Raw genomic sequence first — 57,671 nt, 5'->3', positions numbered from 1 at the left:
GGGCTTGCCCCGCGTTGGGCTGCGCAGCAGCCCCTTCTGCCGTCGTCGGGTTTGGGGTCGCTTCGCGACCCAACGCGGGGCAAGCCCGCTCAGCACAAAAGAAGGCATTCATCACGCAGCCGTTCGGATTTTTCTCGGGATAAAAATAACTAGGGAAGAGAAATGCACCAGCAAGAGAAAGGGTTGAAACGCGGGCTCAGCGCCCGACATATTCGCTTCATGGCACTCGGTTCTGCGATCGGCACCGGGCTGTTCTATGGCTCTGCCTCCGCCATCCAGATGGCCGGCCCCGCGGTGCTGCTGGCCTACCTGATCGGCGGCGCCGCCGTGTTCATGGTGATGCGTGCCCTCGGCGAAATGGCCGTGCACAACCCGGTGGCTGGTTCTTTTGGCCAGTACGCCAGCACCTACCTGGGCCCCATGGCCGGCTTTATTCTTGGGTGGACCTACGCGTTTGAAATGATCATCGTCTGCCTGGCTGATGTGACCGCCTTCGGCATCTACATGGGCTTCTGGTTTCCCGAAGTCGCACGTTGGGTCTGGGTGCTCGGCATTGTGTTTTTGATCGGCGGCCTGAACCTGTGCAACGTCAAAGTGTTTGGCGAAATGGAGTTCTGGCTGTCGCTGCTCAAGGTAGGCGCCATCGTGGCGATGATCCTCGGCGGTTTCGGCATCATGCTGTTCGGTATTCATTCTGCCGGTGAAACCCAGGCCAGCGGCCTTAGCAACCTGTGGGCCCACGGCGGCTTCATGCCTAATGGCGTCGGCGGCCTGATCGCCTCGTTCGCAGTGGTGATGTTTGCCTTTGGCGGCATCGAAATCATTGGAATCACCGCCGGCGAAGCCAAGGACCCGCAACGCGTGATCCCCAAGGCGATCAACGCGGTGCCGCTGCGTATCCTGCTGTTCTACGTACTGACTTTGTTTGTGCTGATGGCCATCTATCCATGGCCGCAGATCGGCAGCCAGGGCAGCCCGTTTGTGCAGATCTTTAGCAACTTGGGCATCGGCTCGGCGGCGACCATCCTCAATATCGTGGTGATCTCGGCGGCCGTTTCGGCCATCAACAGCGACATCTTCGGCGCTGGCCGCATGATGTACGGCTTGGCCCAGCAAGGGCAGGCGCCCAAGGGCTTCGCGCAATTGTCCAAACACGGCGTGCCGTGGATGACCGTGCTGGTGATGGGCGCAGCGCTGCTCGGCGGCGTAGTGCTTAACTACCTGATCCCGGAAAACGTGTTCCTGCTGATCGCCTCGATTGCCACCTTCGCCACCGTGTGGGTGTGGCTGATGATCCTGTTCACCCAGGTCGCCATGCGCCGTTCGATGACTAAAGAGCAGGTGGCCGAACTGAAATTCCCCGTGCCCTTCTGGCCCTATGCGCCGGCGGCCGCCATTGTGTTCATGCTGTTCGTGTTTGGCGTGCTGGGTTACTTCCCGGACACCCAGGCCGCTTTGCTGGTCGGTGCTGTGTGGATCGTGCTGCTGGTGGTGGCTTACCTGCTGTGGGTCAAGCCCGCTGCCGGGCAAGCGGCCAAGGTCCATTACGACCCGGCTTTGTCTCATCGTTAATCTAGGGAGGCGTTGATGAAAACGCTTTGGCAACACTGCCACGTCGCAACCATGGCACAGGGCAAATACTCGATCATCGAGGATGCCGCCATGGTGACCGTCGGTTCGCTCATCGAGTGGATCGGCCCCCGCAGCCAGGCACCCACGGCGGATTACGCCCAGGTGCATGACCTGCAAGGCGCGTGGGTCACCCCCGGCCTGATCGACTGCCACACCCATACGGTGTTTGGCGGTAACCGCAGCGGCGAGTTCGAGCAGCGCCTCGAAGGCGTGAGCTACGCCGAGATCGCGGCCAAGGGCGGCGGTATTGCCAGCACTGTGCGTGCCACCCGTGCGGCGACGGAAGATGAACTGTTTGCCAGCGCTGAAAAGCGCCTGCGCAGTCTGCTACGGGACGGCGTGACCACCGTAGAGATCAAGTCCGGCTACGGCCTGGACCTGGCCAACGAACGCAAAATGTTGCGCGTAGCCCGTCGCCTCGGTGAAGCGCTGCCGGTCAGCGTGCGCGCCACGTGCCTGGCGGCCCACGCGTTGCCGCCGGAATACAAGGACCGCGCCGACGACTACATCGAGCACATCTGCATCGAAATGCTGCCGGCCTTGGCGGCGGAAGGGCTGGTGGACGCGGTGGATGCGTTTTGTGAATACCTGGCGTTTTCCACCGAGCAGGTTGAGCGCGTGTTCAAAGTTGCCCAGCAACTGGGCCTGCCGGTGAAGCTGCATGCCGAGCAACTCTCGTCGCTGCACGGCTCCATCCTGGCGGCGCGTTACCAGGCGCTGTCGGCGGATCACCTGGAATTCATGACTGAAGAAGACGCCATCGCCATGGCCGCTTCCGGCACCGTCGCGGTCTTGCTGCCGGGCGCGTTCTACTTCCTGCGCGAAACCCAGTTGCCGCCAATGGACGCCCTGCGCAGGCACGGCGTGAAGATTGCCATCGCCAGCGACCTCAACCCCGGCACCTCGCCAGCGCTGTCGGTGCGCCTGATGCTCAACATGGCGTGCACCCTGTTCCGCATGACCCCGGAAGAGGCCCTGGCCGGCGCCACGCAACATGCCGCCACTGCGTTGGGCATGGGCGACACCCACGGCTCCCTGGAAGTGGGCAAGGTGGCGGACTTCGTCGCTTGGCAGATTGATCGTCCCGCAGACCTGGCCTATTGGCTGGGCGGCGAACTGGATAAACGCGTCGTACGCCATGGCGTCGACGTCACTGTTTGAGGAGTACTGCTCGTGGATAAGGTTCTGAACTTCAAACAAGGCCGTGTGCCGCTGCTGATCAGCATGCCTCACGCCGGCCTGCGCCTGACGCCTGCTGTCGAGGCAGGGTTGATCCCCGAGGCGCAAAGCCTGCCGGACACCGACTGGCACATTCCTGCGCTGTATGACTTTGCCGATGCACTGGGTGCCAGCACCTTGTCGGCTGAATATTCACGGTTTGTGATCGACCTGAACCGGCCATCCGATGACAAGCCGTTATATGCCGGCGCCACCACCGGCCTCTTCCCAGCGACGCTGTTCGATGGCGTGCCCTTGTTTCGTGAAGGGCATGAGCCGTCTGAAGAAGAGCGCGTGACCTACCTGCAAAAAATCTGGGGCCCGTATCACCGAACCCTGCAAGAAGAGCTGGCGCGGCTCAAGTCTGAGTTTGGCTATGCACTGTTGTTTGATGCGCACTCGATCCGCTCGGTGATCCCGCACCTGTTCGACGGCAAGTTGCCGGACTTCAACCTCGGAACCTTCAACGGCGCCGCCTGTGATCCAACGTTGGCCAGCCAGTTGGAAGCCATCTGCGCCACGCATCCGCAGTACACCCACGTACTCAACGGGCGCTTCAAGGGCGGCCACATCACCCGGCATTACGGTGACCCGGCCCAGGATATCCAAGCGGTGCAGCTGGAGTTGTGCCAGAGCACCTACATGGAAGAAGTTGAGCCGTTCCGTTATCGACCGGATCTGGCCGAGCCGACGCGGGTGGTGCTCAAGCAATTGCTCGACGGGTTGTTAGCCTGGGGGCAACAGCGTTACGGCTGAAATAGCTATCGCAGGCAAGCCAGGTCCCACATTGAATCGGGTTCACACGGTCAAAATGTGGGAGAGGGCTTACCCGCGATGACGGCCGCACAGTCGCCCCAGTGCAACTGCCCGTCGCCCCAGTTCGTGTTGACTCAGGCTCCACTGGTTAAGGTTGTGGAATAACAACAGCCAAGTGAGACCACCCCCCATGCAAAAAACCTTGTTGAGCCTTATCGGCGCCGCACTGTTCAGTGCACACGCCATGGCCGCTGAGCCGGCCTCCTGCAAGAACATCCGCATGGGCGTGGTCAGTTGGACTGACGTGGTCGCCACCTCCGGTATGGCCGACGTGTTGCTCAATGGCCTCGGCTACGACAGCAAACAGACCAGCGCCGTGCAGCAGATCATCTTTGCCGGCATCCGCGACAAACGCCTGGATATCTTCCTCGGCTACTGGAAACCGGCGATGGACAACAATATCGCGCCGTTCCTGGCGGCCAAGCAGGTCAAGGTGTTCGATACGCCCAGCCTCGCCGACGCCCAGGCCACCCTGGCCGTGCCGCAATACGTGGCCGACGCAGGCTTGAAGACTTTCGCCGACATCGCCCGCTTCAGGGACAAGCTGGGCGGCAAGATCTATGGGATCGAGCCAGGCAGCGGCGCCAATACCGATATCCAGAAAATGATCGACACCAACCACTTCGGCCTCGGCGGCTTCAAGCTGGTGGCTTCCGGTGAAGCCGGAATGCTGGCAGCGGTGCAGCGGGCGGTGAATCGCAAGGAGTTTGTAGTGTTCGTCGGTTGGACCCCGCACCCGATGAACATCAATATGAAGATGGCGTACCTCACCGGCAGTGAAGACGTGTTCGGCCCCGACGAAGGCCGCGCCACCGTCTCCACCGTCACCGCGCCGGATTTTGCCGAACGCTGCCCCAACGCCAATCGCTTGTTGGAGAACCTCACCTTCACCGCCGCCCAGGAAAGCCAGTTGATGGTGCCGATCATGGAGCGAAAGTCGCCGCAGGATGTGGCCAAGCAATGGTTGCGTGACCATCCCGAGGATTTGCAGCGCTGGCTGGCTGGGGTCAAGGCGTTTGATGGCAGCGACGGTGCCACGGCGGTCCAGGCGAGTTTGAAATGAGTCGATACCCTATTTCGCCTGAGTTGGCAGCGTTCGTGGAGAAGACGGAGTCCTTCACCAGCGACGACTCTTCGCTGGCAGGCTTACGTCAAAATTACGACCGCATGTGCCAGGCGTTTACCCCGCCGAAACCAGAAAGCTTGCAGGTCAAGGACTTCGCCTTGGCCGGCGTAGGCGTGCGCAGTTATCTACTGGCCGCGCCGGTGCCTCCTGAAGGCTGGCCATGCCTCCTTTATATGCACGGCGGCGGCTGGGTGGTCGGCGACCTGGATTCCCACGATTTCATCTGCTTCGAACTGGCCACGGCCTTGCAAGTCTTGGTGATCGCCATTGATTATCGGCTGGCGCCTGAACACCCGTTCCCGGCCGCTTACGAGGATTGTCGTGCCGTGTGGCAGGCAATCCAGGCAGGGCAGGGGCCCTATGCCATCGACGTGCAGCGTTTGGCGGTCATCGGCGACAGTGCGGGCGGCAACCTGGCGGCAGCATTGTGTACGGGATTGCGTGACGACGGGCAACCGTTGCCGCGAGCCCAGGTCTTGATCTATCCGGGGTTGGGCGGTCCCTCCGACCTGCCATCGCGGGGTGACTGCATGGACGCGCCCCTGCTCAGCAGCGCCGACACCGACTGCTACTTGGCGCTGTACCTGCAGGGCAGCGGCAAACCGTCGCCCTACGCCATGCCGCTGCTGGCCGCAGACTTCAGCGGTTTGCCCAAGGCGTTCATCGCCGTGGCCCAGTTCGACCCGCTGCGCGACGACGGCATGCTTTACGCTGAACGCCTGCAAGCGGCGGGCGTAGCCACCGTGCTGTATCCCGGCAAAGGCCTGGTGCACGGCTGCCTGCGGGCGCGGCGGCAGGTGCCGGAAGTGGACCGGCTCTACGATTACCTGCTGGATTACCTGGGGAGCGAAGGGCTGACACAGGTCTAAGCGCTCTAGGACATGCTCATTGCACAATTCGGGTTTATAGTGCCAGACGGCAAAATAAAAGACGTCCCCCCAGGGATGAACCCGACCCCTTACGGAGCGCGCAATGCAGACTTGGTTCCCGCAGATCAAACCCCACGCCCGGCACGATCTGGCTGTCGATGACACCCACACGCTGTACGTCGACGAAAGTGGCTCCCCCGAAGGTTTGCCCGTTGTCTTCATCCATGGTGGCCCTGGTGCCGGTTGTGATGCCCAGAGCCGCTGCTATTTCGACCCGAACCTGTACCGCATCGTTACGTTCGACCAGCGTGGTTGCGGGCGCTCCACCCCGCGCGCCAGCCTGGAAAACAACACCACTTGGGACCTGGTCGCCGACCTAGAGCGCATCCGCGAGCACCTGGGCATCGACAAGTGGGTACTGTTCGGCGGTTCCTGGGGCTCGACCCTGGCCCTGGCCTACGCGCAAACCCATCCGGAGCGGGTGCTCGGCCTGATTGTGCGCGGCATTTTCCTGGCACGTCCGCAGGACATTCACTGGTTTTATCAGGAAGGGGCGAGCCGCCTGTTCCCTGATTACTGGCAGGACTACCTCGCGCCGATCCCGCCGGAAGAGCGCCACGACATGATCGCGGCCTACCACAAGCGCCTCACCGGCAACGATCAGATCGCTCAGATGCACGCGGCCAAGGCCTGGTCCGGCTGGGAAGGGCGCATGCTTGGCCTGTGCCCGAGCCCACAGCATGTGGAGCGGTTTTCCGAGCCGCAACGCGCCCTGTCCATCGCGCGGATCGAGTGCCACTACTTCACCAACAACTCGTTTCTGGAGCCTAACCAGCTGATCCGCGATATGCACAAGATCGCCCATCTGCCTGGCGTAATCATTCACGGGCGCTACGATATGATCTGCCCATTGGACAACGCGTGGGCGTTGCACCAGGCGTGGCCCAACAGTGAGCTGCAGGTGATTCGCGAGGCCGGCCACGCGGCGTCCGAACCCGGCATCACCGATGCCTTGGTGCGTGCGACCAGTGAGATGGCACGGCGCTTGCTCGACCTGCCGCCTGAAGAAGCATGAAGGGTCTGCTGCAACGGGTGCGCGGCGCCCGAGTCGAGGTGGCGGGCGAAATCGTCGGCGCCATCGACCAGGGTTTGCTGGTGCTGGTGGCCGTCGAGCCTGCGGATACGCCGGAGAGTGCCGATAAGCTGTTACACAAGCTGTTGAACTATCGGGTGTTCAGTGACGACGAAGGCAAGATGAACCTGTCGTTGAAGGATATCGACGGCGGTTTGCTGCTGGTGTCGCAGTTCACCTTGGCGGCCGATACCAAGAGCGGGCTGCGGCCTAGCTTCTCCACAGCGGCCCCGCCGGCCTTGGGAGCAGCGCTTTTTGATCACTTGCTGTTACAAGCGCAACAATTGCATGGCAAGGTGGCGTCAGGGCGTTTTGGCGCCGATATGCAGGTGCATTTGGTCAATGATGGCCCTGTGACCTTCCTCTTGCAGACGTGAATGTATTAAAAACGACTTTTAATGCCTAAAAACGCAGGGTTTCGCTACAAATACTTCGTTGTCCCTGATGCGTTGTCTCGCGGGCTACTAGATAATCGCGCGCTACGGGGATCAGCGTTGTTTGGTCCATTTTTGACTTAGGTAGAGACTTGTCCGATCGCCAATGGGGAATCATTTTGCCCCAGGGGAGTCGGAACAATGCTCGCCAACCTGGCATATAGATAGCTGGCCGTTGGTTTTTTGATCTGTTTTCGGCGAGGGTTGCTCGTGATTGTTAGTCCCTGTAATGCACCAAAATTGTCTGCCAAACGGTTACGAAACGCACTGGTGACGGGCTCCGCCCTGTTTTGCCTGTTCGGCGCGGGTCAACTGTGGGCATTCAGTCTGGATGATGTGTCGGCCAAGGCAAAAGAGCTGGCCGGGCAGAAATACGAAGCTCCGCGCAGCAATCTGCCGAACGAATTCCGTGAAATGAAGTTCGCGGACTACCAGAAGATTCGTTTCCGCAACGAAAAAGCAGAGTGGGCTGATCAGAACACCCCGTTCAAGCTGTCCTTCTATCACCAGGGTATGCACTTCGATACACCGGTGAAAATCAACGAAGTCACCGCCGACAGCGTCCAGGAAATCAAGTACGACCCGACGCGCTTCGATTTTGGCGACGTAAAGTTTGATCCTAAAGCCACCGAACAGCTGGGTTATGCCGGCTTCCGTGTGCTGTACCCGATCAACAAGGCCGACAAGCAAGACGAAATCATGACCATGCTGGGCGCGAGCTACTTCCGCGTGGTCGGCAAGGGCCAGGCGTATGGCCTGTCTGCCCGTGGCATGGCGATCGACACTGCATTGCCGTCCGGGGAAGAGTTCCCGCGGTTCACCGAGTTCTGGATCGAGCGTCCAAAGCCGGGTGAAAAACAATTGGTGATCTTTGCCTTGCTGGATTCCCCGCGGGCTACTGGCGCTTATCGCCTGATCCTGCGTCCTGGGACCGACACCATTGTCGACGTGAAATCCCAGATGTTCCTGCGTGACAAGGTCAGCAAGCTGGGCGTTGCCCCGTTGACCAGCATGTACCTGTTCGGCGCGAACCAGCCTTCCAAAGTGCTGAACTACCGTCGTGAACTGCACGACTCCAGCGGTCTGTCGATCCATGCCGGCAACGGCGAGTGGATCTGGCGCCCACTGAACAACCCGAAACACCTGTCGGTCAGCAACTTCACCGTAGAGAACCCGAAAGGTTTCGGCCTGCTGCAACGCGGTCGCGACTTCAGCCACTACGAAGACCTCGACGACAACTACGACAAGCGCCCAAGCGCCTGGATCGAGCCTGAGGGCGACTGGGGCAAAGGCACCGTCAACCTGGTGGAAATCCCAACCGCCGACGAAACCAACGACAACATTGTTGCGTTCTGGAGCCCGGCCGAGCTGCCTGAAGTCGGCAAGCCACTGGATGTTTCCTACCGCCTGCACTGGACCATGGACGAAAAGTCCCTGCACCCGAGCGACAGCGCCTGGGTCAAGCAAACCCTGCGTTCTACCGGTGACGTGAAGCAATCCAACCTGATCCGCCAGCCTGACGGCAGCGTGGCCTACCTGGTGGACTTCGAGGGCCCATCCCTCAAGGCCCTGCCATCGGATGCCCCGGTGCGCAGCCAAGTGAGTGTCAGCGACAACGCCGAACTGGTTGAAAACAGTGTGCGCTACAACGAACACACGAAAGGCTGGCGCCTGACCCTGCGCATGAAGATCAAGGACGCAGGCAAGCCGACCGAAATGCGCGCTGCACTGGTGCAGGACGTTCCGCCGCCCGCTCCTGAGCAGGATTCCAGCCACGTGCTCAAGGCTGACAAGGTCCTGGCCAAGCAGCACGAGAAACAGGCCAAGAAAGACGCGAAAGACAAGGAAGCCAAGCAGCCAGAAGCTGCCCCAGCCACACCGGAGCCGATCAAGACCGAACAAGTCCTGACCGAAACCTGGAGCTACCAGTTGCCTGCCGATGAGTAATTCTCAAGTCCAGCCAGAAACTCTGCAGGAGTATCTGGCGCATCTACCGATGACCGCTGAGCAGCGCGCCGAACTGGCGGGTTGCACATCCTTCACCGAGTTGCACGAACGCTTGTCGTCGTCGACCTTCGATGCGCCGGTCGATGCCGCCCAGGCGTCGGTTGGCCGCCGATTGACCCTCAACACTGCCGAAGAGCTGCAAGACGCCGAAATGCTGGCGGTCGACGCCGCCGGTCGCGTGTGCTTGAAGGCCACGCCGCCGATCCGTCGTACCCGCGTGGTGCCGGAGCCGTGGCGCACCAATATCCTGGTGCGCGGCTGGCGCCGTATCACCGGGCGCAGCAATCCTCCGGCGCCGCCGAAGGATGAGCGTGTATTGCCGGCCGCGCGCTGGCGTACGGTCGGTTCGATCCGTCGTTACATCCTGCTGGTGCTGATGCTCGGCCAGACCATCGTTGCCGGTTGGTACATGAAAGGCATCATGCCGTACCAGGGTTGGTCGCTGGTCGACTTCGACGAAATCCGCAACCAGACCCTGCTGCAAACGGCTACCCAGGTACTGCCTTACGCCCTGCAAACCAGCATCCTGATTATGTTCGGGATCTTGTTCTGCTGGGTGTCAGCCGGTTTCTGGACTGCGTTGATGGGCTTCCTGGAACTGCTGACCGGTCATGATAAATACCGCATCTCCGGTAAAAGTGCCGGTGACGAGCCGATTCCGAAAGATGCCCGTACCGCGTTGGTGATGCCGATCTGCAACGAAGACGTGCCTCGGGTATTCGCCGGTTTGCGTGCGACGTTCGAGTCGGTCGCCGCCACGGGTGATCTGGATCGCTTCGATTTCTTCGTGCTCAGCGACAGTAATGACGCCGACATCTGCATCGCCGAACAGCAAGCCTGGCTCGACGTGTGCCGCGAGGCCGGTGGTTTCGGCAAGATCTTCTATCGCCGTCGCCGCCGTCGCGTAAAGCGTAAGAGCGGCAACCTCGACGACTTCTGCCGTCGCTGGGGCGGTGAATACAAGTACATGGTTGTGCTCGACGCGGACAGCGTGATGAGCGGCGAATGCCTGACCAGCCTGGTACGTTTGATGGAAGCCACGCCGGATGCGGGGATCATCCAGACCGCGCCGCGTGCGTCGGGCATGGACACCCTGTATGCGCGCATGCAGCAGTTCGCTACCCGCGTGTATGGCCCGCTGTTCACCGCCGGCCTGCACTTCTGGCAACTGGGTGAGTCCCACTACTGGGGTCACAACGCAATCATCCGCATGAAGCCGTTCATCGAGCACTGCGCCCTGGCGCCGTTGCCGGGCAAAGGCGCGTTCGCCGGTTCCATTCTGTCCCACGACTTCGTTGAAGCTGCGCTGATGCGCCGTGCCGGCTGGGGCGTGTGGATTGCCTACGACCTGCCGGGCAGCTACGAAGAGTTGCCGCCGAACCTGTTGGACGAACTCAAGCGTGACCGTCGTTGGTGCCACGGTAACCTGATGAACTTCCGCCTGTTTCTGGTCAAGGGCATGCACCCGGTGCACCGTGCGGTGTTCCTGACCGGCGTTATGTCTTACCTGTCGGCGCCGTTGTGGTTCCTGTTCCTTGTGCTGTCCACGGCGTTGCTGGCGGTGAATACCCTGATGGAGCCGCAGTACTTCATGGCACCACGCCAGTTGTACCCGCTGTGGCCGCAATGGCATCCGGACAAGGCGGTGGCGCTGTTCTCTACCACCATCGTGCTGCTGTTCCTGCCGAAACTGCTGAGCATCATCCTGATCTGGGCCAAGGGCGCGAAAGAGTTCGGCGGCAAGTTCAAGGTGACCTTGTCGATGCTGCTGGAGATGCTGTTCTCCATGCTGCTGGCGCCGGTGCGGATGATTTTCCACACCCGTTTCGTGCTCGCCGCGTTCCTCGGCTGGGCCGCAACCTGGAACTCGCCGCAGCGTGACGACGACTCCACCCCATGGAGCGAAGCGGTCAAGCGCCACGGTCCGCAAACCGTGCTGGGCTTCCTGTGGGCCCTGTTGGTAGTGTGGTTGAACCCGAGCTTCCTGTGGTGGTTGGTGCCGATCGTGGGTTCGCTGATGCTGTCGATCCCGGTCTCGGTGATCTCCAGCCGTGTCGGGCTGGGCCTCAAGTCCCGCGACGAGAGCCTGTTCCTGATCCCCGAGGAATACAATCCGCCGCAGGCCTTGCTGTCGACCGAGTTGTACACTCACGAAAACCGTTGGCACGCGCTGAACGACGGCTTCGTGCGTTCGGTGGTCGACCCACAGCAGAACGCCCTTGCCTGTGCCCTGGCGACGTCGCGTCACCGTGAGGCCGAGCCGATCGAGTACCTGCGTACCGAACGTGTGCGTCACGCGTTGAAAGTCGGCCCCGCTGGCCTCAACAACGGCGAACGCCTGGCCCTGCTGAGCGACCCGGTCGCCCTGGCGCGCCTGCATGAGCACGTCTGGAGCGAAGGCCATGCCGAGTGGCTCGCCGCCTGGCGTGACTCGATCAAGGCTGATCCGCACGCGCCGTTGCTGCCGCTGCAACCGTTGTCGTCCCAGGCCCAACCGGCCTGATTCAGACGCCCCCGAGGGTTCTCCTCGGGGGTGTTCGAAGCGCTGGTCCTACAGCGTTTTCCCCTTCTTCCTTCCTTACGCCAAGCCCTTGTTTTTTCGAAACAAAAGACCCTTGTTCGAGGCGTATTGCCGTGCCTGTGACTGAGTTAGCATCGCCCCGGATTTGGACTTGCCACAGGGGTATTTATGAGCAAAGGCTATTGTTTGGCACTGCTGCTAAGCGCTGCCGCATTGATTCACACGGGGTTGGCGCAGGCCGGCGCGATTGACGATGCCGTTCGACGCGGCGTGCTGAAGGTCGGCACTACGCCCACCTATGTGCCCTTCGAAATGACCGACAAACAGGGCCGCATCGTCGGCTTTGAAATCGACCTGCTCAACGTCATGAGCCAAGCGTTGGGTGTGGAGCTTGAGCTGGTTGCGGTGCCTTACACCGAACTGGTAGCGGGGTTGCAGGCGAAGAAGTTCGACCTGATCGGCAGCGGTATGACCATCACCCAAGAGCGCAACCTCAAGCTGAACTTCAGCGATTCGTTCATTGTGGTCGGCCAGTCCGCGTTGCTGCATCCACGCCTGGCGGGCAAGGTGAGCAGTGTGGAAGACCTGGATGACGCCAGCTACCGGATCGCCGCTACCGAAGGCACTACCGGCGAGGCGGCCGCGCGACGGTTTCTAGGGGCGGCCCGACTCAGCAGTTTTTCAACACCGGAGGAAGGGGTACGCCAAGTGGTACAAGGCAAGGCCGATGCCTTTATTCATGACGCGCCCTACAACCTGATCGCCCTGAGTCGCGCGGAGAACGGCACCCTACTGGCGCTTGAGCAACCTTTCACGTTTGAACCCCTGGCGTTTGGCTTGAAAAAAGGTGATTTCGACAGCCTCAATTGGATTAACCATTTCCTCAACCAGATTGCCCAGGACGGCACCTACGATCATCTTCACGATAAGTGGTTTAAAGACACTGCCTGGCTGGCAGAGATCGACTGAAAGTCATAACTGATTACATATCAAACCGTTGCTTCAATCGCCCCTGCACGTGTCTACGCCTGCCCTTTGCTGTCCTGTCGGGGGGCTTTTCCGACATACGCCGATAACAAATAGCCGTGAAACCTTTGTGACAGCAGACGAGTGGGTTAGGATCGCACCCCGAAATGGTGCCGCCCGTTTGCGCGCCGACCTTATAAGAATCGTTCAGGGGACTTGATGATGAAAAAGTATCTTTCGATGCTGCTGCTAGGCGTCACCGCGCTGGTCGCGGTCAATGCGGCCCAGGCCGGCGCCATCGATGATGCGGTCAAGCGCGGCACGCTGAAAGTCGGCATGGACCCGACCTACATGCCGTTCCAGATGACCAACAAGCGCGGCGAAATCATCGGTTTCGAAGTGGACATCCTCAAGGCCATGGCCAAGTCCATGGGCGTCAAGTTCGAACCGATCTCCACCGGCTACGACGGCATCATCCCGGCGCTGCTGACCAACAAGTTCGACATGATCGGCAGCGGCATGACCCTGACCCAGGAACGCAACCTGCGCCTGAACTTCAGCGAACCCTTCATCGTGGTCGGCCAGACCCTGCTGATCCGCAAGGAGCTGGAAGGCACTATCAAGTCCTACAAAGACCTGAACGACGAGAAATACCGCCTGACCTCCAAGCTCGGCACCACCGGTGAGATGGTCGCCAAGAAGCTGATCTCCAAGGCCAAGTACCACGGCTACGACAACGAGCAGGAAGGCGTGCTGGACGTGGTCAACGGCAAGGCCGATGCTTTTGTGTATGACGCGCCTTACAACGTGGTTGCCGAGAAGAAAGTCGGTAACGGCAAGCTGGTATACCTCGAAGAACCCTTCACCTTCGAACCCCTGGCGTTCGGCCTGAAAAAAGGCGACTACGACAGCATCAACTTCATCAACAACTTCCTGCACCAGATCCGTAACGACGGCACCTACGATCGCATCCATGACAAGTGGTTCAAGAGCTCCGAGTGGCTCAAGGACATGGAATAAGCGCTGATCCAGAACCTGTAGGAGCGAGCTTGCTCGCGAATATCGCCAACGATGACGCGGGAAACCTGACATCCCGTGGCGCTCTCAGGTTTTTCGCGAGCAAGCTCGCTCCTACAAGTGCGACACACTCCGAGAGTTGAAATGAAACAGAAAAAAGCCCAATGGCCCTGGCACCTGCTGACTGTGGTCGTGCTGGTCGGCCTGGCTGGCGCCTTGTACTACGCCACCTCGTTGATGTCCTACGAGTGGCGCTGGAATCGCGTGCCGCAGTACTTCGCCTACCAGGCTGAAACTTCCCAGCGCGCCGCTGATGTCTCCACCGTTGTCGAGTTGGTACGCAAAGGCGATGTCGCCGAAGTGACCCTGCGCAACGACGCAGGCGCCGAGCAGAAGCTGACCGTTGCCGACAACAGCCTGCAAGTGGCGCGTGGCGACGATGTGGCCGAAGGCGACGTGGTGGGCGTGACCCGCCATTGGGCGCTGGGCCCGCTGATGTGGGGGTTGTGGACCACGTTGTGGCTGTCGGTGGTGTCGGGCATCCTGGGCCTGGCGATAGGTTTGGCGACCGGCTTGTGCCGGTTGTCCAGCAACCCGACCTTACGAGATCTGTCGACGATCTACGTCGAGCTGGTGCGCGGTACGCCGCTATTGGTGCAGATCTTCATTTTCTATTTCTTTATTGGCACGGTGCTCAACCTGTCCCGGGAATTTGCCGGGATCGCCGCACTGTCGCTGTTTACCGGCGCCTATGTAGCGGAAATCGTGCGCGCAGGTGTGCAGTCCATCACCCGCGGCCAGAATGAAGCCGCGCGGTCCTTGGGCCTGAGCGCGAGCCAGTCGATGCGCCATGTGGTACTGCCGCAAGCGTTCAAGCGCGTGTTGCCGCCATTGGCCGGGCAATTTATCAGCCTGGTAAAAGACACTTCGCTGGTCTCGGTGATTGCGATTACCGAACTGCTCAAAAGCGGCCGCGAAGTGATCACCACCTCGTTCTCGCCGTTTGAAATTCTGTTCTGCGTCGCAGGCCTGTACCTGCTGATCAACCTGCCGCTGTCGAAAATGGCCAGCCGGCTTGAGCGGAGGCTCGCGCAAAGTGATTGAAGTCCGCGATCTGGTAAAAGTCTTCGATACCCGTGGCCATGTGGTCCGTGCGGTCGACAACGTGACCACCCAGGTGGCCAAAGGCGAAGTGCTGGTGGTGATTGGCCCGTCCGGCTCCGGCAAGTCCACCTTCCTGCGCTGCCTCAATGGCCTGGAAGAATTCGACTCGGGTTCGGTGAGCATCGACGGCCTGCAACTGGCTGATCCAAAAACCGACGTGAACGCCTATCGCCGCGAAGTCGGTATGGTGTTCCAGCATTTCAACCTGTTCCCCCACATGACGGTGCTGGAAAACCTGTGCCTGGCGCAAAAAGTCGTGCGCAAGCGCAGCAAGAAGGAACGCGAGGCCAAGGCCCTGGCATTGCTGGAAAAGGTCGGAATCGCGCAGAAGGCCAACGAGTTTCCATCACGCTTGTCCGGTGGGCAGCAGCAGCGCGTCGCGATTGCCCGGGCTCTGGCGATGGACCCCAAGGTCATGCTGTTCGACGAGCCGACCTCGGCGCTGGACCCGGAAATGGTCGGCGAAGTGCTGGACGTGATGAAGACCCTGGCCTTGGAAGGCATGACCATGGTCTGCGTCACCCACGAAATGGGCTTTGCCCGTGAAGTGGCTGACCGGGTGCTGTTCTTCGACCATGGCAAACTGTTGGAAGACGCTGCCCCGGCCGCGTTCTTCGATGCGCCGAAGGACCCACGGGCCCAGGCTTTCCTGCGTCAGGTCCTATAGCCTGTTCCTGTGCGGGCTTGAAGCGGACGCTGGCATTGAGCAGCAAGCGGGTCAGCCGAGAAAACATGGCGACCTCCGAATCTGAAGAAGCGTTTCGCAACTAAGGAAACGCTAATTCGATTCGGCACACTGCTGGGCTGATAACTACGTAGGACGTTTCATAAAGTGTGGCTCAGATCCGGAAACGCCCCACCAGCGTTTGCAGATAAATCCCCAGGCGGGCCAGTTCTGCACTGGACGCGGCGGTTTCTTCACTGGCTGACGAGGTCTGCTCCGACACATCACGCACGTTCAACACGCTGCGGTTGATCTCTTCAGCCACCGCGCTTTGCTGCTCGGCGGCGGTGGCGATCTGCGAGTTCATCGCCTGGATGGTCGAGACCGTGCGGGTGATGCTCGCCAGGGCGCTGCCGGCACGACGGGTCAGTTCGACGCTGCTGTCGGTCAGGCCGCGGCTGTTGTCCATGATGGTCGCTACTTGCTGGGTGCCGCTTTGCAGGCCGACGATCAGCTCTTCGATCTCTTCGGTGGACTTCTGCGTGCGCTGGGCCAGGCTACGCACCTCGTCCGCCACCACGGCGAAGCCACGCCCGGCTTCCCCGGCGCGCGCAGCTTCAATCGCGGCGTTGAGGGCCAGCAGGTTGGTTTGCTGGGCGACGGACTTGATCACATCGAGCACGCTGCCGATCTTGTCGCTTTCGCGCTTCAGGTCGCCCATGGCGACCGTGGAGTTACCCACCTCGGTGGCCAGGCGTTCGATCTGGGCGATGGCTTCGCCGACGACCTTGTCGCCTTCTCGGGCCTGTTGGTCAGCCGCTACGGCGGCTTCAGAGGCTTCCTCGGCGTTGCGCGCGACTTCCTGCACAGTGGCGGCCATTTCGTTCATGGCGGTGGCGACCTGGTCGGTCTCGACCTTCTGGCTATTGACCCCGGCGCTGGTCTGTTCGGTCACGGCCGACAATTGCTCGGCAGCGCTGGCGATCTGAGTGACGCCGTCGCTGATACCGCCTATCAGCTCGCGCAGGCCGACGGTCATGCTTTGCATGGCCCGTTGCAGTTGGCCCAGTTCGTCCTGGCGTGTGGAGGTCAGGTTGTGGCTCAGGTCGCCGGAGGCGACGCGCTCCGCCACCTTGAGAGTCTGATTCAGCGGGATGACGATCTGGCGCGTGATCGCCCAGGCGGCCACCAAGCCGAAGATCAGCGCCAGCACGGTCGCCAGCAGCAAGAGTTGTTTGGCCTGCGCGGCGTCGGTATCGCGCACCACCGTTTGCGAGGTGGTGAGTTTTTCGCTGTGAGCTAGCAGGATGTCGCCCTGGGCGCTCATGACTTTCAGCGCCTCGGCGGCAGCGGTCTGGGAGTCACGGTATTGGCTGACGGCCGCGCGGTAGGCTTGCAACGAGGTGCTGGCCTCCTGCAGATTGGCCTGGTACTGCGCGGGCAGTTGGCCTTCCAGCTCGGTGATTTTCTTCACCGCGTTATCAATGGCGTCGAGGGCCGGTTGTTCAGCCTCGACTTTGGCGCTGTAGGTATAGCCGCGCACTTGGAAGCGCGCTTGCTGAATCAGTTTGCTCAGGTCGACCACGCTGTTGAACTGCGTGACGCTGTCACCTTGCAGCAGGCTTTTCTCGACCTCGCTGACCTTCGCCACGGCGTTGTCGGCGGTGTCGCCCAGTTTGCTGCGCGCACCTTCGCGTTTGAGCCCGGCCTGGACCATGGCGGCAAAGGCCTTTTTGTATTGGTTCAAGGCGTCTTGTTGCTGTTCCACAAGGGCCTTGTCGCCGGGTTGCTCGATCAGGTCGGCGGCGGTTTTGAGGCCACTGTCCAGCTTGGTGATCAGGCTATTGACCGCGTCGGTGCCTTGTTCGCCGCGCCGCATTTCGAAGTCCAGGCGCGCCAGGCGCAAGTCCTTGGTCAGGCCGTTGAGGCTGGAGATATAGCCCAGTTTGTCACCGCGACTGATCACGTCGCCTAGGCCGGTCCAGCCGGTGAAGGTGATCATCAACGTGAGCAGCAATACCAGGCCGAAGCCCACGCCGAGTTTGGTTTTGACGCTGACATTCCCCAGCTTTTCGGCTAACCAACGATACATGCTGCGAACTCCCCTGGAACAAGGCTTGGACTTATTAAGAGCTTATCGGCAGCGTAGGTGAGTTCTGTAGCAACAAGGTCGAATGTCGGAGAGGGTTTGTGTGGTGAGCGGGCTTGCCCCGCGCTGGGTGGCGGAGCCGCCCTAAACCCAGGCATCGCGGTCTTGCTGATACACTGCGGCATCCTTGTTGGGGCCGCTGCGCAGCCCAGCGCGGGGCAAGCCCGCTCACCACAAAAAGCCCATCCATCCGGAGTAAGCGGGGTTAGAACAAGCGGGCGAGCAGGGCGGTGACGGCGGTTTCGACGCGCAGGATGCGGGCGCCGAGTTGTACCGGCTGCAACCCGGCCTTGGCCAGCAGGTCCACTTCGTAGGGAATCCAGCCGCCCTCGGGACCAATCGCCAGGGTCACTGGCTCGTCGAGGCCGCGGGGGCAGTCTGGATAGTCGCCAGGATGACCGACCAGGCCCAGGGTGCCTTCAACCAGTGCCGGCAGGCGGTCTTCGACGAACGGCTTGAAGCGTTTTTCGATGATGATCTCGGGCAGCACCGTGTCCCGCGCCTGTTCCAGGCCGAGGATCAATTGCTCGCGAATCGCTTCGGGTTCCAGAAACGGGGTTTGCCAGAAGCTCTTTTCGACGCGGTAGCTGTTGAGCAGCACCACCTTGGGCACGCCCATGGCGGCGACGGTCTGCAACACTCGACGCAGCATCTTCGGGCGTGGCAGGACCAGCAGCAGGGTCAGTGGCAGCTTGGCCGGTGGCGGCTGGTCGAAGCTGACTTGCAGCTCGGCTTCGGTGGCTTCCAGGCGCAGCAGTTGCGCATTGCCCATCAATCCACCGATGCGGCCAACACGCAGGCTGTCGCCGACGGCGGCGCGGTGGACTTCCTGCATGTGCACCAGGCGTCGATCACGCAGCACCACACGGTCGGCCGCGATGAAGTCGGCCTCTTCAAGGAGCAGCAGGTTCACGGCTGGGTCGCTGGCGGCTGGTCGTCGTCGGGCTGGTCATCCGGGTGTTCGCCGCGCTTGCTGATCAAACCGCTGAATAGGATGCCGATTTCGAACAGCATCCACATGGGCACGGCCAGCAGGGTCTGGGAGAAGATGTCCGGTGGCGTAAGGATCATGCCGACCACGAAGCAGCCGATGATCACGTACGGGCGGATCTTCTTCAGGTACGCCACGTTGACCACGCCGATCCATACCAGCAGCACCACGGCCACCGGGATTTCGAAGGCCACGCCGAAGGCGAAGAACAGCGTCATCACAAAGTCGAGGTAGCTGGTGATGTCGGTCATCATTTCCACGCCGGCCGGGGTGGCGGCGGCGAAGAATTTGAAGATCAGCGGGAACACCAGGAAGTAAGCGAATGCCATGCCGGTGTAGAACAGCAGGATGCTCGACACCAGCAGCGGCACGGCGATGCGCTTCTCATGCTTGTACAGGCCCGGCGCGATAAAGCCCCAGATCTGGTGCAGGATCACCGGGATCGCCAGGAACAGCGAGACCATCATGGTCAGCTTCAACGGCGTGAGGAACGGCGACGACACGTCGGTGGCGATCATCGTCGCACCGGCCGGCAGGTACTGGCGCAGCGGCGTGGAGACGAAGGTGTAGATCTGCTGGGTAAAGGCGAACAACCCGGCAAAGATGATGAAGATGGCCGCTACGCAACGCAGCAGGCGGGTACGCAGCTCGGTGAGGTGCGAGACCAGCGGCATATGCTGGTCGTTTTCCGGTTTATCAGCGCTCATGGGGCTCGCGGCGGCAATGTAGGGTCATGGGGCGCGGGCGACGCGGTGGGCGTCGGCGCAGGCTCGGTGGGCGCGATCGGTGCCACGGGGGCGGCTTCGGCAACAGGCGCGATGCTGTTTTGAGCCACAGGCTCCGCCGGTTTGGCGGGCTCCTGCACCGGTGACAGAATCTTGCGGGCTTCCTGTTCCAACGAAAGGATGTGCTCGTTGTGCAGTTGCCGACGGATCTCGTCGGCGCCGATTTCCCGTTCAACTTCCTGTTTGATAGCGTTGAAACTGCGTTTCAGGCGCCCGATCCACAGGCCGGCCGTACGTGCTGCACCGGGCAGGCGTTCCGGCCCCAGTACCAGCAAGGCTACGAGGCCGACGAGCAGCAGTTCAGAGAAGCTGATACCAAACATTAGTCAGTGCTCACGAGTCTTTGCGGGTCGGCTCTTCGACTTTCTCAGCCTGAACGTCGAACGTACGGCGCTCGGTGATCGGCTGGGTGGCCTGCGGGTGCACAGGCTGCGCCGGAGGCACCGGATTTACAGCCGGGTCGGCCGGTTTCTCGTCGTCGTTCATGGCTTTACGGAAGCCCTTGATCGATTCGCCCACGTCGGTGCCCAAATTCTTGAGTTTCTTGGTGCCGAACACCAGTACCACCACCACCAGAATGACGATCCAGTGTTTCCAGTCAAAAATGCCCATGCTGCAAATCCTCTAGTCTTGGTTATTCAGGCCGACGGGCGCGAGGCTTTCTCGGCATGCCCGGACAAGCCGAAGCGTCGGTCCAGTTCATCCAGCACAGCCTGCGGATGCTGCCCCAGTTGGGCGAGCATGACCAGGCTATGGAACCACAAGTCAGCGGTCTCGTAGATTACATCGCTGTAATCACCGCTGATTTGCGCGTCCTTGGCTGCAATGATGGTCTCGACGGATTCTTCGCCGAGTTTCTCCAGGATCTTGTTCAAACCCTTGTGGTACAGGCTAGCGACGTAGGAACTGTCGGCATCCGCGCCTTTGCGGTCTTCCAGCACCTGGGCCACGCGGTTCAGGGTATCGCTCATGTCTAGTGTCCTGCCGAGTAGATGGCGTGCGGGTCTTTGAGCACCGGCTCGACAACTTTCCATTCGCCGTTCTCGAACACGCGATAGAAGCAGCTGTGACGGCCGGTGTGGCAGGCGATGTCGCCGATCTGCTCGACCTTGAGGATCACCACGTCGGCGTCGCAGTCGATGCGCATCTCGTGCAGGGTCTGCACGTGCCCGGACTCTTCGCCCTTGCGCCACAGTTTGCCACGCGAGCGTGACCAATAGATGGCGCGCTGCTCAGTGGCGGTGAGGCTCAGGGCCTCGCGGTTCATCCAGGCCATCATCAGCACGCGCCCGGTCTTGTAGTCCTGGGCAATGGCCGGCACCAGGCCGTCACTGTCCCATTTGATCTCGTCCAGCCAGTCTTTCATGTTCGGCTCCGGCAATTTGCGACAGTGTATAACCGGATTGGCTATCGACGCACGATCAGATAAACACCCACCGCGACCATGATGCCAGCCGGCCAGTGGCCCAGTTGGTTCAGCGGGCCACCGATGGCCAGCATCACCCCGCCGACCAGGTGCGCAGCACCCAGCAGGCGCAGGAACCAGTCGTCCTTGCGCTGCTTCCAGGGCGGCGCCGGGTCCTTGGCGTGGGGCTGGGACATGCGCTCCAGCAGGTCGCGAGTCATGTTGGCCAGGTGCGGCAGTTGTTCCATCTGGCTATGCAGGTTGCCCAGCACGGTTTTCGGGCTCATGCGTTCGCGCATCCAGCGTTCGAGGAACGGCTGGGCGGTGTTCCACAGGTCCAGGTCCGGGTACAGCTGGCGGCCCAGTCCTTCGATGTTCAACAGGGTTTTTTGCAGCAATACCAGCTGTGGCTGCACTTCCATGTTGAAGCGTCGCGCGGTCTGGAACAGGCGCATCAGCACCTGGCCGAAGGAAATATCTTTTAACGGTTTTTCAAAGATCGGCTCGCACACGGTACGGATCGCCGCTTCGAATTCGTTGAGCTTGGTTTCCGCCGGCACCCAGCCTGAATCAATGTGCAACTGCGCCACACGGCGATAGTCGCGCTTGAAGAAGGCGAACAAGTTGCGGGCCAGGTAGTCCTGGTCTTCGGGGGTCAGGCTGCCGACGATGCCGCAGTCGATCGCAATGTACTGCGGGCTCCACGGGTTCACGGTGCTGACAAAGATGTTGCCGGGGTGCATGTCGGCGTGGAAGAAACTGTCGCGGAACACCTGGGTGAAGAAGATCTCCACGCCTCGCTCGGCGAGCATCTTCATGTCGGTGCGCTGGTCGGCCAGGGTCGCGAGGTCGGTGACCTGCACGCCGTAGATGCGCTCCATCACCAGCACTTTGGGGCGGCACCAGTCCCAGTAAACTTGGGGTACGTACAGCAGCGGCGAGCCTTCAAAGTTGCGCTTGAGCTGGCTGGCGTTGGCGGCTTCGCGCAGCAGGTCGAGTTCGTCGTAGATGGTCTTTTCGTAGTCGGCGACCACGTCTACCGGGTGCAGCAGCCGCGCATCGGCCGAGAAACGCTCGGCGGCGCGGGCGAGGATGAACAGCCACGCCAGGTCCTGGCCGATGATCGGCTTGAGACCCGGGCGAATCACCTTCACCACCACTTCTTCGCCGGTCTTGAGTTGCGCCGCGTGGACCTGGGCCACAGAGGCCGACGCGAGAGGCGCGACGTCGAAGCGGCTGAAGACTTCGCTGATTTTCTTGCCCAGTTGCTCTTCGATCAACGCCATTGACTGCTGCGAATCGAACGGCGGCACGCGGTCCTGCAGCAGCATCAGCTCGTCGGCGATGTCTTCAGGCAGCAAGTCGCGGCGGGTCGAGAGGATCTGCCCGAACTTGATGAAGATTGGCCCCAGGTCCTGCAACGCCAGGCGCAGGCGCGCGCCACGGCTCAGCTCCAGCTTCTTGCGCGGCAACCAGCGCCACGGCAGCACATAGCGCACTGCCAGCAGGAACCACGGCAGGGGCAGGGCGAACAGCAGGTCATCGAGTTGGTAGCGGATTACGACGCGCTGGATACGAAACAAACGGCGGACGGCGAGCAGCTTCATGCGTTATCGCTTGGATCAAGGGAACGGCTTAGGCGCTCGAAGCGGGCCTCTAGGCGTTCCAGGTCGATTTTGGCCTTGTCGAGTTCACGAAAGCGCGCTTGCGCCTCACGTTCTCCGACCAGGGTGCGCGATTCTTCGCTCAGGTATTCGGCGAGGTTCTGGTTGAGGCTGGCAAACCCCTGCTGGTACCAGCGCGAACGGCTGCGCAGGTGCCCGCTGATCAACTGGGTGGCGACGGGGCCGATCCAGCGTGACAGCTCGTATTCCCAGTCCAGTTCCAGGTCCTGCAGCACGGCAGCCAGGTCCATCAGCACCGAGCTGTCGCCTTCCAGCTCCACTTCGGCGCTGTGCAGGATGGCGGTCTTGTTGCGGCTCAGGGCCAGGTGCAACAGGCTCGACGCCGGCGCACGCAGGGTGCAATCGGCGTCGGCGGCCCATTGGGTCGCGAGCATCAGGCCTTCATCGCTGGGCAGGATAAACAGCTGCAAGGCTGGGCTGCGGCAGTCGACGGCAATCACCTTGCCGTTGAGGTGCGCAAGCCGCGCCAGGGCGGTGCTGTCCAGGCGCAGCACACGGTTGAGACCGTGTTCAACGCTGGCGAGAAGGCTGGCGAGCAGCATCAGGGCTTGATGCCGCGGTGCAGGGCGACGATACCCGAGGTCATGTTGTGGTAGGTCACGCGGTCGAAACCGGCTTCTACCATCATCGACTTCAGCGTTTCCTGGTCGGGGTGCATGCGGATCGATTCGGCCAGGTAGCGATAGCTGTCCGGGTCGTTGAGCACCAGTTTGCCTACCAGTGGCATAAAGGCAAACGAGTACGTGTCGTAGACCTTGGACATCACCGCGTTGGTCGGCTTGGAGAACTCCAGCACCAACAGGCGACCACCCGGCTTGAGCACGCGCAGCATCGAGCGGATCGCGTCTTCCTTGTGGGTGACGTTGCGCAAGCCGAAGGCGATGGTCACGCAGTCGAAATGGTTGTCCGGGAACGGCAGCTTTTCGGCGTCGGCCTGGACGAACTCGATATTGCCGGCCACGCCTTTATCCAGCAGGCGATCGCGACCGACCTTGAGCATCGAACTGTTGATGTCGGCCAATACGACTTGGCCAGTCGGGCCAACCAGCTTGGAAAACTTGGCCGCCAGGTCACCTGTGCCGCCGGCGATGTCCAGCACACGGTTGCCAGGGCGAACACCCGACAACTCGATGGTGAAGCGCTTCCACAGGCGGTGCATACCGCCCGACAGCACATCGTTCATCAGGTCGTACTTGGCCGCCACGGAGTGGAACACCTCAGCGACTTTTTCCGCTTTCTGGCTTTCCGGGACGTTCTTGAAGCCGAAGTGAGTGGTGGGTTCGGCATCGCTGCCTTTGCGCTGATCAGTCATATCGCTGTCACCAAAAGAGAATGCGGGACATGATAATCCCCAAGGCCTGCTTTGTCTTGGCAAGGCTGCAGGTAAGATGGGTGGTCACCGAGACCTTTTGCCGCATCGAAGGTATTCACGTCCCTATAAAGAGGAGTCATTGCAATGGCCCGTATAACCGTTGAGCGCGCACATTCCCTGGGTAAAGAAGGCGCGCGGGCAAAGGCCGACAAGTTGGCGCTCAAACTCAAAGAGCAATATGGCCTGGAGCCGTCATGGTCCGGCGATACCTTGAACCTCAAGCGTTCGGGGGTTAAGGGCGCGGTATTAGTCACTGAAGATTCGTTGCGCATCGATGTGGAACTGGGCCTGTTGATGTCGGCCATGAGTGGCACCATCAAGTCCGAAATCGAAAAAGCCCTGGATAAAGCCTTGGTGTGATCCGTCTGTTCTTAGGGTGCCGATTCTAATTTTACAGCCTACTTTGTGCCCAAGCCCTCAACTCCTGTGGGCCGTTCCTCCACCCTATTCTGCGTGAGGTGCACCATGGCCAAAGTTATCCTGAAGAAAAAAATCGACGCCCAGACCACTCCCCTGAGCGAGGTTAAATCCTACGCCCGCAAGATCTGGCTGGCAGGACTTGGTGCTTATGCCAAGGTCGGAAGCGAGGGCGGCGAGTACTTCAAAGAGCTGGTTAAGACCGGTCAACATGTTGAAAGTAAAGGTAAAAAAGTTGCAGTTGAACAACTTGAAGCCGCCAACAGTCAGATTGACCAAGTAAAGAGTAATGTCTCCGCCGTCAAAGGTCTGGTAGAAGTTCAGCTTGATAAAGTTGAAAAAGCTTTTGACACTCGTGTTGCCAGTGCCTTGAATCGAATCGGCATTGCGTCTAAACATGACGTTGAGACACTCTCTGCTAAGCTCGAAGAGCTGACGACATTGCTAGAACGTGTCGCGCGTAAACACTAAGGAGACATCGGGATGGCTGTTAAAAAGACTACTCAGAAAGAAGGCAGCTCGTGGGTCGGGGAAGTTGAAAAATATTCCCGTAAGATCTGGCTTGCTGGTTTAGGCGTGTACTCGAAGGTTAGCAGTGACGGCGGCAAATACTTCGAGACTTTGGTCAAGGACGGCGAGAAAGCCGAGAAGTTGACCAAAACCACGGTTGGTAAAAAAGTTGAAGCCGCCAAGGCAACTGCCGGCTCCGCCAAGTCGAGCATTTCTGACACGTGGGGCAAGTTGGAAGAAACTTTCGACAAACGCCTCAACAGTGCCATTTCGCGACTGGGCGTGCCGAGTAAGGCAGAGTTGAAGACGCTGCACAGCAAGGTCGATACCTTGACCAAGCAAATCGAAAAACTCACCGGCGCTAAAGTGGCACCCGCGAAAACGGCTGCTGCAAAACCGGCGGCCAAGCCAGCGGCTAAAACCGCAGCGGCCAAACCGGCTGCGAAACCTGCGGCCAAGCCTCTGGTAAAAGCTGCCGCCAAGCCGGCTGCAAAACCCGCTGCCAAGGCTGCTGCTAAACCAGCCGCCAAGCCAGCTGCCAAAACCGCAGCAGCTAAACCGGCCGCCAAACCGGCTGCCAAACCAGTGGCTGCTAAAGCTGCTGCCAAGCCTGCCGCTAAGCCAGCCGCAAAACCTGCAGCCAAGGCCGCTGCCAAACCAGCCGCCAAGCCTGCCGCCAAAACCGCTGCAGCAAAACCCGCTGCCAAACCTGCCGCCGCGAAACCAGCCGCCAAACCTGCTGCAGCCAAGCCAGCGGCAAAACCCGCTGCCGCGAAAAAGGCTGCTGTAGCGAAAAAACCAGCAGCACCCAAGCCTGCTGCTGCCGCCAAGCCTGCTACTGCGCCAACCGCTTCCACAGCCAATTCGGTTTCCGCACCGACCCCTACTGTGACCCCGACTGCAACGCCGGCAACCCCGACGCCATCCAGTCAGTCCTGATTTTTCTCAGGATACAAAAAATGCCCGGCCTGCAAAGGTCGGGCATTTTTTATGGGGCTACTTTCAACGGCACACCACATCCAAATGTGGGAGCGAGCAAGCCCGCTCCCACAATTTCAGACGGTGTCATCCAGATATTTCAGCGCGAACTTCTCGGTTGCCAGTCGTGCCGGCGCCAGCAAATGCGGCGCCACCAGCATCATGATCTGGTAGACCACCACCTGCACCTCGCCTTCACGATCAAGAATCCGCTGGTAATCCAACGAAAACAGCAGCGTCATGGTGATCTGCTCCACCAGTTGCCCCAGGGCCTGGGTGCTGCTGGCCAACTGACCCGCCGCCTTCAGTCGCGCCAGCAAAGACGCCAGTGTCCGCTTGAGCGCCGTCAGCAAGTTGCGAATGCCCTTGGCCAGCTTCGGCAAACGTCCCGCCAGGTTCGACAAGTCCTGGAACAAGAACCGGTAATGCGCCATGCGCTCGACGATCAGGTGCAGGAACAGCCAGTAATCCTCGGCTTCCAGTTGCGCTTCCGCTGGTGGGTCGAGCAGGGGCGCCAGCTCATTCTGGAAACGCTCGAACAACCCGAGCACCAGCGGCTCCTTGCCATGAAAGTGGTAGTAGAGGTTGCCGGGGCTGATCCCCATTTCATTGGCCACCTCCATGGTCGACACATTCGGCTCGCCCTTCTGGTTGAACAACTGCAGGGCACATTCAAGGATACGATCGCGGGTCTTCATCCAGTCTTCTTAATGTGATCGTTGAGCTCAGCGCACGCGCACGTAGGTGCCGGGTGCCGCTTCCATCGGTGGGTAGTTCTGGTTGCCCAGGGCAGTAAGGGTTTCCCGTTGCACGCCCGAGCGCTGCTGGATCCACGCCAGCCACAGCGGCCACCAACTGCCGTCGACGTGATTGGCGTCGTAGTACCAGGCGCGCGGGTCGCTGCTCAGCTTGGGGTTTTCGACGTAGTTAGCCTTGGGGTTGCCCGGCGGGTTGAGGATGCTCTGGATATGCCCGCTGTTGGACAGCACGAAGCGCCGTTCGCCGCCCAGCAATTGGGTGGAGCGATACACCGCATCCCACGGCGTGATGTGGTCGTTGATGCCCGCCACGCTGAAGCTGTCTACCGTGACCTTCTGCAAATCGATCGGTGTGCCGCACACTTCCAGGCCACCGGGATGGCTCAGCGGGTTGTGTTTGAAGAAGTCCAGCAGGTCGCCATGCAGCGCTGCCGGCAGTCGCGTGTTGTCGTTGTTCCAGTACAGGATGTCGAAGGCCGGCGGTTCCTTGCCCAGCAAGTAGTTGTTGATCCAGTAGTTCCAGATCAGGTCATTGGGCCGCATCCACGCGAACACCTTGGCCATGTCGCGACCGTCCAGCACGCCTTGTTGATAGGACCGGCGCTTGGCGGCTTCCAGGGTCTGCTCGTCGGCGAACAGGGTGGCGGGGCTGTCGATCTGGCTGTCCAGCAGGCTCACCAGGTAACTGGCGCTGGAGATGCGGCGCAGCTGGCGCTTGGCTTGCAGGTGGCCTTGCAGCGCGGCGATGGTCAGGCCGCCGGCGCAGGCGCCCATCAGGTTGACTTCACGGGCACCGGTGATCGCGCGGCACACGTTGAGTGCTTCCTCCAACGCAGCGACGTAGGTGGACAAGCCCCATTCGCGATGCCGCACATCCGGGTTGCGCCAACTGACCATGAAGGTCTGCAGGCCGTTTTTCAGGGCGTACTGCACGAAGCTATTAGCGGGGCTCAAGTCGAAAATGTAGTACTTGTTGATTTGCGGCGGCACGATCAGCAGCGGCTTGGCGTATTGCTTTTCGCTCATGGGCTTGTACTGGATCAGCTCCAGCAGCTCATTGCGAAACACCACGGAGCCGGGGGTGGTGGCGACCGTCTTGCCGACTTCGAAGGCGTGCTTGCTCACCTGGCGCGGCAGGCCATTGTTGTGCAGCAGGTCTTCGAACAGGTTGGTCACACCGCGCACCACGCTGTTGCCGCCGGAGTTGAGCAGCTCCTTGATCGCCAGCGGGTTGAGCAGGGTGTTGGAAGGGGAGACCGCATCGTTGATCAACGAGAAAGCAAAATGCGCACGGGCGCGGTCATCGGCGCTCAGGTTGCTGTCATCGATCCAGTGACGGGTCTGCTTCTGCCAGCTCAGATAGGCTTGCAGGCTGCGCCGGTACAGTGGGTTGAGCTTCCAGGTGGGGTCGGTGAAGCGGCCGTCGTTGGGGTTGGGTTCGTGCACGGTTTCACCGAGCAGCACGCGACCCAGTTGACCGCTCAACGCCCAGGCATGCCGAACGGTATGCACCGGGTTGCGCAAGCCATGGGCGGCCACGCTGCGCAGGGTCGACAGCAGGTCTCGACCGCGCAGGCCGGTGATCGCATTTTGCGCATTGATGAACGCGGCAGGGGTTGGCGCCGGGTTCGTCACGGGTCTTTCTCGCATGAGCCAACACTCCTTCGTCAAGCCATCAAACAGGCACGCCAATTCAGAACCATAGCCGGTTCTTGGCAAGTTGCGCGGCGGTGTGGTCCTTACACGGCCGGTCGCGGATGGATCACCGCGCGCATGCGCTCCTCTTCTAGAAACTTCATGATGATCGGCGCCACGGCCTCCGCCCGGGTGATCAGGAACAGGTGGCCGTCATCGATGATGTGCAACTGTGCGTTGGGAATGCGCCAGGCCAGCATGCGCATGTTGATCAGCGGGATCAGCGGGTCGTCGTCCCCCGCCAGCACCAGGGTGGGTTGGCGGATCTTGTGCAGCCAGTGGATGCTGGTCCAGCCCAGCCCGGCGAATAGCTGCCAGTAATAACCGAGCTTGCCAGCCGAACGCACTTTGCTCGCGTGTTCGGCGGCCAGTTGTGAGTCGCGGCGGAACGACCCCCCGTAGATCATCGGTGCAATGCGCACCACATGGGACGGTTGAATGTAACGGCGCGGACTTGCCATCAGCCACAACACTTTCGGTTTGCCCGGCACCATCACCGCACCTGCCGCCGTGGCCGCCAGGATCAGCTTCTTGCAGCGTTCCGGGTAGTCGTAGGCAAACTGCTGCGCCAACGCGCCGCCCCAGGACACGCCCACCGCGTTCACTTGGCCATAGTCCAGGTAATCGAGCATGCGTGCAGTGAGCTTGGCCAGACCGGGAAAGCGGTATGGCCGATTGGGCGTGGATGAACCGCCCACTCCGGGCACATCGAACGCGATCACTTCCAGGTCCGGGTCCAGCGCCTGGACGAACGGAAACACCAATTCAAGGTTGGCGCCGATGCCATTGAAGATCAGCAACGGCGTCAAGTGAGGCTTGCCCGGGCGCACCGCCGTGCGGATGGCCTGGCCATCCAGGTCGATGGTGCGGAAGATGAACGGTTGCGGCATGGGAAAGCCCTGTCAGGTGGTGCGTAAGTCTTATGGGCGATGCGATCCATGTGGGAGCTGGCTTGCCTGCGATGGCATTCTTTCCGCCAGCCCATCAACAACTGACCCGCCGCTATCGCAGGCAAGCCAGCTCCCACAGTGACTGCATTTCAACCAAACATCTGCTTAACGTTCATGTACATAAGTGCCCGGCGCAGCTTCCGCTGCTGCGTAGGTCTTATTCCCCAAACTCGTCGGCGCTTTCTTCAACTTACCCGCCCGCTCCGCCTGCCACGCCTGCCAATGCAGCCACCACGAATCGGTGTGCTTGGTGGCATTCTCCTGCCAGTCCAGCGGTTTCGCCGTCAGGCTGTCGCTGGTCTGGTAACGCGCCTTGGGGTTGCCCGGCGGGTTGAGGATGCTTTGGATATGTCCGCTGCTGGACAACACGAACTCAACCTTGCCACCAAACAACTGCGCCGACTTGTAGCACGACTGCCACGGTGTGATGTGGTCATTGGTGCCGGCCAGTGAGTAGATATCGGCGGTGACCTGCTTGAGGTCGATGGGCGTGCCGCACACTTCCAGTGCGTTGGCTCGCACCAACGGGTTGTTCTTGAACAGCTCGATCAGGTCGCCGTGGAAGGCCGCCGGCAAACGTGTGGTGTCGTTGTTCCAGAACAGGATGTCGAACACCGGCGGTTCGTTACCCAGCAGGTAGTTATTGACCCAGTAGTTCCAGATCAGGTCGTTGGGGCGCATCCAGGCGAACACCTTGGCCATGTCGCGGCCTTCCAGCACGCCGGCCTGGTAGGAATGGCGCTTGGCCGCTTCCAGGGTCTGTTCGTCGACGAACAGCGCTACTTGGGTGTCCAGCGTCGTGTCGAGCACGCTTACCAGCAGGGTCAGGGCGTTGACCTTCTTCTCCCCAAGCGCCGCGTAGTGGCCGAGCAGTGCCGTGCAGGTGATGCCGCCGGAACAGGCGCCGAGCATATTCACATCTTTGCTGCCGGTAATCGCCGTGACCACATCCACCGCTTCCTTGAGCGCCTCGATATAGGTCGACAGGCCCCACTCGCGCTGAGCCTTGGTCGGGTTGCGCCAACTGACGATAAAAGTTTGCTGGTTATTGCGCAGGCAGAAGCGCGCCAGGCTCTTCTCCGGGCTCAGGTCGAATACATAGAATTTGTTGATCTGCGGCGGCACCACCAGCAGCGGGCGTTCGTGCACCTGTTCGGTGATCGGCTTGTACTGGATCAGCTCCAGCACATCGTTGCGAAACACCACCGCGCCTTCGGTCGTGCCCAGGGTCTTGCCCACTTCAAAGGCGCCCATGTTGACCTGGCTCGGCATGCCGCCGTTATGCACCATGTCCTTGGCCAGGTGGGACAAGCCATCGAGCAGGCTCTTGCCGCCGGTCTCGAAGAAGCGTTTGACCGCCGCCGGGTTGGCCGCGCTGTTGGTGGGGGCCATGGCTTCGGTCATCAGGTTGATCACGAAGTGGCCGCGGCTGATGTCCTGTTCCGACAGGTTGCTGTCGCCGATCCAGTCGTGCAGTTCCTTGCGCCACGCCAGGTAGGTTTGCAGATAGCGTTTGTAGAGCGGGTTCTGGCTCCAGGCCGGGTCCTGGAAACGACGGTCGTCGCTTTCGGGCGCCAGCGCTGATTTGCCGAACATCACGTTCTTCAACTCGACGCCAAAATGCGCGACGTGCTTGACGCTGTGCAGCGGTTGTTTGATGGCTTGGGTCAGCACCATCTTCGCCGAGGCGAGTAAATCCTTTTTACGTAACGCGATGATCGGGTTGAGCCCCAGGGTGTTTTCCGAGGCCTGGCGTTTCAAGTCATCGTTGTTCTTGTTACTCATCTACGACGCTCCATTGTCCGAAAGACGAGTACCGGGGACCGCTGCGCACCCAGTTTCGATACACAACACAAGCCTGGTACTGCGACTCGGGTGACCGTTGATACCGCATCGTCAAATGCAGGGAACTTGCCAATTCCATTGGTTACCCGAGTTTAATTTTTTTCGCAAGCGGACCAGTCGTTGGTCACGCGACAGGGCATTCAAGCAGATGAAATTAGAAAATGCCCTCTAAAGAGCAAGAGGCCTGGGCTAGAGCATCAGCCGTACGACCGACTGATCCGGATCGCGGGTTTTGCCGGCTGCTTTGAGTTCAGCCAGATAATCGGCCCACAACGCGTCCTGACGCACGGCCAGTTGGTAGAGGTAGTCCCAGGTGAACAGTCCGCTGTCATGGCCGTCGTCGAAGGTCAATTTCAGTGCGTACTGGCCGGCGGCTTCTACCTTGATCAACTTCACGTTGAGCTTGCCGAATTGCAGGATGGGTTTGCCATGCCCCTGGACCTCGGCGGAAGGCGAGTGGGTGCGCAGCAGTTCGGCGGGGAGTTGGTACACCTCGTCGGGCCCGTAGGTGAGGCCTAGGGTGTTGGAGGTTTTGTGCAGGTTTACAGCGGTGGGAAATTTAGTCATGGCGGGGATCCGTGCAGATCATGTAGGAGCCCGGCTTGCCGGCGATGGTGTTCTCAAGAACGCATCGCCGGCAAGCCGGGCTCCTACAAGGGGTTCACATGACTTACAGGATATAACGAGACAAGTCTTCGTTCTGTGCCAATTCGCCCAAGTGGCTGTTGACGTATTCAGCGTCGATCTTGATCTCTTCGCCATTCTGCGCGCCAGCCAAATCGCCAGCACTGAAGGACACCTCCTCCAGCAGACGCTCCAGCAAGGTGTGCAAACGACGGGCTCCGATGTTCTCGGTCTTCTCGTTGACCTGCCAGGCGATCTCCGCCAAGCGCTTGATGCCGTCCGGCTGGAACTCGATGCCCAGGCCTTCGGTTTTCAGCAGCTCACGGTATTGTTCGGTGAGCGACGCGTGTGGCTCGCTGAGGATGCGTTCGAAGTCGCCTGGGGTCAGCGCCTTGAGTTCCACGCGGATCGGCAGGCGGCCTTGCAGCTCCGGCACCAGGTCGCTTGGCTTGCTCAGGTGGAACGCACCGGAGGCGATAAACAGGATGTGGTCAGTCTTGACCATGCCCAATTTGGTGTTCACGGTGCAGCCTTCGATCAGCGGTAGCAGGTCGCGCTGTACGCCTTCGCGGGATACATCGACGCCGCCGGAGTTGCCGCGCTTGGCCACCTTGTCGATTTCGTCGATAAACACGATGCCGTGCTGCTCGACCGCTTCCAGGGCCTTGGCCTTGAGTTCTTCCTCATTCACCAGGCGCCCGGCTTCTTCGTCGCGCACCAGTTTCAAGGCTTCCTTCACCTTGAGCTTGCGGCTTTTCTTCTTGCCCTTGCCCATGTTGGCGAACAGGTTCTGCAACTGGCTGGTCATTTCCTCCATGCCAGGCGGGGCGGAGATATCGACGCCGGAGACTTCGGCGACTTCGATCTCGATTTCCTTGTCGTCCAACTGGCCTTCACGCAGGCGCTTGCGGAACAGCTGGCGGGTGTTGGAATCCGAGGCCGGCGCGGCGTCTTCGTTGAAACCCATGCGTGCCGGTGGCAGCAGGGCGTCGAGGATGCGTTCTTCGGCGGCGTCTTCGGCGCGGTGGCTGACCTTGGTCACTTCCTGTTCGCGCAGCATCTTCAGAGCGGCATCGGCCAGGTCGCGGATGATCGACTCGACGTCGCGGCCCACGTAGCCCACTTCGGTGAACTTAGTGGCTTCGACCTTGATGAACGGTGCATTGGCCAGCTTGGCCAGGCGACGGGCGATTTCGGTTTTACCGACGCCGGTAGGACCGATCATCAGGATGTTCTTAGGCGTCACTTCAACGCGCAGTTCTTCGGGCAGTTGCATCCGGCGCCAGCGGTTACGCAGCGCAATGGCTACGGCGCGCTTGGCATCGTCCTGGCCGATGATATGGCGGTTGAGTTCATGGACGATTTCGCGGGGAGTCATGGACATAGTGTTTGGCGGCCTCAAGCGGAATAAGCCTACGGCTTACTCGGCGAGGTCCTGCTCCTCAATGGTCTGGTTGTGATTGGTGAACACGCAGATATCACCGGCGATACCCAGGGCGGTCTCGACGATTTCGCGAGCCGACAGGTCGGTTTTCTTCAACAGTGCGCTGGCGGCCGCTTGGGCGTAGCCACCGCCGGAACCCATGGCGATCAGGCCATGCTCAGGCTCAACCACATCGCCGTTGCCGGTGATGATCAGGGAAGCGTCTTTGTTGGCGACGGCCAGCATGGCTTCCAGGCGGCTGAGGGAGCGGTCGGTGCGCCATTCTTTGGCGAGTTCAACCGCAGCGCGCACCAGGTGGCCCTGATGTTTCTCAAGTTGGCCTTCGAAGCGCTCGAAAAGGGTGAAGGCGTCGGCGGTAGCGCCGGCAAAGCCCGCGAGAACCTGGCCGTGGTACAGGCGGCGCACTTTCTTGGCGTTGCCTTTCATCACGGTATTACCCAGGGAAACCTGGCCGTCGCCGCCCATGACGACTTTGCCGTGGCGACGTACTGAAACGATGGTGGTCAAGGGGAGAGTCTCCACGCAGCGGGGCGAAAATGCCCTGATGGAAACTCATATGGGGGTGGCGGGGGGGATTTCAACCGTAGGAAATGTGGTGAGCAGGCTTGCTGTGGTGAGCGGGCTTGCCCCGCGCTGGGCTGCGAAGCAGCCCGACTATAAGCGCAGTGTTTTTTCAGACAGGCGGTTTTGCCCATTTTAGGGTTGCTGCGCAGCCCAGCGCGGGGCAAGCCCGCTCACCACAAAAGCCCGCACACACACATTTTTACCTGTGTTGACTGTAAATCAGCGACTCTGGCGTTGTTGTAACAACAGGTTGCTAAAGCCCGCGCCAGCCAGTTGTTTCTGCGCCACAGTCAGCTGTTCTCGGTTGCTGAACGGCCCCACCAGCACGCGATACCAGGTCGCATCCTTCACCGTGCCGGACTCCACCGTCACCGACTGGCCCAGCAGAATAATCTGCGCCCGCACGCGATCCGCATCCGCCTGTTTCGGGAACGAACCCGCTTGCAGGAAGAACTTGGTCACCGGCGCGGCCTTGGTTTCGGCAACCGGCGGCGCTGGCGGCGGCGTAATGCCGGCCAGCGCGGCCTGGGCACGTGCCGTGTCGATTTTCGCCGCTTCGGCAGGGGTGACTGGCGTGGTCGGCACTTGTGGCGTCGGCAGGGTTTTCTCCGGCACGGCGTCAGGCGGCACGATCACTTCCGATTCCGGCAGCAGCGTGTAGAAGTCGTACTTCGGCTTCACGGGCGCGGTCGGGCTCGGCGCCGTCTTGTTGGCTTCGGCCATTTTCGTGGCCTTCTGCTGTTCCTGCTTGACCCGTTTGACGTCATCGCCTTTGCCGGGATCCAGCTTCATCAGGAACACGATAAACGCGCCGACGGTGAGGCCGATCGCCATCCACAACCAGCCCGGGATTGGTTTCTTCGCCGGGGCCTGGTAGCGGCTGGCGCCGCGCTTGGGTGCAGGTTTTTTCTTGGCGGCCAACTTACATACGCTCCAGAGTTTCCAGGCCCAACAGCTCGAGGCCTTGCTTGAGGGTCCGTCCAGCCAGTGCAGCCAAGCGCAGGCGGCTTTGCTTCTGGGCTTCGTCGTCGGCGGTCAGGATCGGGCAGTTCTCGTAGAAGCTGGAGAACAGGCCGGCGACTTCGTACAGGTAGGTGCACAGGATGTGCGGCGTGCCTTTCTCGCCGACGCTGTTCAGCACTTCGCCGAACTGCGCCAGTTTGGCGGCCAGTTCCTGTTCGTGCGGGGCGTCCAGCACGATCTGGCCTTCAACTTCGCTGAAGTCCTTGCCCAGCTTGCGGAACACGCCAGCCACACGGGTGTAGGCGTACAGCAGGTACGGCGCGGTGTTGCCTTCGAAGTTGAGCATCAGGTCGAAGTTGAAGCTGTAGTCGCTGGTGCGGTGCTTGGACAGGTCGGCGTATTTGACCGCACCAATGCCCACCACGCGAGCGATGTTGCGCAGGTCGGCCTCGGCCAGCTCCGGGTTCTTTTCCTTCACCAGGGTGTAGGCACGTTCCTGCGCTTCGGTGAGCAGGTCGATCAGCTTCACGGTGCCGCCGTCACGGGTCTTGAACGGGCGGCCATCGGCGCCGTTCATGGTGCCGAAGCCCATGTGCTCCATGTGCATCGGGTGGGTGACGAAACCCGCGCGACGCGCCACTTCGAACACCTGCTGGAAGTGCAGCGCCTGGCGTTGGTCGACAAAATACAAGGCGCGATCGGCCTTGAGCACGCCGCTGCGGTAGCGCACGGCGGCCAGGTCGGTGGTGGCGTAGAGGTAGCCGCCATCGGCCTTGACGATGATCACCGGCAGCGGCTCGCCGTCGGCGGTCTTGAATTCTTCGAGGAACACGCACTGCGCGCCGTTGCTCTCCACCAGCAGGCCCTTGGCCTTGAGGTCGTTGACCACATTCATCAGGTCGTCGTTGTAAGCGCTTTCGCCCATCACGTCGGCCATGGTCAATTTGACGTTGAGCAGTTCGTAGATTTCCTGGCAGTGAGACAGGGAAATGTCACGGAAACGGTTCCACAGTGCCAGGCACTCGGCGTCACCGGCTTGTAGCTTGACCACCAGGCCACGGGCGCGGTCGGCGAATTCTTCGGATTCGTCGAAGCGCTTCTTGGCGGCGCGGTAGAAGTTTTCCAGGTCCGACAGCTCGTTGCTGGTGATCGGGTTTTCTTGCAGGTAAGCCATCAGCATGCCGAACTGAGTGCCCCAGTCGCCGACGTGGTTCTGACGGATCACGTCGTCGCCGAGGAACTCCAGGACCCGCGCCGCGCCGTCGCCAATGATGGTTGAGCGCAGGTGGCCGACGTGCATCTCTTTGGCCAGGTTCGGCGCCGATAGGTCGACGACCACGCGCTGCAGCGGGCCGGCCTTGCGCACGCCGATCTTGGCGTCGGCCAGCGCCGCATCCAGGCGCGAAGCCAGGGCCTGGGTGTTCTGGAAGAAGTTGATGAAGCCAGGGCCGGCGATTTCAGCCTTGGTGACACTCTCGTCGGTAGGCAGCGCGGCGATGATTTTCTCTGCCAGGTCGCGTGGCTTCATGCCCGCGGGTTTGGACAGCATCATCGCGATGTTGCTGGCGAAGTCACCGTGGGTTTTGTCGCGGGTGTTTTCCACCTGGATCGCCGGCGTCAGGCCTTCAGGCAACACACCTTCGTTGACGAGTTGGGTGAGGGCTTGTTGGATCAGCTGGCGAATGGTGTCTTTCATGGTGTTCTCTTTCGACCGCAAGCGGTGGCGCGCGATGCGCAGGTGGAAAAACTGGGCATTATCCGTGGCGAGGGCGGGCTTGCCAACCTTCGCGGGACCTATGGCCAGGCTTAATACAAATCTACCGGGTCTACATCCAGCGACCATCGCACTTGGCGACCGCTGGGCATTTGCTCCAGGGCAAGCAACCAGCTACTTAATAGCCGATGCAGCGGTGCGCGCGAGGTTGCCTGCAAGAGTAGCTGAGCACGATAACGCCCGGCGCGGCGCTCCATGGGGGCGGGCACCGGGCCGAGCAATTCGATGCCGCTCAGACCCAGTTCGCCGAGTAAACGTTCGGCGGCGCTGCATGCCTCATCCAGGAAACCTTCGGCCTGCCCCGGTTTATGGGCTTCGGCGCGCAACAGGGCCAAATGGGAAAAAGGCGGCAGGCCCGCGGCGCGACGTTCGCTCAGCGCCTGCTCGGCGAAGGCGAAGTAGCCTTGTTCGGTCAGCTGGATCAGCAGCGGATGGTCGGCCAAGTGGGTCTGGATGATCACCCGGCCCGGCTCTTCGGCGCGACCCGCACGGCCGGCGACCTGCACGATCAACTGCGCCATGCGCTCGCTGGCGCGGAAGTCCCCGGAAAACAGCCCGCCGTCGGCATCCAGGATCGACACCAGGGTCACCCGTGGGAAATGGTGCCCTTTGGCAAGCATCTGCGTGCCGATCAGGATGCACGGGTGGCCTTTCTGGATGGTGGCGAACAGCTGGTTCATCGCGTCTTTGCGCGAGGTGCTGTCGCGGTCGACCCGCAGCACCGGGTAATCCGGGAACAGAATGCCCAAGCGCTCTTCGGCCCGTTCGGTGCCGGCGCCCACCGGTCGCAGGTCGACTTTGCCGCACTGCGGGCAGTGGCGCGGTACACGTTCTACATGCCCACAGTGATGGCAGCGCAGCTCGCCGTAGCGCTGGTGCACGGTCATGCGCGCATCGCAGCGCTCGCACTCGGACATCCAGCCGCAGTCATGGCACAGCAGTGTCGGTGCAAAGCCGCGGCGGTTGAGAAACACCAAGACCTGTTGGCCAGCGGCGAGGGTCTGGCCGATGGCTTGTTGCATCGGCCCGGAAATACCGCTGTCCAATGGACGGCTTTTGACGTCCAGGCGCAGGAATTTTGGCTGCTTGGCGCCGCCTGCACGCTCATTGAGGCGTAGGAGGCCGTAACGCCCCGTGTAGGCATTGTGCAAGCTCTCGAGTGATGGTGTGGCCGAGCCCAGCACAATCGGGATGTCTTCCTGGCGCGCACGCACCAGTGCCAGGTCGCGGGCGTGGTAACGCAAGCCTTCCTGCTGTTTATAGGAGCCGTCGTGCTCCTCGTCGATGATGATCAGCCCGGGATTCTTCATCGGGGTGAACAGCGCCGAGCGGGTGCCGATAATAATGTCGGCCTCGCCATCCCGTGCGGCCAGCCAGGATTCCAGGCGCTCACGGTCGTTGACGGCGGAGTGCACCAGGGCGATGCGCGCATTGAAGCGCTGTTCGAAGCGCGCCAGGGTCTGCGGGCCCAGGTTGATCTCGGGGATCAGTACCAGCGCCTGTTTGCCGGCCTGCAGAGTCTCGCGGATCAACTGCAGGTAGACTTCGGTCTTGCCGCTGCCGGTGACGCCGGCCAGGAGGAAGGCATGAAAACTGTCGAAACCTGCGCGAATGGCTTCATAGGCAGCGCGTTGCTCGGGGTTCAGCGGCAATTCCGGTTGGGCCAGCCAGTGTTCGTGGCGGGCATCGGGAGCGTGCTTGCGGATTTCCACCTGCACCAGGCCCTTGGCGAGCAACAGGTCGAGGCTGTCTTTGCTCAGCATCAGCTTGCTTAATAGCTGATGGGCCACGCCGTGGGGATGCTGGGCCAGTGTCGCCAGGGCTTCACGCTGGCGCGGGGCGCGGGCGATACGCGGGTCGTCGAGACGCGCGCCGGGTGTCATCGACCAGAAACGTTCCTGACGCGCTTCGGCCAGTTCGCCCTGGCGCAACAGCACCGGCAGCGCCCAGCTCAACGTATCGCCAAGGCTGTGCTGGTAGTACTGGGCGGTCCACAGGCACAGTTTGAACAACGCCGGCGGCAGTGGCGGGGTGGCGTCGAGCATGGCCAGCGCGGGCTTGAGTTTTTCCGCAGGGACTTCGCTGTGATCCGCGACCTCTACCAATATGCCGATCATTTCCCGCCGACCAAACGGCACGCGCACGCGCATACCCGGCTGCAACTGTGCCCGCAGCACACCGGCCGGGGCCCGGTAATCGAACAGGCGGCGCAGGGGCGAGGGCAGGGCTAGGCGCAAAATGGCGTCGGGCACGCGGGGGGTCTCATATAAAGGCAGGCGGTGGCGCAGGGGCGGGAGCCTAGCAGACAGGGGAGGGCTTGGGTATGCCACGGTTTTCTGATGAAAGGCGGTTTTCAGCCGGATACGCGGCTTGCGCGATTAAAAAGGTCTGGTAGAATCCGCGGCCTAATTACGTGCGGTATTCGACAATAGTGTCGAGTGGCGGCACGCTAGCCCGAGGAAGTGCCATGAAAGCCGATATCCATCCAGCGTACGAAACCATCGAAGTCACCTGCAGCTGCGGCAACAAGTTCGAAACCCGTTCGAACCTGTGCAAGCCACTGGGTACTGACGTATGCAACGAGTGCCACCCGTTCTACACCGGTAAGCAGAAAACTCTGGACACCGGCGGCCGTGTACAGCGCTTCGCAGATCGCTTTGGTGCTTTCGGTGCCAAAAAGGCCTAAGGCCGATCAACTTGGGAGGCCGTTACGGTTTTTCCATGCTGATGAAAAAGGCGTCCCTTGTGGGCGCCTTTTTTGTGCCTGGAATTTGGCTCTCGGTTGCCCAGGCTCAGGGGGGCTGCCCTGCGCCGACCACGTTGGCCCGCGTGGAGGTGCAGCGCGTGGTGGATGGCGACACGGTGCGCCTCAAGGACGGCCGCAGTGTGCGGATGATCGGCCTCAACGCCCCCGAAACCGGCAAGAAGGGCCGTCCCGACGAGCCTTACGCGGTTGCGGCCCGCCAGCGTTTACAGGCATTGGTCGACGCGAGCGACGGCCGAGTCGGCTTGGTGCCTGGGCGCGAGAGCAAGGACCGCTACGGTCGCACGTTGGCCCACCTCTACGGCGCGGACGGCGAGAACCTTGAGGCGCAATTGCTGGCTGAAGGCCTGGGATTTCAGGTTGGAGTTGCGCCCAATACCGATCTTGTCGCCTGTCAGCAGGCCGCTGAAAACAGCGCACGTGATGCGCGGTTGGGCCTTTGGCGGCAATCGCCGGTACAAAACGTGGCGCAGCTCAAGCAGTCTGGCTTTGCTTTGGTCAGTGGCCAGGTGAGCAAGATCGAACGCAATCGCGGCGGAATCTGGATCGAAGTTCAGGGGGCAGTGGTATTACGCATTGCGCCCGACCTCGCCAAACAATTCGACACCGCAGTGCTCAGTGGTCTGCAAGGCAAGACAATCGAAGCCCGTGGCTGGGTGCAGGATCGCGCCAAGCGCGGCGGCCTGAAAAACGGGCAGGCACGCTGGATGCTGCCAGTGACCGACCCCGGCATGCTCAAATCGACGGATTAGGAAAAAATTGTAGACATTTTTTTTGTCGATTGTGAACAGTTGAGCCCTTGTATCCCGTGGCTCTTGGCCGAAAGTCGTAGCGCAGGGCCCTTGACACCTGTGACTGCCCAGTCTTGTAGGGACTTTGCGACACGCGTATCCTCGGCGGTCCGTCGACCAACAGTAAAAGCGGAATGCCGATATGTCTGATTTGAAAACTGCCGCTCTCGAATATCATGCCCATCCTCGTCCAGGAAAGCTGAGTGTAGAGCTCACCAAAGCCACTGCCACCGCTCGCGACCTGTCGCTGGCCTACAGCCCTGGTGTTGCCGAGCCCGTACGTGAAATCGCCCGCGACCCTGAACTGGCGTACAAGTACACCGGCAAAGGCAACCTGGTTGCAGTGATTTCCGATGGCACCGCGATTCTGGGCCTGGGCAACCTCGGCCCATTGGCTTCCAAGCCAGTCATGGAAGGTAAAGGCGTTCTGTTCAAGCGCTTTGCCGGCATCGACGTTTTCGACATCGAAGTCGATTCCGAAAGCCCGCAGGCTTTCATCGACACGGTCAAGCGCATTTCCATCACCTTCGGTGGCATCAACCTGGAAGACATCAAGGCGCCTGAGTGCTTCGAGATCGAAAAGGCCCTGATCGAACAGTGCGACATTCCGGTATTCCACGATGACCAGCACGGCACCGCGATCGTTACTGCGGCCGGCATGATCAACGCTCTGGAAATCGCTGGCAAAACTCTGGCCGACGCACAGATCGTCTGCCTGGGCGCCGGCGCTGCGGCCATCTCCTGCATGAAGTTGCTGGTGAGCATGGGCGCCAAGCTGGAAAACATCTTCATGGTCGACAGCAAGGGCGTGGTCCAGTCCGAGCGTACCGACCTGAACCAGTACAAGGCGATGTTTGCCCACGCGACCGACAAGCGCACCCTGGCTGACGCCCTCGACGGTGCAGACGTGTTCGTCGGCCTGTCCGGCCCGAACCTGCTGAGCGCTGAAGGCCTCAAATCCATGGCGGCCAACCCGATCGTGTTCGCCTGCTCCAACCCTGATCCAGAAATCTCTCCGGAACTGGCTCACGCCACCCGTAGCGACGTGATCATGGCGACCGGCCGTTCGGACTACCCGAACCAGGTCAACAACGTACTGGGCTTCCCGTTCATCTTCCGTGGTGCCCTGGACGTTCGCGCCAAGCGCATCAACGAAGAGATGAAAGTGGCTGCCGCCAACGCCCTGCGTGAACTGGCCAAGCTGCCGGTCCCTCAGGAAGTGTGCGACGCCTACGGCGGTATCAAGCTGGAATTCGGTCGTGAGTACATCATTCCGAAACCAATGGACAAGCGCCTGATCACCCTGATCTCCGATGCCGTGGCCAAAGCCGCTATCGAGACCGGCGTTGCTACCCTGCCGTATCCGAAGCACTACCCGCTGCAAAGCGTGGATGATGTGTTCAACGGCTAAGCCGTTGTAGCGCACCCACAAAAAAGCCCCGGCTCTCGCGAGTCGGGGCTTTTTTGTGGCGGATCTCTTTGTGCAGGGCAGGCTTGCTGTGCTGGTCAGGCTTGCTGTGGTGAGCAGGCCTTTGTGGTGAGTGGGCTTGTTGTGGTGAGCGGGCTTGCCCCGCGCTGGGCTGCGAAGCAGCCCTAAAACCTGCCAACGCGTTTTAACTGGATGAATGCGATACTTGCATTAGGGCCGCTTCGCGCCCCAGCGCGGGGCAAGCCCGCTCACCACAAAAGCCCGTTCACCACGATAAGCCCTGGTTCCAACCTCAGAACAGGTCGATCGGCGCCGCCTCATCCGCTGGCAGCGGGCTGCCCGGCGCAACACCATTGCCCAGCTCGTTGACCGAAGGCGGCGTGTCTTCGCTCTTGAACAGTTCGAAGTACGCATTCGGCGTGCTTGGCGAGGCCGCGCGGCCACTCACCGGGTCGATACGCAAGCTAAGGATGCCTTCAGGCTCCGGCTGGGTGTGCGGCGGCTTGTCCTTCAGTGCCGCGCCCATGTAGCTCATCCAGATCGGCAGCGCGACAGTGCCACCAAACTCGCGGCGACCCAGGCTTTCCGGCTGGTCATAGCCGGTCCACACGGTGGTCACGTAATCGGCGTTGTAGCCGGAGAACCAGGCATCCTTGGATTCGTTGGTGGTACCGGTCTTGCCCGCAATATCCGGACGGCCCAGGGTCAGGGCGCGGCGGCCGGTGCCCTTCTTGATCACGTCTTCCAGGATGCTGTTGAGGATGTAGGTGGTACGGCCATCCACGATGCGCTCGGCCACGGCGGGCGCCTGCGGTTCGGTTGCGGCAGCGTTGCCGGCAGGTGCGGTGCCTGGAGTCGGCTCAATGGTGATGCCGCCATTGCTCGGAGCTGCCAGTCCATCCGTCGCCGCCACGCCGTTGACCACATCACCCGGCACTCGCGGCGGGTTGGCGGTGAACAGGGTGTCGCCGTTACGGCTTTCAATCTTGTCGATCAGGTACGGCGCGATCTTGTAGCCGCCGTTGGCAAAGGTGCTCCAGCCGGTGGCGATTTCCATCGGCGTGAGGGTCGCGGTGCCCAGGGCCAGGGACAGGTTTGGCGGCAGGTCCGACTTGTTGAAGCCAAAGCGCGTCATGTAGTCGATGGTCTTGCCGACGCCCATGGCCTGCAGCAAGCGGATCGATACCAGGTTACGCGACTTGTACAGCGCCTCGCGGATACGGATCGGGCCGAGGAAGGTGTTGGTGTCGTTCTTCGGGCGCCACACCTTGTCCAGGTACTCATCGACAAACACGATCGGCGCATCGTTGACCAGGCTGGCGGCGGTGTAGCCGTTATCCAAGGCAGCGCTGTAGATGAACGGCTTGAAGCTCGAACCCGGCTGGCGCTTGGCCTGGGTAGCGCGGTTGTAATTGCTCTGCTCAAAGGCGAAGCCGCCGACCAGCGCGCGGATCGCACCGTTCTGCGGGTCCAGGGACACCAGGGCGCCTTGGGCCAGCGGCACTTGGCTGAACTTGAGGCTGTCGTCCTTCTGGCGTTGCACGCGGATCAAATCACCCACCTGGGCCACGTCAGACGGCTGCTTGGGCAGCGCACCCATACTGTTGGTGTTCAGGAACGGACGTGCCCATTTCATGCTGTCCCATGCCACATGGGCTTCGCCGGTGCGGGTCAGCACCTGCACGCCATCTTTCTTCACCTGGGTGACGATGGCCGGCTCAAGGCCACTGATTGCGCGTTGCTTGCCCAGCTCGGTGGTCCACGCGCTCAGGGTCTTGCCCGGCAGGCGCGACTCAGGGCCGCGGTAGCCGTGGCGCTGGTCGTAGGTGATCAGGCCGGAGTGCACCGAGTCATTGGCGATTTCCTGCAGGTTGCTCGGCACCGTGGTTGTCACCCGGAAACCTTCGGTATAGGCCTCGCTGCCATAGCGGCCGACCATCTCGGCGCGCGCCATTTCGGCGATATAAGGCGCGTTCACCTCCGGCGTCGGCACGTGGTAGCTGGCGTTCAGCGGTTCGGCGATGGCGCTTTCGTAAGCGGCCTGGTCGATCTTGCCCAGCTTGTACATGCGACCCAGGATCCAGTCGCGACGTTCTTTGCTGCGCGCCGGGTTGGCCAGTGGGTTGAAGCGTGAAGGGGCTTTGGGCAGGCCGGCAATCATGGCCATCTGCGCCAGGCTGGCGTCACGGATGGACTTGCCGTAGTAGACCTGGGACGCCGCCTCGATCCCGTAGGCACGGTTGCCCAGGTAGATCTTGTTGACGTACAGCTCAAGGATCTCGTCCTTGGTCAGCTGGCGTTCGATCTGCAGCGCCAGGAGGATCTCGGTGGCTTTACGCGAGAAGCTGCGCTCGCTGGTGAGGAAGAAGTTCTTCGCCACCTGCATGGTGATGGTGCTGCCGCCGGACTGAATGTGTCCGCTTTTTACCAGTTGTGTCGCCGCACGCACCAGGCTGCTGGGGTCGACGCCATAGTGGTTGGCAAAATTATCGTCTTCGGCCGACAGCAGGGCGCTGATGAAATTGGGCGGAATATCGGCAAAACGGATCGGTGTGCGGCGCATTTCGCCGAACTCCGCGATCAGTTTTTCATCGCTGCTGTAGACCCGCAAAGGAATCTGCAACTGGATACTTCTGAGGGCCTCTACGGAGGGCAAACCCGGACTAAGGTAGAGGTAGGCCCCGCTGAGCACGAGCAGCAGCCCGCAAACGATGGCGACAATGGAGTACCCGAAAAACTTCAGCAGACGAATCAAGGCTTTTGGATTTCCAGAGAAAAGAATGAGTTAGGCGTCGGGGCATGCATGGCAAACGATGGATCGACCCGAGCGGCAGATAAAAAGCGGAAAAAAACGCTGGGCATTAAAGCATTTTTCGACTTGGGACGTCATTCGCACCTGTTCGACGGTCGACCGAATGCATGGCGCCCAGCGGCAATCAGGCGGTATGACAGACAAAGCTTTAGGGAGTTTTATGGGAAAGGGATTTTTCACGGGAAAAGCCGGCACCTTGCTGGGTGTCGACATCAATGACACGGCCATCCGCTTGATCGAGCTGGGCCGTTCACCTTCAGGCTACAACGTTCAAGGCTACGTCACGCAGGCGCTGCCGGCGCAGGCGGTAGTCGACGGCACACTTTTTGATCTCGATGGCGTAGGGCGCGCCCTGCGCAGCGCGTGGTCGCGGTTGTCGACATCGGTTCGTGGTGCTGTCGCTGCTGTGTCCGGGCCCTCGGTGATCACGCGGATGATCGAGATGGACGCTGGGCTCTCAGATGATGAGATGACCTGGATGATCCAGATGGAGGCAGACCAGTACATTCCCTATCCGCTGGATGACGTCGCTATCGACTTTCAAGTGCGCGGGCCAACGGCCCTGGATCCGAATCGGGTCGAGGTATTGCTGGCCGCATGCTTGAAGGAGCACGTAGAAGCCCGCGAGGCAGTTTTGGCCCTGGCGGGGCTGGTGCCGAAGGTGATCGATATCGAAGCGTTTGCATTGGCGCGCGCTTGCCGTCAGGATTTCGCCAGCTTCACGCCGAGCCATCGCGTCGATGGTGCACAATGGGCCGTGGATGCCCAGGGGATGGGAATTGCTTGCGGGTTGGCCCTGAGGAGTTTCGCTTGAAGACACGAATCAACCTACTGCCTTGGCGTCAGGCGCTGGCAGAGCGGCGACGCAAGTATCTACTGGCGGGCTTGCTGGTGTTCGCCTGTGCCGCGCTCGCGGCCGTGTGGCTGGCGGACCAGGTGATCGACCAGGCCATCGATCGCCAAGTAACCCGCAATGACCATCTGGGCAAGGAGGTCGTCGGCCTGGATTCACGTATCAAGACCATTGATGACCTGCAGGAGCAAAGCCAGCAATTGGCGCAACGCATGAAGGTCGTGCAGGACCTGCATGATGCCCGCTCGCCAGGTGCGCAGCTATTGGACCAACTGGCGCGCGCGGTCCCCGACGGCGTGCACCTGCATGAAGTGGTGGCCAAGGGCGATACGGTGAGTATCAGCGGCAGCGCTGAGTCCAGCCAGGACATCGCCCAATTGATGCGCCGCCTGGAAGCGGCGGAAGGTGCCCATTCCACGCGGTTGCAACATGTGCGAACGGATGGCGCGCGCGGCAACAATGAATTCCAACTGATGGTGCGTCAGGGAGAGTCCTCCGAGGCTCAACCTTGAGCCTGCCAAGGCTCAATCTTTCCGCACTCACTCACAACACCGCAAAATGGCCCCTACCTGGCAAGGCCCTGTTGGGCTGTGCGCTGGCGGGCGTGGTGTTTGTGGTGGGCGACCTTGTGTACCTGAGCCCCTCGCGGGAACGGTTGCTCCAGGTCGAGGCGCGGGAAGTGGCCCTGAAACAGCAAATCGCACAAAAGACTGGCCTGGCCGCCAGCCTTGAAGCGCGTACACAGCAGCTCCAACGGATGCAAGCGAAGGTCGATGAGCTTTTGCAGGCGTTGCCTGGCGAGTCCGAAATGCCTGGTTTATTGGAAGATATCGCGCGTCTGGCACTGGCCAACGGGTTGCTGGTCGAGAGCGTCACGCCGTTGGATGAGCAGTCTCAGCCGTTCTTTCACGAACAGCCTGTGCAAATCGGCGTCGCGGGGGCTTATCACGACCTGGCAATGTTCCTGACGGGCTTGGGTGGCTTGTCGCGAATCGCTACGGTGCACGATGTGGCCCTGCGACGTGATGGCAGGCTGTTGCGCCTCGACCTGCTGGCCAAGACTTACTGGCATGTGCAGGGTGGTGGGGCGCTTGTACAGCGACAGCTCTTTGTCTACGACTCGTCCGGGTTGCGTGATCCATTTCAACGGCTCGCGGTGCAGGTCGACCCTCTGAAGGGGCGACCGGTCCGGACGCCGGACCTTGCCCGGCCACGTGGCGTGCTGGAAAGCCTTGCGGTGGACCAGTTTGAAATGGTCGGCACGCTGTCCCGTGGGGTGCAGGTTTTTGCCTTGCTACGTGCGGCCTCCAAGGTGCACCGCCTGGCGGTCGGGGACTACCTGGGGCCGAACCATGGGCGGGTCACGGCCATCCATGAGCGCGCTATAGAACTGGTCGAACTGTTTCCCGATGGTCAGGGGGCATGGCTGGAGCGCCCGCGAACCCTGTTGTTAAACATCAACTCATAACGGAATCAAACAATGAAAAGGACTTTCTCGTCCTTCGGTGTGGCGCTATGGATAGCGTTCACGGCACCGATGGCTGCTGCTGTGCCCAATCGTGTGGATCTGATCCACTTGCCGCCTCCCGGCGTCGCCACACTGAGCGCCTACACAGGCGACAAGCTGACCCTCAACTTCCAGAGCATCGAGTTGCGCACGGCGTTGCAACAAATTGCTGATGTGGCGGGCCTCAATCTGGTTGCCAGTGACGATGTGCAAGGCTCGATCACCCTGCGCCTCAAAGAGGTGCCCTGGGACCAGGCGCTGGACCTGGTGCTGCAAGCCAAGGGCCTGGACAAGCGGGTGAAGGCCGGTGTGTTGCTGGTGGCGCCGGCTGAGGAGCTGGCTGCGCGTGAACTGCTCACGCTGGAATCGCGCAAGCAGATGGCCGAATTGGCACCGTTGCGCCGGGAACTGCTGCAAGTCAATTACGCCAAGGCGGCGGACCTGGCCAAGTTGTTCCAGTCGGTCACCGGCCTTGAGGGTGTGACCGAAGAGCGGGGTTCGGTGGCGGTGGATGATCGCACCAACAACATTATTGCCTACCAGACCGTTGAGCGGCTGGAGGAGCTGCGCCGGATCGTGGCGCAGCTGGATATTCCGGTACGCCAGGTGATGATCGAGGCGCGAATTGTCGAGGCCAATGTCGATTACGACAAAAGCCTGGGCGCGCGTTGGGGTGGGCGGCTCAATCGGGGCAACTGGGGCGCGGGGGGCATTCCGAAACCTCAGCCTGAAGGCGCGGAACCGCAGGAAAACCCACCCAGTTCACCCTTTGTGGACCTGGGATCACTCACCGGCACCTCGGGCCTGGGCATCGCCTTTATCACCGACAACCTGCTGCTGGACCTGGAGCTCACTGCCATGGAGAAAACCGGCAACGGCGAAATCGTCTCGCAACCCAAGGTGGTCACGTCCGACAAGGAAACCGCGCGTATCCTCAAGGGCACCGAGATTCCCTATCAGGAATCCAGCTCCAGTGGCGCCACGTCGGTTTCATTCAAGGAGGCCTCGCTGTCGCTGGAAGTCACCCCGCAAATCACCCCGGATGACCGCGTGATCATGGAGGTCAAGGTCACCAAGGATGAGCCCGACTATCTGAACAAACTCAACGACGTGCCGCCGATCAAGAAGAACGAGGTCAACGCCAAGGTGTTGGTCAAGGATGGTGAGACCATCGTCATCGGCGGGGTTTTCTCCAATACCCAAAGCAAAGTGGTAGATAAAGTGCCATTTTTAGGCGATGTGCCGTATCTTGGCCGCCTTTTCCGGCGCGATGTGCTGGCGGAGAAAAAATCCGAGCTGCTGGTATTCCTGACTCCGCGTATTATGAATAACCAGGCGATTGCTGTGAGTCGTTGATTCTGTGCGAAATTTGATTCTTGTAGGACCGATGGGGGCTGGAAAAAGCACCATCGGCCGTTTGCTGGCCAAAGAGCTGCGCCTGCCGTTCAAAGATTCCGACAAGGAAATTGAATTGCGCACGGGTGCCAATATCCCATGGATCTTCGATAAGGAAGGCGAGCTGGGCTTTCGTGACCGCGAGCAGGCGATGATCGCCGAGCTGTGCGGCTGCGATGGCGTGGTATTGGCGACCGGCGGCGGCGCAGTGATGCGTGATGAAAACCGCCGCGCGTTGCATGCCGGTGGTCGGGTGGTCTATCTGCATGCCTCGGTCGAGCAGCAGGTGGGCCGCACCGCCCGCGATCGCAATCGCCCGTTGTTGCGCACAGCCAACCCGGAGAAAACCCTGCGGGACCTGCTCACGCTGCGCGATCCGCTGTATCGGGAAATCGCCGATCTGGTGGTAGAAACCGATGAGCGGCCACCGCGGATGGTGGTTCTCGACATTCTTGAGCGCCTGCATCGGCTGCCACCCCGTTAAAGCCAGGCTCGAAATGCGCTATTCTCGGCGGCGCGCTATCACCCTGTGGGGTGTGGCGTAGAGCCATCAGGTGACGTCAGAACGTGATGTCATCGGTCGTCACTCCATCTCTAACGCGGGGACACATGCAGACACTTAAGGTCGATCTAGGCGAGCGCAGCTACCCGATCCATATTGGCGAAGGTCTGTTGGACCAGCCCGAGTTGCTCGCACCGCATATTGCCGGGCGGCAAGTGGCGATCATCTCCAACGAAACGGTCGCGCCGCTGTATCTTGAGCGTCTGAGCCGCAGCCTGTCGGCTTATTCGGTGATCTCCGTGATCCTGCCCGACGGCGAAGCCCACAAGAACTGGGAAACCCTGCAACTGATCTTTGATGGCCTGCTGACCGCACGTCATGACCGCCGCACCACCGTGATCGCCTTGGGCGGCGGTGTGATCGGCGACATGGCCGGCTTTGCAGCGGCCTGCTACCAGCGTGGCGTGGACTTTATCCAAGTGCCGACCACCTTGCTGTCCCAGGTCGATTCGTCGGTGGGCGGCAAGACCGGCATCAACCACCCGCTGGGCAAGAACATGGTGGGCGCGTTCTACCAGCCTCAAGCCGTGCTGATCGACACTGCGACCCTCAACACCTTGCCGCCGCGCGAGCTGTCGGCGGGCCTGGCGGAAGTCATCAAGTACGGGTTGATCTGCGACGAGCCGTTCCTGACCTGGTTGGAAGAACACGTGGATGCCCTGCGCAACCTCGACCAGGCGGCACTCACCGAAGCGATTTCGCGCTCCTGCGCCGCGAAGGCGCTGGTGGTGAATGCCGACGAACGGGAGTCTGGTGTACGCGCTACCCTGAACCTGGGCCACACCTTCGGCCATGCGATCGAAACTCACATGGGCTATGGTGTGTGGTTGCATGGGGAGGCCGTAGCTGCTGGCACGGTGATGGCGCTGGAGATGTCGCAGCGCCTGGGCTGGATCAGCGCCCAGGAGCGTGATCGTGGCATCCGCTTGTTCCAGCGCGCCGGTTTGCCGGTCATTCCGCCGGAGGAGATGACTGAGGCGGATTTCCTCGAACATATGGCAATAGACAAGAAAGTGATCGACGGTCGACTGCGACTGGTGCTGCTGCGTCATATGGGCGAAGCGGTGGTGACCGACGATTATCCGAAAGAGATTTTACAGGCCACGCTGGGAGCGGATTACCGCGCCCTGGCCCAGCTTAAAGGTTAATAAGATCCCGATGACTAGTTTGCATGCCGACGAGGCGTTCCTCGGCCATTACCAGTTAAGCCACGACCCTTTTGCTCCACGGGTGCCTGGCTTCAAATTTTTCCCGGCCCAGCGCAAGCCTGTGCTTGGCCAACTGCACCACCTCGCGCGCTACAGCCAACTGCTGCTGGTCGTGACCGGCCCGCTGGGCAGCGGCAAGACCTTGCTGCGCCAGGCCCTGGTGGCCAGCACCAACAAACAGTCGGTACAGAGTGTAGTGGTATCGGCCCGTGGTGCCGGTGATGCCGCAGGCGTGCTGCGCCAGGTCGCCCAGGCGCTGGACGTGGCCACTGCCGAGCCGAATGCGATCCTCAAGCAAGTGGTGCAACTGGGCCTGACCGGCCAGGAAGTCTACCTGCTGGTGGATGACGCCGAGCAGCTCGACGAATCCGCCCTGGAAGCGCTGCTGGCGCTGGCAGCCGGCACGCCGGAAGGTCGCCCGCACGTGTTCCTGTTTGGTGAGTCGTCGCTGATCGCCGAGCTCGAGCAGATCAGCGGTGACCAGGAGCTGTTCCACGTCATCGAGCTGCAGCCGTACGAAGAGGAAGAAACCCGCGAATACCTGGCTCAACGCCTTGAGGGCGCAGGGGCCGGTATCGAACTTTTCTCCGCTCAGCAGATCTCTGATATTCACGAAAGCTCCGACGGCTGGCCTGGCACCATCAACCAGGTTGCCCGCGATGCGATGATCGAAGCCATGATTGCCAGCCGCACTGCGGTCAAGCGTCCAAAGATGGGGTTCACTATGCCTAAGAAACACGTATTGGCTATTTCCGCCGTTGTCGTGGTCGCTGTCGCCGCCGCCTGGTTGATCCCAGGCCGTAGCAAGGCACCGACGACTGCCGGCGCGCCAACCGAACAGGCGCAGTTGCCACTGGGCAAACCCACGCCAAACGTCGAATTCGCCAACTCCGGCCAACCGACCAATCTGCCGATGGTCGGCCAACCGGTGATGCGTGGTCCGCTTGCCGAAGAAGCCGGTGGCATCTCCGAAGGCGACGACGGCGTGCCGGTGGAAGGCTCCAGCGCCACTCCACCAACCGTGACCACCACTGCGCCGCCTGCGGGCGTGCCAGCCGGTCAGCCGGCTGCGGTTGCCAAGCCGACCCCGACCCCGGCGCCGACCGTTGCCACCGCCAAACCTGCGCCTGTGACCAAGCCGGTCGCGCCTGCGCCAGTCGCCAAGCCAGCCCCGGCTCCGGCTGCCAAGCCTGCTGAAAAGCCGGCCGCCACCGTTGCCAAAGCCGGCGCCGCTGGCAGCAGCTGGTACGCCAGCCAGCCAACCGGCAACTTCGTGGTGCAGATTCTCGGCACCAGCTCCGAAGCCAACGCCCAGGCGTTCGTGAAAGAGCAGGGCGGCGAGTACCGTTATTTCAAGAAAGTGCTCAACGGCAAGCCTCTCTACGTGATCACCTACGGCAACTTCTCCAGCCGTGCAGCCGCCGATTCTGCGATCAAAACCTTGCCAGCGAAGGTCCAGGCTGGTAAACCTTGGCCTCGCACTGTTGCCAGCGTTCAACAAGAACTCGCAACAACTCGCTGAAGATTCGGCGGCCTTACCCAGGCCGCCCTCCCGGCACCTCAAAAAAATCCGCAAGTGCGTGCTGCCCTTACAGGCCGCGCGCTTTGTGGTGTCTGCGTCACAGTAGCTTTTGAGTCGTAGCGGTCAGAATTAAAAAAGTTTTGACTAGCACAGCATATCGCTTTAAACCTTTCATAAATGCGACATAGATTTGCGACATTTCGTCGCTAAATTTGTGAGCGTCTGTGTCGGTGTGTACAATGACCTCCCTTTTGCCCCCGCTAAGCCGGCGTACGTTCGGCGTGGAAGGTAACCGGTTGAATTGAAAAGAAATTTGCCTCGATATAAGAGGCAGCCTGGTGAGAAAGTGTCTATGAAAGCAGGTCTGTACCAACCCGATGAATTCAAGGATAACTGCGGTTTCGGCCTGATAGCCCATATGCAGGGCGAACCCAGTCATACCCTTTTGCAAACGGCCATCGAGGCCCTGACCTGCATGACCCACCGCGGTGGGATCAACGCCGACGGCAAGACCGGTGACGGTTGCGGCTTGCTGATTCAAAAGCCCGACCAGTTCCTGCGCGCTGTCGCAAAAGAGCAATTTGCGGTCGACCTGCCCAAGCAGTACGCCGTGGGCATGGTGTTTTTCAACCAGGATCCGGTCAAAGCCGAAGCCGCTCGCGAGAACATGAACCGCGAGATCCTGGCCGCCGGCCTGCAACTTGTCGGCTGGCGCAAAGTGCCGATCGACACCAGCGTACTTGGCCGCCTGGCCAACGAGCGCCTGCCGCAGATCGAGCAAGTGTTCATCGCAGGCGAGGGCCTTAGCGACCAGGACATGGCCATCAAGCTGTTCACCTCGCGTCGTCGTTCGTCGGTTTCCAATGCCGCCGACACCGACCACTACATCTGCAGCTTTTCCCACAAGACCATCATTTATAAAGGCCTGATGATGCCGGCGGACCTCACCGCCTTCTATCCAGACCTGAGCGATGAGCGCCTGCAAACCGCAATCTGCGTGTTCCACCAGCGCTTCTCCACCAACACCCTGCCGAAATGGCCGCTGGCCCAGCCATTCCGCTTCCTCGCCCACAACGGCGAGATCAACACCATCACTGGCAACCGCAACTGGGCCGTGGCCCGTCGCACCAAGTTCGCCAACGACTTGATGGACCTGGAAGAGCTCGGCCCGCTGGTCAACCGTGTGGGTTCCGACTCTTCCAGCATGGACAACATGCTCGAACTGATGGTCACCGGGGGCATCGACCTGTTCCGTGGCGTGCGTATGATCATTCCGCCAGCGTGGCAGAACGTCGAAACCATGGACCCGGATCTGCGTGCGTTCTACGAGTACAACTCGATGCACATGGAGCCGTGGGACGGCCCGGCCGGCGTGGTCATGACTGACGGTCGCTACGCGGTGTGCCTGCTCGACCGTAACGGTCTGCGCCCGGCGCGTTGGGTCACCACCACCAATGGCTTCATCACCCTCGCGTCGGAAATCGGCGTGTGGAACTACAAGCCCGAAGACGTGATTGCCAAAGGCCGCGTTGGCCCTGGCCAGATCCTCGCCGTCGACACCGAAACCGGTCAGATCCTCGACACCGACGCCATCGACAACCGCTTGAAGTCGCGTCACCCGTACAAGCAATGGCTGCGCAAGAACGCCCTGCGCATCCAGGCGACCATGGAAGACAACGACCACGGTTCGGCGTTCTACGACGTCGACCAGCTCAAGCAATACATGAAGATGTATCAGGTCACGTTCGAAGAGCGCGACCAAGTGCTGCGTCCGCTCGGCGAGCAAGGCTACGAGGCGGTCGGTTCCATGGGCGATGACACGCCGATGGCCGTACTGTCCCTGCGCGTGCGCACGCCGTACGACTACTTCCGCCAGCAGTTCGCCCAGGTGACCAACCCACCGATCGACCCGCTGCGCGAAGCCATCGTGATGTCCCTGGAAGTGTGCCTCGGTGCCGAGCGCAACATCTTCCAGGAATCGCCTGAGCACGCCTCCCGCGTGATCCTCAGCTCGCCGGTTATTTCCCCGGCCAAGTGGCGTTCGTTGATGACCCTGGACCGCCCAGGCTTCGACCGCCAGATCATCGACCTGAACTACGACGAGAGCCTCGGCCTTGAAGCTGCAGTGCGCAACGTCGCGGACCAGGCCGAAGAGGCCGTGCGCGCCGGTCGTACCCAGATCGTATTGACCGACCGTCACATCGCGCCTGGCAAGCTGCCGATCCACGCTTCGCTGGCCACCGGCGCGGTGCATCACCGCCTGACCGAGAAAGGCCTGCGCTGCGATTCCAACATCCTCGTGGAAACCGCCACCGCCCGCGACCCGCATCACTTTGCGGTGCTGATCGGTTTCGGCGCCTCGGCGGTGTACCCGTTCCTCGCGTACGAAGTGCTGGGCGACCTGATCCGCACCGGTGAAGTGCTGGGCGACCTCTACGAGGTGTTCAAGAACTACCGTAAAGGCATCACCAAGGGGCTGTTGAAGATCCTGTCGAAGATGGGTATTTCCACCGTCACCTCGTACCGTGGTGCACAGTTGTTCGAAGCCATCGGCCTGTCCGAAGAGGTGTGCGACCTGAGCTTCCGTGGCGTGCCAAGCCGTATCAAGGGCGCGCGTTTCGTCGACATCGAAGCCGAGCAGAAAGCGCTGGCAGCCGAAGCCTGGAGTGCGCGCAAGCCAATCCAGCAAGGCGGCCTGCTCAAGTTCGTGCACGGTGGCGAATACCACGCGTACAACCCGGACGTAGTCAACACCCTGCAAGCCGCCGTGCAGCAGGGCGACTACGCCAAGTTCAAGGAATACACCTCGCTGGTGGACAACCGCCCGGTGTCGATGATCCGCGACCTGTTCAAGGTGAAGACCCTGGACACGCCGATGGACATCAGCGAAGTCGAGCCGCTGGAGTCGATCCTCAAGCGCTTCGACTCCGCCGGTATCTCCCTGGGCGCCTTGTCGCCCGAGGCTCACGAAGCCCTGGCCGAAGCCATGAACCGCCTGGGTGCGCGTTCCAACTCCGGCGAAGGCGGTGAAGACCCGGCGCGCTACGGCACCATCAAGAGCTCGAAAATCAAGCAGGTCGCGACGGGTCGTTTCGGTGTGACGCCGGAATACCTGGTCAACGCCGAAGTGCTGCAGATCAAGGTGGCCCAGGGCGCCAAGCCCGGTGAGGGCGGCCAACTGCCAGGCGGTAAGGTCAATGGTTTGATCGCCAAGCTGCGTTACGCAGTGCCGGGCGTGACGCTGATTTCGCCACCGCCGCACCACGACATTTATTCGATTGAAGATTTGTCGCAGCTGATTTTCGACCTGAAACAAGTCAACCCGCAGGCGCTGGTCTCGGTGAAACTGGTAGCAGAAGCCGGCGTGGGCACCATCGCCGCCGGTGTGGCCAAGGCCTATGCCGACCTGATCACCATCTCCGGCTACGACGGTGGCACCGGCGCTTCGCCGCTGACCTCCATCAAGTACGCGGGCGCACCGTGGGAGCTCGGCCTGGCCGAGACCCACCAGACCCTGCGTGGCAACGACCTGCGCGGCAAAGTACGGGTGCAGACCGACGGCGGCCTGAAAACCGGCCTCGATGTGATCAAGGCCGCGATCCTCGGCGCCGAAAGTTTCGGCTTCGGCACCGCGCCAATGATCGCCCTGGGCTGCAAATACCTGCGCATCTGCCACCTGAACAACTGCGCCACCGGCGTCGCCACTCAGAACGAGAAGCTGCGCAAAGATCACTACATCGGCACCGTCGACATGGTGGTGAACTTCTTCACCTACGTCGCCGAAGAAACCCGTGAATGGCTGGCCAAGCTGGGCGTGCGTTCTCTTGAAGAGCTGATCGGTCGCACCGACCTGTTGGAAATCCTTGAAGGCCAGACCGCCAAGCAACATCACCTGGACCTGACGCCGCTGTTGGGCAGCGATCACATTCCGGCCGACAAACCGCAGTTCTGCGGCGTCGAGCGCAACCCGCCCTTCGACAAAGGCCTGCTGGCCGAGAAGATGGTGGAAATCGCCGGTTCGTCGATCAACGATGCCAGCGGTGGCGAATTCGCCCTGGATATCTGCAACTGCGACCGTTCCATCGGCGCCCGCATCTCCGGCGAAATCGCGCGCAAGCACGGCAACCAGGGCATGGCGAAAGCGCCGATCACTTTCCGCTTCAAAGGCACTGCGGGCCAGAGCTTTGGCGTGTGGAACGCCGGTGGCCTGCACATGTACCTGGAAGGCGACGCCAACGACTACGTGGGCAAGGGCATGACCGGCGGCAAGCTGGTGATCGTTCCGCCTAAAGGCAGCGTCTACAAGACCCAGGACAGTGCCATCATCGGCAACACCTGCTTGTACGGCGCCACCGGTGGCAAGCTGTTCGCCGCCGGTACTGCCGGTGAGCGTTTCGCCGTGCGCAACTCCGGTGCCCATACCGTGGTGGAAGGCACTGGCGATCACTGCTGTGAGTACATGACCGGGGGCTTTGTCGCGGTACTGGGCAAGACCGGTTACAACTTCGGTTCGGGCATGACCGGCGGTTTCGCCTACGTGCTCGACCAGGACAACACCTTCGTCGACAAGGTCAACCACGAGTTGGTCGAGATCCAGCGGATCAGCGGCGAAGCCATGGAGTCCTACCGGAACCACTTGCAGCACGTGCTGGACGAGTACGTCGAGGAGACCGGCAGCGAATGGGGTCGTAACCTCGCCGAAAATCTCGATGATTACCTGCGTCGTTTCTGGCTGGTCAAGCCCAAGGCTGCCAACCTGAAATCGTTGCTTTCCAGCATCCGTGCCAACCCGCAGTGATATGCGCCTGAAGAGTTTGATGAGGTTTTAACATGGCTGAACGTCTGAATAACGACTTCCAGTTCATCGATGTCGGGCGCAAAGATCCGAAGAAGAAACTGTTGCGTCAACGCAAGAAAGAGTTCGTGGAAATCTACGAACCCTTCAAACCCCAGCACTCGGCCGACCAGGCCCACCGTTGCCTGGGGTGCGGTAACCCGTATTGCGAATGGAAGTGCCCGGTGCACAACTTCATTCCCAACTGGCTGAAGCTGGTGGCCGAGGGCAACATCCTCGCCGCTGCCGAACTGTCGCACCAGACCAACACCCTGCCGGAAGTGTGCGGCCGGGTGTGCCCGCAAGACCGTCTGTGCGAGGGTGCCTGCACCCTTAACGACGGCTTTGGCGCGGTGACCATCGGTTCGGTGGAGAAGTACATCACCGACACCGCGTTCGCCATGGGCTGGCGTCCCGATATGTCCAAGGTCAAGCCGACTGGCAAGCGCGTCGCCATCATCGGCGCCGGCCCTGCCGGCCTGGGCTGCGCCGACGTATTGGTGCGCGGCGGCGTGACCCCGGTTGTGTTCGACAAGAACCCGGAAATCGGCGGCCTGCTGACTTTCGGTATCCCCGAGTTCAAGCTGGAAAAAACCGTCCTGAGCAACCGTCGTGAAGTGTTCACCGGCATGGGCATCGAGTTCCGCCTGAACACCGAGATCGGCAAAGACGTGACCATGGAGCAACTGCTCGAAGAATACGATGCGGTGTTCATGGGCATGGGCACCTACACCTACATGAAGGGCGGCTTTGCCGGTGAGGATCTGCCGGGCGTTTACGACGCGTTGGATTTCCTGATCGCCAACGTGAATCGCAACCTGGGCTTTGAAAAGTCGCCGGAAGATTTCGTCGACATGAAAGGCAAGAAGGTCGTGGTGCTGGGCGGTGGTGACACCGCGATGGACTGCAACCGCACCTCGATCCGCCAGGACGCCAAATCGGTGACTTGTGCCTATCGTCGTGACGAAGCCAACATGCCCGGCTCGCGCAAAGAGGTGAAGAACGCCAAGGAAGAAGGTGTGAAATTCCTCTACAACCGCCAGCCGATCGCGATTGTCGGTGAAGACCGCGTCGAAGGCGTGAAGGTGGTCGAGACCCGTCTCGGCGAACCGGACGCCCGTGGTCGTCGCAGCCCCGAGCCGATCCCGGGTTCCGAAGAGATCATTCCGGCTGACGCCGTGGTCATCGCCTTCGGTTTCCGCCCAAGCCCGGCGCCGTGGTTCGAACAGTTCCAGATCCAGACCGACAGCCAGGGCCGCGTCGTGGCCCCGGAACAAGGCCAGTACAAGCATCAGACCAGCAATCCGAAAATCTTCGCCGGTGGCGACATGGTGCGCGGTTCTGACCTGGTGGTAACCGCGATCTTCGAAGGCCGCAATGCCGCCGAAGGCATCCTGGATTACCTGCAAGTCTGATCACCGCAGCCCTGTAGGAGCCGGCTTGCCGGCGATGGCGGAGTGTTGTTGGCACCAAACCCCGCCACCCCGCGCCCAAACGGGGGGGGTTAGACCGTGTGCCC

At 61.1% G+C, this 57,671-nt stretch carries 48 protein-coding genes and 3 pseudogenes; 29 read left to right on the top strand and 22 right to left on the bottom strand.

Translation table 11 applies throughout. From position 1 onward, the window contains the following. Nucleotides 1-162: 162 nt before the first annotated feature. The 14 genes and pseudogenes from ACP7C6_RS20830 (at nucleotide 163) to ACP7C6_RS20765 (ending at nucleotide 15,569) form a co-directional block, all read left to right on the top strand. Nucleotides 163-1,572 carry an amino acid permease gene (locus tag ACP7C6_RS20830; protein WP_028615389.1) on the top strand — a complete coding sequence of 470 codons (1,410 nt, stop codon included), beginning with the start codon at nucleotides 163-165 and terminating at the stop codon, nucleotides 1,570-1,572. Between the two features lie 15 nt (nucleotides 1,573-1,587). Next, nucleotides 1,588-2,793, top strand: a complete 1,206-nt coding sequence (gene hutI / locus ACP7C6_RS20825) for an imidazolonepropionase (protein ID WP_426109184.1) — start codon at nucleotides 1,588-1,590, stop codon at nucleotides 2,791-2,793. 12 nt (nucleotides 2,794-2,805) lie between these two features. Next, a complete protein-coding gene (hutG, locus tag ACP7C6_RS20820) occupies nucleotides 2,806-3,606 on the top strand; it encodes an N-formylglutamate deformylase (protein WP_426109183.1) in 801 nt (266 codons plus the stop codon). A 190-nt stretch (nucleotides 3,607-3,796) separates the two neighbouring features. Further along, nucleotides 3,797-4,729, top strand: a complete 933-nt coding sequence (locus tag ACP7C6_RS20815) for a choline ABC transporter substrate-binding protein (protein ID WP_122685756.1) — start codon at nucleotides 3,797-3,799, stop codon at nucleotides 4,727-4,729. Continuing rightward, nucleotides 4,726-5,661, top strand: a complete 936-nt coding sequence (locus tag ACP7C6_RS20810) for an alpha/beta hydrolase (protein WP_426109182.1) — start codon at nucleotides 4,726-4,728, stop codon at nucleotides 5,659-5,661. Before ACP7C6_RS20815 ends, ACP7C6_RS20810 begins: the two co-directional genes overlap by 4 nt. A 103-nt stretch (nucleotides 5,662-5,764) precedes the next feature. Beyond that, on the top strand, nucleotides 5,765-6,736 hold the full coding sequence (gene pip / locus ACP7C6_RS20805; protein ID WP_028615394.1) for a prolyl aminopeptidase: 972 nt from the start codon (nucleotides 5,765-5,767) through the stop codon (nucleotides 6,734-6,736). Further along, nucleotides 6,733-7,170 carry a D-aminoacyl-tRNA deacylase gene (gene dtd / locus ACP7C6_RS20800; protein ID WP_016979155.1) on the top strand — a complete coding sequence of 146 codons (438 nt, stop codon included), beginning with the start codon at nucleotides 6,733-6,735 and terminating at the stop codon, nucleotides 7,168-7,170. Before pip ends, dtd begins: the two co-directional genes overlap by 4 nt. Nucleotides 7,171-7,437: 267 nt before the next feature. Next, nucleotides 7,438-9,174, top strand: coding sequence for a glucan biosynthesis protein G (locus ACP7C6_RS20795; protein ID WP_028615395.1), 1,737 nt, complete (start codon nucleotides 7,438-7,440; stop codon nucleotides 9,172-9,174). Further along, nucleotides 9,167-11,737 (top strand): glucans biosynthesis glucosyltransferase MdoH, encoded by a 2,571-nt coding sequence (gene mdoH, locus ACP7C6_RS20790; RefSeq protein ID WP_068933831.1) that lies wholly within the window; start codon nucleotides 9,167-9,169, stop codon nucleotides 11,735-11,737. The genes ACP7C6_RS20795 and mdoH overlap by 8 nt, the downstream gene beginning before the upstream one ends. Before the next feature lie 186 nt (nucleotides 11,738-11,923). Beyond that, nucleotides 11,924-12,724: a transporter substrate-binding domain-containing protein gene (locus tag ACP7C6_RS20785; RefSeq protein WP_028615397.1), complete on the top strand. Its 801-nt coding sequence runs from the start codon at nucleotides 11,924-11,926 to the stop codon at nucleotides 12,722-12,724. A gap of 219 nt (nucleotides 12,725-12,943) precedes the next feature. Beyond that, complete coding sequence (locus ACP7C6_RS20780) at nucleotides 12,944-13,741, top strand: transporter substrate-binding domain-containing protein (RefSeq protein ID WP_025999974.1); 798 nt, start codon at nucleotides 12,944-12,946, stop codon at nucleotides 13,739-13,741. Beyond that, nucleotides 13,738-13,857: pseudogene (locus ACP7C6_RS20775) on the top strand (outer membrane lipoprotein carrier protein LolA); the annotation flags it as partial. The gene ACP7C6_RS20780 and the pseudogene ACP7C6_RS20775, both read left to right, overlap by 4 nt. Before the next feature lie 25 nt (nucleotides 13,858-13,882). After that, complete coding sequence (locus ACP7C6_RS20770; protein WP_426109181.1) at nucleotides 13,883-14,842, top strand: amino acid ABC transporter permease; 960 nt, start codon at nucleotides 13,883-13,885, stop codon at nucleotides 14,840-14,842. Then, the gene (locus tag ACP7C6_RS20765) at nucleotides 14,835-15,569 is read left to right on the top strand and encodes an amino acid ABC transporter ATP-binding protein (RefSeq protein ID WP_028615399.1); all 735 of its coding nucleotides are present in this window, start codon (nucleotides 14,835-14,837) and stop codon (nucleotides 15,567-15,569) included. The genes ACP7C6_RS20770 and ACP7C6_RS20765 overlap by 8 nt, the downstream gene beginning before the upstream one ends. A 172-nt stretch (nucleotides 15,570-15,741) precedes the next feature. Here ACP7C6_RS20765 and ACP7C6_RS20760 read toward each other — a convergent pair whose 3' ends face one another. From ACP7C6_RS20760 to ubiE, 11 genes and pseudogenes are all read right to left on the bottom strand, one after another. Continuing rightward, nucleotides 15,742-16,455, bottom strand: a complete 714-nt coding sequence (locus ACP7C6_RS20760; protein WP_370468602.1) for a methyl-accepting chemotaxis protein — start codon at nucleotides 16,453-16,455, stop codon at nucleotides 15,742-15,744. Nucleotides 16,456-16,599: 144 nt separating this feature from the next. Then, nucleotides 16,600-17,568, bottom strand: a pseudogene (locus ACP7C6_RS20755) (methyl-accepting chemotaxis protein); the annotation flags it as partial. A gap of 352 nt (nucleotides 17,569-17,920) precedes the next feature. Continuing rightward, nucleotides 17,921-18,628 (bottom strand): 16S rRNA (uracil(1498)-N(3))-methyltransferase, encoded by a 708-nt coding sequence (locus ACP7C6_RS20750; RefSeq protein WP_426109180.1) that lies wholly within the window; start codon nucleotides 18,626-18,628, stop codon nucleotides 17,921-17,923. Continuing rightward, the gene (gene tatC / locus ACP7C6_RS20745) at nucleotides 18,625-19,413 is read right to left on the bottom strand and encodes a twin-arginine translocase subunit TatC (RefSeq protein WP_010213805.1); all 789 of its coding nucleotides are present in this window, start codon (nucleotides 19,411-19,413) and stop codon (nucleotides 18,625-18,627) included. Before tatC ends, ACP7C6_RS20750 begins: the two co-directional genes overlap by 4 nt. Then, the gene (gene tatB / locus ACP7C6_RS20740) at nucleotides 19,410-19,814 is read right to left on the bottom strand and encodes a Sec-independent protein translocase protein TatB (RefSeq protein ID WP_028615402.1); all 405 of its coding nucleotides are present in this window, start codon (nucleotides 19,812-19,814) and stop codon (nucleotides 19,410-19,412) included. The genes tatC and tatB overlap by 4 nt, the downstream gene beginning before the upstream one ends. A 10-nt stretch (nucleotides 19,815-19,824) precedes the next feature. Then, complete coding sequence (locus ACP7C6_RS20735) at nucleotides 19,825-20,103, bottom strand: twin-arginine translocase TatA/TatE family subunit (RefSeq protein ID WP_016979166.1); 279 nt, start codon at nucleotides 20,101-20,103, stop codon at nucleotides 19,825-19,827. A gap of 26 nt (nucleotides 20,104-20,129) precedes the next feature. Next, nucleotides 20,130-20,462 (bottom strand): phosphoribosyl-ATP diphosphatase, encoded by a 333-nt coding sequence (locus tag ACP7C6_RS20730; protein WP_003187881.1) that lies wholly within the window; start codon nucleotides 20,460-20,462, stop codon nucleotides 20,130-20,132. A gap of 2 nt (nucleotides 20,463-20,464) precedes the next feature. Beyond that, nucleotides 20,465-20,857, bottom strand: a complete 393-nt coding sequence (gene hisI, locus ACP7C6_RS20725) for a phosphoribosyl-AMP cyclohydrolase (RefSeq protein WP_012721796.1) — start codon at nucleotides 20,855-20,857, stop codon at nucleotides 20,465-20,467. A 41-nt stretch (nucleotides 20,858-20,898) separates the two neighbouring features. Continuing rightward, nucleotides 20,899-22,503, bottom strand: a complete 1,605-nt coding sequence (ubiB, locus tag ACP7C6_RS20720; RefSeq protein ID WP_028615403.1) for a ubiquinone biosynthesis regulatory protein kinase UbiB — start codon at nucleotides 22,501-22,503, stop codon at nucleotides 20,899-20,901. After that, nucleotides 22,500-23,123, bottom strand: a complete 624-nt coding sequence (locus tag ACP7C6_RS20715) for a ubiquinone biosynthesis accessory factor UbiJ (RefSeq protein WP_426109179.1) — start codon at nucleotides 23,121-23,123, stop codon at nucleotides 22,500-22,502. The genes ubiB and ACP7C6_RS20715 overlap by 4 nt, the downstream gene beginning before the upstream one ends. Then, complete coding sequence (gene ubiE / locus ACP7C6_RS20710; protein ID WP_016972732.1) at nucleotides 23,123-23,893, bottom strand: bifunctional demethylmenaquinone methyltransferase/2-methoxy-6-polyprenyl-1,4-benzoquinol methylase UbiE; 771 nt, start codon at nucleotides 23,891-23,893, stop codon at nucleotides 23,123-23,125. The genes ACP7C6_RS20715 and ubiE overlap by 1 nt, the downstream gene beginning before the upstream one ends. Nucleotides 23,894-24,037: 144 nt before the next feature. Between ubiE and ACP7C6_RS20705 the strand changes: the two genes are divergently transcribed. The 3 genes from ACP7C6_RS20705 (at nucleotide 24,038) to ACP7C6_RS20695 (ending at nucleotide 25,819) form a co-directional block, all read left to right on the top strand. Further along, on the top strand, nucleotides 24,038-24,313 hold the full coding sequence (locus tag ACP7C6_RS20705) for a polyhydroxyalkanoic acid system family protein (RefSeq protein WP_028615405.1): 276 nt from the start codon (nucleotides 24,038-24,040) through the stop codon (nucleotides 24,311-24,313). Between the two features lie 105 nt (nucleotides 24,314-24,418). After that, entirely contained in the window at nucleotides 24,419-24,841 is a 423-nt protein-coding gene (locus ACP7C6_RS20700; protein ID WP_236317534.1) for a phasin family protein, read from the top strand. A gap of 12 nt (nucleotides 24,842-24,853) precedes the next feature. Further along, a complete protein-coding gene (locus tag ACP7C6_RS20695; RefSeq protein WP_426109178.1) occupies nucleotides 24,854-25,819 on the top strand; it encodes a phasin family protein in 966 nt (321 codons plus the stop codon). A 116-nt stretch (nucleotides 25,820-25,935) separates the two neighbouring features. Here the strand turns inward: ACP7C6_RS20695 and ACP7C6_RS20690 are convergent, their stop codons facing one another. The 10 genes from ACP7C6_RS20690 to ACP7C6_RS20645 all read right to left on the bottom strand — a co-directional run bounded on the left by ACP7C6_RS20690 (nucleotide 25,936) and on the right by ACP7C6_RS20645 (nucleotide 38,727). Next, nucleotides 25,936-26,556: a TetR/AcrR family transcriptional regulator gene (locus tag ACP7C6_RS20690; protein WP_426109177.1), complete on the bottom strand. Its 621-nt coding sequence runs from the start codon at nucleotides 26,554-26,556 to the stop codon at nucleotides 25,936-25,938. 27 nt (nucleotides 26,557-26,583) lie between these two features. Next, nucleotides 26,584-28,266 (bottom strand): class II poly(R)-hydroxyalkanoic acid synthase, encoded by a 1,683-nt coding sequence (gene phaC / locus ACP7C6_RS20685; RefSeq protein ID WP_028615409.1) that lies wholly within the window; start codon nucleotides 28,264-28,266, stop codon nucleotides 26,584-26,586. 89 nt (nucleotides 28,267-28,355) lie between these two features. Continuing rightward, complete coding sequence (phaZ, locus tag ACP7C6_RS20680) at nucleotides 28,356-29,201, bottom strand: poly(3-hydroxyalkanoate) depolymerase (RefSeq protein WP_028615410.1); 846 nt, start codon at nucleotides 29,199-29,201, stop codon at nucleotides 28,356-28,358. Nucleotides 29,202-29,366: 165 nt separating this feature from the next. Beyond that, nucleotides 29,367-31,046: a class II poly(R)-hydroxyalkanoic acid synthase gene (phaC, locus tag ACP7C6_RS20675; protein ID WP_305383421.1), complete on the bottom strand. Its 1,680-nt coding sequence runs from the start codon at nucleotides 31,044-31,046 to the stop codon at nucleotides 29,367-29,369. Nucleotides 31,047-31,295: 249 nt separating this feature from the next. Beyond that, a complete protein-coding gene (locus ACP7C6_RS20670) occupies nucleotides 31,296-31,673 on the bottom strand; it encodes a gamma-butyrobetaine hydroxylase-like domain-containing protein (RefSeq protein ID WP_028615412.1) in 378 nt (125 codons plus the stop codon). Between the two features lie 103 nt (nucleotides 31,674-31,776). Continuing rightward, nucleotides 31,777-33,114: an ATP-dependent protease ATPase subunit HslU gene (gene hslU, locus ACP7C6_RS20665; RefSeq protein WP_028615413.1), complete on the bottom strand. Its 1,338-nt coding sequence runs from the start codon at nucleotides 33,112-33,114 to the stop codon at nucleotides 31,777-31,779. Nucleotides 33,115-33,150: 36 nt separating this feature from the next. Next, on the bottom strand, nucleotides 33,151-33,681 hold the full coding sequence (gene hslV, locus ACP7C6_RS20660) for an ATP-dependent protease subunit HslV (protein ID WP_003171209.1): 531 nt from the start codon (nucleotides 33,679-33,681) through the stop codon (nucleotides 33,151-33,153). Between the two features lie 276 nt (nucleotides 33,682-33,957). Continuing rightward, on the bottom strand, nucleotides 33,958-34,659 hold the full coding sequence (locus ACP7C6_RS20655; RefSeq protein WP_025858692.1) for an SPOR domain-containing protein: 702 nt from the start codon (nucleotides 34,657-34,659) through the stop codon (nucleotides 33,958-33,960). Between the two features lies 1 nt (nucleotide 34,660). Then, entirely contained in the window at nucleotides 34,661-36,397 is a 1,737-nt protein-coding gene (gene argS, locus ACP7C6_RS20650) for an arginine--tRNA ligase (RefSeq protein WP_353631924.1), read from the bottom strand. 110 nt (nucleotides 36,398-36,507) lie between these two features. Beyond that, nucleotides 36,508-38,727: a primosomal protein N' gene (locus ACP7C6_RS20645; RefSeq protein ID WP_028615415.1), complete on the bottom strand. Its 2,220-nt coding sequence runs from the start codon at nucleotides 38,725-38,727 to the stop codon at nucleotides 36,508-36,510. A gap of 215 nt (nucleotides 38,728-38,942) precedes the next feature. Between ACP7C6_RS20645 and rpmE the strand changes: the two genes are divergently transcribed. From rpmE to ACP7C6_RS20630, 3 genes are all read left to right on the top strand, one after another. After that, nucleotides 38,943-39,161, top strand: coding sequence for a 50S ribosomal protein L31 (gene rpmE / locus ACP7C6_RS20640; RefSeq protein WP_010213765.1), 219 nt, complete (start codon nucleotides 38,943-38,945; stop codon nucleotides 39,159-39,161). Nucleotides 39,162-39,196: 35 nt separating this feature from the next. Continuing rightward, the gene (locus tag ACP7C6_RS20635; RefSeq protein ID WP_068935679.1) at nucleotides 39,197-39,991 is read left to right on the top strand and encodes a thermonuclease family protein; all 795 of its coding nucleotides are present in this window, start codon (nucleotides 39,197-39,199) and stop codon (nucleotides 39,989-39,991) included. 181 nt (nucleotides 39,992-40,172) lie between these two features. After that, the gene (locus ACP7C6_RS20630) at nucleotides 40,173-41,441 is read left to right on the top strand and encodes a malic enzyme-like NAD(P)-binding protein (RefSeq protein ID WP_016979185.1); all 1,269 of its coding nucleotides are present in this window, start codon (nucleotides 40,173-40,175) and stop codon (nucleotides 41,439-41,441) included. 310 nt (nucleotides 41,442-41,751) lie between these two features. Here the strand turns inward: ACP7C6_RS20630 and ACP7C6_RS20625 are convergent, their stop codons facing one another. Then, a complete protein-coding gene (locus ACP7C6_RS20625) occupies nucleotides 41,752-44,211 on the bottom strand; it encodes a penicillin-binding protein 1A (protein ID WP_426109234.1) in 2,460 nt (819 codons plus the stop codon). A gap of 220 nt (nucleotides 44,212-44,431) precedes the next feature. On the opposite strand from ACP7C6_RS20625, the gene pilM reads away from it, so the two are divergent. From pilM to ACP7C6_RS20580, 9 genes and pseudogenes are all read left to right on the top strand, one after another. Beyond that, entirely contained in the window at nucleotides 44,432-45,085 is a 654-nt protein-coding gene (pilM, locus tag ACP7C6_RS20620; protein ID WP_236317626.1) for a type IV pilus biogenesis protein PilM, read from the top strand. Further along, nucleotides 45,082-45,636 (top strand): PilN domain-containing protein, encoded by a 555-nt coding sequence (locus ACP7C6_RS20615; RefSeq protein ID WP_028615419.1) that lies wholly within the window; start codon nucleotides 45,082-45,084, stop codon nucleotides 45,634-45,636. The genes pilM and ACP7C6_RS20615 overlap by 4 nt, the downstream gene beginning before the upstream one ends. Further along, on the top strand, nucleotides 45,633-46,592 hold the full coding sequence (locus tag ACP7C6_RS20610) for a pilus assembly protein PilP (protein WP_323988667.1): 960 nt from the start codon (nucleotides 45,633-45,635) through the stop codon (nucleotides 46,590-46,592). The genes ACP7C6_RS20615 and ACP7C6_RS20610 overlap by 4 nt, the downstream gene beginning before the upstream one ends. A 138-nt stretch (nucleotides 46,593-46,730) precedes the next feature. Continuing rightward, nucleotides 46,731-47,987 (top strand): annotated as a pseudogene (locus ACP7C6_RS20605) (type IV pilus secretin PilQ); the annotation flags it as partial. A 4-nt stretch (nucleotides 47,988-47,991) separates the two neighbouring features. Further along, nucleotides 47,992-48,510, top strand: coding sequence for a shikimate kinase AroK (gene aroK, locus ACP7C6_RS20600; RefSeq protein ID WP_028615422.1), 519 nt, complete (start codon nucleotides 47,992-47,994; stop codon nucleotides 48,508-48,510). 125 nt (nucleotides 48,511-48,635) lie between these two features. After that, a complete protein-coding gene (gene aroB / locus ACP7C6_RS20595) occupies nucleotides 48,636-49,736 on the top strand; it encodes a 3-dehydroquinate synthase (protein WP_028615423.1) in 1,101 nt (366 codons plus the stop codon). Nucleotides 49,737-49,746: 10 nt separating this feature from the next. Then, nucleotides 49,747-51,318 (top strand): SPOR domain-containing protein, encoded by a 1,572-nt coding sequence (locus ACP7C6_RS20590; protein WP_311894241.1) that lies wholly within the window; start codon nucleotides 49,747-49,749, stop codon nucleotides 51,316-51,318. A gap of 352 nt (nucleotides 51,319-51,670) precedes the next feature. Further along, nucleotides 51,671-56,116 (top strand): glutamate synthase large subunit, encoded by a 4,446-nt coding sequence (gene gltB / locus ACP7C6_RS20585; RefSeq protein WP_426109176.1) that lies wholly within the window; start codon nucleotides 51,671-51,673, stop codon nucleotides 56,114-56,116. A gap of 32 nt (nucleotides 56,117-56,148) precedes the next feature. After that, a complete protein-coding gene (locus ACP7C6_RS20580) occupies nucleotides 56,149-57,567 on the top strand; it encodes an FAD-dependent oxidoreductase (protein ID WP_426109175.1) in 1,419 nt (472 codons plus the stop codon). The last annotated feature ends 104 nt before the right edge of the window (nucleotides 57,568-57,671 follow it).

The organism is Pseudomonas sp. TWR1-1-4, from assembly GCF_049897165.1.
GTDB classification, from domain to species: domain Bacteria; phylum Pseudomonadota; class Gammaproteobacteria; order Pseudomonadales; family Pseudomonadaceae; genus Aquipseudomonas; species Aquipseudomonas canadensis.
The sequence above is the reverse complement of the archived record's forward strand: the minus strand, read 5'-3'. Positions and strand labels throughout refer to the sequence as shown.

Excerpts from the sequence above, each read along its gene's own strand:
- ACP7C6_RS20830 (WP_028615389.1), top strand. The coding sequence starts at position 163 with ATGCACCAGCAAGAGAAAGGGTTGAAACGCGGGCTCAGCGCCCGACAT.
- hutI (WP_426109184.1), top strand. The coding sequence starts at position 1,588 with ATGAAAACGCTTTGGCAACACTGCCACGTCGCAACCATGGCACAGGGC.
- ACP7C6_RS20815 (WP_122685756.1), top strand. The coding sequence starts at position 3,797 with ATGCAAAAAACCTTGTTGAGCCTTATCGGCGCCGCACTGTTCAGTGCA.
- ACP7C6_RS20810 (WP_426109182.1), top strand. The coding sequence starts at position 4,726 with ATGAGTCGATACCCTATTTCGCCTGAGTTGGCAGCGTTCGTGGAGAAG.
- pip (WP_028615394.1), top strand. The coding sequence starts at position 5,765 with ATGCAGACTTGGTTCCCGCAGATCAAACCCCACGCCCGGCACGATCTG.
- dtd (WP_016979155.1), top strand. The coding sequence starts at position 6,733 with ATGAAGGGTCTGCTGCAACGGGTGCGCGGCGCCCGAGTCGAGGTGGCG.
- mdoH (WP_068933831.1), top strand. The coding sequence starts at position 9,167 with ATGAGTAATTCTCAAGTCCAGCCAGAAACTCTGCAGGAGTATCTGGCG.
- ACP7C6_RS20785 (WP_028615397.1), top strand. The coding sequence starts at position 11,924 with ATGAGCAAAGGCTATTGTTTGGCACTGCTGCTAAGCGCTGCCGCATTG.
- ACP7C6_RS20780 (WP_025999974.1), top strand. The coding sequence starts at position 12,944 with ATGAAAAAGTATCTTTCGATGCTGCTGCTAGGCGTCACCGCGCTGGTC.
- ACP7C6_RS20770 (WP_426109181.1), top strand. The coding sequence starts at position 13,883 with ATGAAACAGAAAAAAGCCCAATGGCCCTGGCACCTGCTGACTGTGGTC.
- ACP7C6_RS20760 (WP_370468602.1), bottom strand. The coding sequence starts at position 16,455 with ATGAACGAAATGGCCGCCACTGTGCAGGAAGTCGCGCGCAACGCCGAG.
- tatC (WP_010213805.1), bottom strand. The coding sequence starts at position 19,413 with ATGAGCGCTGATAAACCGGAAAACGACCAGCATATGCCGCTGGTCTCG.
- tatB (WP_028615402.1), bottom strand. The coding sequence starts at position 19,814 with ATGTTTGGTATCAGCTTCTCTGAACTGCTGCTCGTCGGCCTCGTAGCC.
- ACP7C6_RS20735 (WP_016979166.1), bottom strand. The coding sequence starts at position 20,103 with ATGGGCATTTTTGACTGGAAACACTGGATCGTCATTCTGGTGGTGGTG.
- ACP7C6_RS20730 (WP_003187881.1), bottom strand. The coding sequence starts at position 20,462 with ATGAGCGATACCCTGAACCGCGTGGCCCAGGTGCTGGAAGACCGCAAA.
- hisI (WP_012721796.1), bottom strand. The coding sequence starts at position 20,857 with ATGAAAGACTGGCTGGACGAGATCAAATGGGACAGTGACGGCCTGGTG.
- ubiB (WP_028615403.1), bottom strand. The coding sequence starts at position 22,503 with ATGAAGCTGCTCGCCGTCCGCCGTTTGTTTCGTATCCAGCGCGTCGTA.
- ACP7C6_RS20715 (WP_426109179.1), bottom strand. The coding sequence starts at position 23,123 with ATGCTGCTCGCCAGCCTTCTCGCCAGCGTTGAACACGGTCTCAACCGT.
- ubiE (WP_016972732.1), bottom strand. The coding sequence starts at position 23,893 with ATGACTGATCAGCGCAAAGGCAGCGATGCCGAACCCACCACTCACTTC.
- ACP7C6_RS20705 (WP_028615405.1), top strand. The coding sequence starts at position 24,038 with ATGGCCCGTATAACCGTTGAGCGCGCACATTCCCTGGGTAAAGAAGGC.
- ACP7C6_RS20700 (WP_236317534.1), top strand. The coding sequence starts at position 24,419 with ATGGCCAAAGTTATCCTGAAGAAAAAAATCGACGCCCAGACCACTCCC.
- ACP7C6_RS20695 (WP_426109178.1), top strand. The coding sequence starts at position 24,854 with ATGGCTGTTAAAAAGACTACTCAGAAAGAAGGCAGCTCGTGGGTCGGG.
- ACP7C6_RS20690 (WP_426109177.1), bottom strand. The coding sequence starts at position 26,556 with ATGAAGACCCGCGATCGTATCCTTGAATGTGCCCTGCAGTTGTTCAAC.
- phaC (WP_028615409.1), bottom strand. The coding sequence starts at position 28,266 with ATGCGAGAAAGACCCGTGACGAACCCGGCGCCAACCCCTGCCGCGTTC.
- phaZ (WP_028615410.1), bottom strand. The coding sequence starts at position 29,201 with ATGCCGCAACCGTTCATCTTCCGCACCATCGACCTGGATGGCCAGGCC.
- phaC (WP_305383421.1), bottom strand. The coding sequence starts at position 31,046 with ATGAGTAACAAGAACAACGATGACTTGAAACGCCAGGCCTCGGAAAAC.
- ACP7C6_RS20670 (WP_028615412.1), bottom strand. The coding sequence starts at position 31,673 with ATGACTAAATTTCCCACCGCTGTAAACCTGCACAAAACCTCCAACACC.
- hslU (WP_028615413.1), bottom strand. The coding sequence starts at position 33,114 with ATGTCCATGACTCCCCGCGAAATCGTCCATGAACTCAACCGCCATATC.
- argS (WP_353631924.1), bottom strand. The coding sequence starts at position 36,397 with ATGAAAGACACCATTCGCCAGCTGATCCAACAAGCCCTCACCCAACTC.
- rpmE (WP_010213765.1), top strand. The coding sequence starts at position 38,943 with ATGAAAGCCGATATCCATCCAGCGTACGAAACCATCGAAGTCACCTGC.
- ACP7C6_RS20635 (WP_068935679.1), top strand. The coding sequence starts at position 39,197 with ATGCTGATGAAAAAGGCGTCCCTTGTGGGCGCCTTTTTTGTGCCTGGA.
- ACP7C6_RS20630 (WP_016979185.1), top strand. The coding sequence starts at position 40,173 with ATGTCTGATTTGAAAACTGCCGCTCTCGAATATCATGCCCATCCTCGT.
- pilM (WP_236317626.1), top strand. The coding sequence starts at position 44,432 with ATGGGAAAGGGATTTTTCACGGGAAAAGCCGGCACCTTGCTGGGTGTC.
- aroB (WP_028615423.1), top strand. The coding sequence starts at position 48,636 with ATGCAGACACTTAAGGTCGATCTAGGCGAGCGCAGCTACCCGATCCAT.
- ACP7C6_RS20590 (WP_311894241.1), top strand. The coding sequence starts at position 49,747 with ATGACTAGTTTGCATGCCGACGAGGCGTTCCTCGGCCATTACCAGTTA.
- gltB (WP_426109176.1), top strand. The coding sequence starts at position 51,671 with ATGAAAGCAGGTCTGTACCAACCCGATGAATTCAAGGATAACTGCGGT.
- ACP7C6_RS20580 (WP_426109175.1), top strand. The coding sequence starts at position 56,149 with ATGGCTGAACGTCTGAATAACGACTTCCAGTTCATCGATGTCGGGCGC.